The following is a 57,671-nucleotide window of genomic DNA, read 5'->3' on the forward strand; positions in this document are numbered from 1 at the left end:
AAAAAGCCGCTGCGAAAACAGGTGATTCCAGCGAAGCGTCGCCGTGCTGTTGCCCCAGTCGAGGTTGATTTTGGTGGCGGTTTCCTGATCATCAACATAAAACCGATCCTGACCGAAATAACCGCTCAGGTACAGCTTGTTTTTCGGCCCGAAATCGTAGTTGGCTTTGGCGTTCAGATCGTAGAAGTAATATCCGGCCACAACCTGTCCGTCAGTTTGCTGTTTGATGAGGGGCCGGGCCACAAAATCCAGGTACGTCCGGCGGGCCGACACCAGAAACGACGACGACCCCGCCCCCGATTTCTTTTTGGTCAGCGGGCCTTCCAGCGTCAGCCGCGATGCAATCAGGCCAATGCCGCCTTCGCCGTGGAGTTTTTCCTTGTTGCCCTCTTTCATATTCATCTCAATCACCGACGACAGCCGTCCGCCGTACCGCGCCGGAAAACCGCCTTTGATCAGTTCCACGCTTTTGAGCGCATCGCCGTTGAAAACCGAGAAAAAACCGAAGAGGTGGTTGGCGTTGTACACAATGGCGTCATCGACAATGATGAGGTTCTGGTCGGGGCCGCCCCCGCGGACGTAAATCCCGGTGCTGCCTTCGGAGCCTTTCTGGACGCCCGGCATGAGTTGCAGCACTTTCAGGACGTCTTTTTCGCCCAGAAAAGCCGGTATTTTCTTGATTTGGGCCACCGGAACGTCGATGGTGCTCATTTGCGGACTTTCGCTCACTTTTTCTTCGCTGCGATTCCCGGTGACGACCACTTCCGACAGCAAACGACCGGGCGTCAACTGAACATCAAGCACGGTATTTTTCCGGAAGGGGAGGGTTTCCTGTATGCTCTCGTAACCGACAAAAGAGAACGACAGCGTCAGGCTGTCCTGAACGGGAATGGTCAGCGAATAGAAACCGTAGGTATTGGTAACCGTGCCGGTTGAGGTGCCGGGCAGGTAGACATTGACGCCAATGAGCGCTTCGCTGCTCCCTTTTTCGCGCACATAGCCGCTCACCGTCGCGACGGACCGGGTGGAAGAAGGTTGGGCGAGGGCGATAAAACCGACCATCAAAAACACAAAATAAAACAGGAAGAAATACTTCATTCAGGCATTCAATGAGCTTATTCTTTGTTAGTACGATAGAAGGTATTCAAAAAGTATAACAGAGACTGAAGTTAACAGTTTCGCTGGTGAAGAGTTACCAACGTAACAACTCGATAGAACCCTACGATCATGCTGAAATTTGATAAGCTTTCACTCAATATTCCCGAAACAACCAAACCGCGGGTGGTCGTCATCGGTGGCGGTTTTGGCGGGCTCAATCTGGTGAAAAAGCTGAACGGCAAAGACTTTCAGATTGTGATGTTCGATAAACAGAACTACCACGGTTTCTGGCCGCTGCTCTATCAGGTGGCTACCGCCGGGCTGGAGCCTGACGCCATTGCCGAGCCAATCCGCAAAATGTTCGATGAAGAGTACGAGGATTTTCACTTCCGGCTGGTCCGGGTTCTCGGCGTCGATCCGGTGGCAAAAACCGTGAAGACGTTGATTGGTGATCTGCACTATGATTACCTGGTCATTGCGACGGGAACGAAGGCTAATTTTTTCGGAAATGAGCAGGTTCAGAAATACTCCTTTTCACTCAAAACCATTCCGGAAGCACTGAACCTCCGCAGCCAGTTGCTGCAGTCGTTCGAGCAGGCCAGCATTACGGTTGATCCCGAAAATCGGGAAAGCTTGCTGAATTTCGTGATTGTCGGCGCCGGACCAACGGGTGTCGAAATGGCGGGTTCGCTGGCCGAAATGCGCAAACACGTTCTGCCGGGCGATTATCCGGGGCTGGATTTCAGCAAGATGAAGATTTATCTGGTCGAAGGACTGGACCGGGTTTTGCCGCCGATGTCGCCGGAGGCCAGTGCCAAAACACAGAGATACCTGGAAGACATGGGGGTGATCATCAAGCTGAAAAGCCTGGTTGATTCCTACGACGGCGATGTGGTGACGCTCAAAACCGGGGAGCAAATCCGGTCGCAGACGGTCGTGTGGGCGGCTGGCGTCACGGGCGCGCTCATCGATGGGTTGCCGAAAGAAAGTATTGTGCGCGGGGGCCGCGTAACGGTCAATGAATTCAACCAGGTGGCCGGATACAGCGATATTTTTGCCATCGGCGACATTGCTTTCATGAAAAGCGAAAAATGGCCGAACGGGCATCCGGGCGTGGCTCAACCGGCCATTCAGCAGGGCCAGCACCTGGCGAAAAACCTGCGCCGGCTGATTCGCAAGGAGGAAATGACCCCGTTTGATTATTTTGACAAAGGCTCCCTGGCGATCATTGGCCGCGTTCGGGCCGTCGCCGATTTGCCGGGCAATCTGCACCTCAGCGGTTTTGTGGCGTGGGTAGCGTGGCTGTTTGTCCATATTTACTACCTCATCGGTTTTCGGAGCAAACTGGTCGTCCTGAGCAACTGGATTTACCGCCTGTTTACTTACGAGCGCGGTACCCGGCTGATCATCAGACCTTTTGTCAGAAAAGATGACAAAGACGCCGAAGAGTTTGTAATGAAGAATGAAATCGGTTAACATTGCCTGACTATGATTATGGTGATTTCAATGATTGACTATGATAAATTCTTCTGTTAGAATTCTGCTGGCTACTTTTTTGGTCGTTGGTTCACTTACGGCTTCTGCCCAACCTACTCTGAATCCCGATACGGTGAAAGCCGGTCTGTTCGATATGGGCAAGATGTGGACATTTGATAATCCACCTCAGGAGTATTTCCAGAAAACATACGGTTTTACGCCCGACCAGAAATGGTTTGACGAAGTGCGGCTGGCATCGCTGCGGTTTGCCGATTACTGCTCGGCGTCGTTCGTTTCGGCGAATGGTCTGGTGATGACCAATCACCACTGCGCGCGGGAGTCGGGAACGGGGGTGCAGCGGAAAGGGGAAGACCTGAACAGTACGGGCTTTTTTGCCAAAACCTTCGCCGAAGAACGGAAAGTGGAGAATCTGTACGTCGATCAGTTGCTGAAAATCGAAGACATCACCACCCGCGTACAGGCCGCGATGGCATTGGGGAAATCCGAAGCCGAACAATTGCAGATGCGTGAGCGGGAATTTGCGACCATCAAGCAGGAATTTGGTAGCCAGGCGGAATGGAAAGGCCTTGAATTGCAAACGATTACGTTCTACAACGGCGGGCGGTATTCGCTGTACGGTTTCAAACGGTATAACGACGTCCGGCTGGTGTTGATGCCCGAACTGCAACTCGGTTTTTTTGGTGGTGATCCCGACAACTTCACCTATCCCCGGTATGCGCTGGATTTTTCTTTTTTCCGGGTGTATGACAATGGAAAACCGCTGAAAACGACGCATTTCTTCAAGTTCAATCCCAACGGGATCAAAGAAAACGAACCGGTTTTTGTAACCGGAAATCCGGGCAGCACCGAGCGACTGAAAACCGTGGCCGAACTGGAATTTGACCGCGACCTGAAAATCCCGTACATCCTGCAACTGCTCCGCAACCGCGCCGATGCGTTGCAGATTTACAACGCCACGGCGAAAAGCGACAGCATCCAGAACGAAATTTTTAGTTTCGAAAACAGCCTGAAAGCTTACGGTGGTCAGTTGGAAGGCCTGCGCGATCCGTATTTGCTGGCCCGGAAAGGTGCTTTCGAGCAACAGTTCAAAGCCGACGCCCAGCGGCTGGAAGGCGGGCGCGGACAGGCTAAAGTGAGTACCGGTTCCGGCCAGAAGAGCGACGCGGCCAATGGCGCTGCCGGATCGAAGGTCGATATTAACCTGAAACTCTGGGACAACATTGCCACCAACGTGGGCGATCTTCGGAAATACTACAAGGATAATACCTACCTGTCGCCCAGCGAACTGGCGCGGGGTGATTTGCTGGTGTTTGCCCATTTGCTGATCACCTATGCCGACGCGGCCCGCCAGAATCCCGGTCGGGCAGAGCAGATCAAAAACCTGCTGGAAACGCCCAAACTCACCGACCGGGCGCTGGAAGAAGCCTATCTGGCGGCTCACCTGACCGAAGCTCAGGCGGCTTTGGGCAACGACGATCCTTACATCAAAGCGGCCCTGAATGGCAAATCGCCCAAGGAAGCGGCTGCCTATTTGATGAACAACACGAAACTGAACGACCAGGGTTATGTGAACGATCTGGTGACGAAAGGCCCGGTGGCCATCAGCGCCGACAACGATCCGTTGCTGGCGCTTTCGCGCATTTCGGTGCCGCGCTACCAGCAGGCATCAGCCGCCGTGAAGGCCATTACGGGTCGGCAGACGGTGTTGCGGAGTAACCTGGGGCGGTTGTTGTATGAAGTCTACGGAACTGGTATCCCGCCCGACGCGACGTTTTCGCTGCGGATCAACGACGGCATCGTGAAAGGATTTCCGTACAACGGAACCGTTGCGCCGTATCAAACCACTTTTGCCGGTTTGTATGACCGGTATTATTCCTTCAACGGTAAATTTCCGTGGGCCTTGCCCAAGCGCTGGCTGGCTCCCCCCGCCGAATTGCTGCGCCAGTCGATGTGTTTTGTCTCTACGAACGACATCATTGGTGGCAATTCGGGTAGCCCGCTGATCAACAAAAACCGCGAAGCCGTCGGGCTGGCTTTCGACGGCAACATGGAAAGCCTGCCGGGAAGTTTCATTTTTGTTCCCGATAAAAACCGGACGGTTTCGGTCAATACGGGAGCCATTGTGGCAGCGATGCGCTACATCTACAAAGCGGATCGGCTCGTGAAAGAACTCGTCGGAAAATGAAGCGCATCATCCACAAACACCCGCTGGCGATCCGCTGGTTTCACTGGATCAACTTCCCGATTCTGGTCATCATGATCTGGAGCGGATTGCTGATTTATTGGGCCTACCAGCCCTACAAAATCCAGATTGGCGATACCGTACTGTTCAAATTTTTTCCGAACTGGTTTATTCAGGCCCTGAACCTGCGTCGGCGGCTGGCCGAGGGCATGTCGTGGCATTTTGTGTTCATGTGGCTGTTCACGATCAATGGGGTTCTGTACGTTCTCTATACCTTTATTTCGGGCGAATGGCGGTTTTTGCTGCCCAATCGACGGTCGTTCCGGGAAGCCTGGCAGGTAACATTGCACGATCTGGGCATTCGTAAAACCGCCCCTCCGCAGGTGAAGTACAATGGTGCGCAGCGGATTGCCTACACGGCCATTCTTTTGATGGGGATTGGCTCGCTGCTGACCGGTTTGGCGATTTACAAACCCACACAGTTTTCGGGCCTGACAACCTTAACGGGGGGCTACGAAAACGCCCGGCTGTGGCATTTCATCCTGACCATCGGCTACGTTCTGTTTTTTGTCATCCATATTTTTCAGGTCGTGCGGGCGGGCTGGAACAATTTTCAGGCGATGGTAACCGGTTTTGAAGTCGAAAAGAAACTGCCTGAAAAAACACCACCAGCCCCGACTACCCCGGCCTGACTAATCCTGAACCACTATGGCTCCTGTTGACGATACCGAGGAAAAACTTCCCGAAAAAAAGCCGCATCGCGAAGAGCTGACCTCCGAGCAGCAGATCCGGCGTCGGACCCTAAAAGCGTTCGCGTTGTTTGGTCTGGCCGGTGTTATTCCCTTTAGCCTCTGGAAATGGATCAAAATACAACCCAAAGAAGCCGGGTTGCCGAAGGTGTTCCGCGAGGTGCTGAAGGTGAATGAAGAGGTGGCCAATGGCTATTTCAGCAACGCAAATCTGGCACCGACTTTTCCGAAAGACTGGGCGGTTAAAAACGTGCGGGTGAATGGCCGGGACGGTTTGCGGAGCGCGATCGATAAAGACGCCTGGCGATTGAAAGTGGAGCAACCGGGCCGGAAAGCCCTGTTGATTTCGCTCGACGAGCTAAAAGCGTTGCCCAAGCAGGAGATCATTTATGAGTTCAAGTGCATCGAGGGCTGGAGCCAGATTCAGCATTGGGGCGGGGTAAACTTTGCCGAATTTGCCAAAAAATACCAGTTGGGGCAGAAAGACGGCTCGGAAGCGTGGTATCCGTACGTCGGCATGAAAACGCCCGATGGTGGGTATTACGTTGGCATCGACACGCCCAGCGCCCTGCATCCGCAAACCATGCTGGCTTACGAAATGAATGACGAGCCGCTCACTGATCTGCACGGCGCGCCCCTGCGTCTCATCATTCCGGTGAAATACGGTGTCAAAAACCTGAAACGCATCGGCAGCCTCTGGTTCAGCGACGAGCGCCCCCGCGACTTCTGGGCCGAACGCGGGTATGATTACCACGTCGGGTTGTAGATTCCCCACTGGATAACGCCTTCCCCGTTGGATAACGCCTTCCCCGGATGTTATCCGGGGCTAGTGATGATAGCCTTTCAGGCTTTGGGGTGTTGGTAGAGATCGGCTTTTTGTTATCTTCGGGAGTCATTCAGAAACAAACTCATGAAGAAAATTCTCCTCCTCACAGCCGCTTTCGGGCTGTTGATTCCGTACGCTCACGCCCAAACCGGCAAACAGAAGATCACCGTAACCGATTTGACCCGCATCAAACAAGTAAGCGGTATTAAAACATCGCCCGATGGTAAACACGCGGTTTATACACTGACGACGATTGAACCGGACGCCGAGAAAAAAGAAGAATACGAGTATAAGACTCATATCTATTTAACCGGCTTGAAGCGTAGCGACGCACCGTTTGGTGATCCAAAAGCGTTGACCCACGGCAGCGAAAGCGCCCGGCAGCCCGACTGGTCGCCCGATGGCAAGTCGATTGCGTTTGTGCGGACGGTGAAAGGCAAATCGCAGATTTTTGTGATGCCGCTCGATGGGGGCGAAGCCTGGCAGTTGACCAAACTGAGTTACGGGGCTTCCAGTCCGCAATGGTCGCCGGACGGCAAACGGATTCTGTTTACAGCCAACGCTTCCTTGTCCGACATGCTGAAAGATTCGCTGCTGAACCGGGGGAAAACCGTGCCGGCCTGGTCGTTGGAAAAACCGGGTTTCGCCACCAATGAATTTATCAAACCGGACAAAACCGTGAAGGCGAATCCCGACGGATCGCTGGCCGAAATCCGGGCCTATCTGAACAAGGATGTGGAGGATAAAAAAGCGAAAGTCATCAACCGGCTCAATTTTCAGGGCGAATCGACCACCGAACCCGAGCTGAGCTTTACACACCTGTATGCGGTCGAGGTTAAGGAGAATGCGACGCCGAAACCGTTGACACACGGTTTTTATTCGTTTCAGGCCCCGGTCTGGATGCCCGACGGCCAGGGGATTCTGGCCGTAACCGACCGCGACACACTCAGGCACCCCGACCGGGAGCAGGATGCCGCACTGATCTGGCTGGCAGCCGATGGGTCGGGCAAACGGATTAGCCTGTTGTCGGAAGCCGGGAAAACGTATTTCTCGCCCTCGGTTTCGCCCGATGGTCGCCAGTTGGTTTTGCTGACCAATTCGGCGCAGGGCGTTAATGCCGGGCAGCTTGCCATGGCCGCCCTGAACGGTACGTCGGTTTCTGATTTGCAGGTGGTTGCCTTCGACCGGGCGGCCGGCAACCTGAAATGGGGAGCGGTGTCGGTGGCGGGTTCGAAAAAGAAAAAAGGCCCCGCGACAACGGCCTATGCGGTATTTTTTACGGCCTCATCGAACGGCGGGGTGCCGCTCTACCGGCTTGATCCGGCCACGAAGCAGGTGACGCAGTTGTCGGATTTCGACAGTGGAATCAGCGCGTTCGATCTGGCGGGTGATCAGGTGGTGTTTGCCAAAACCGCCGTCGCCAATCCGTCGGAACTGTATATGGGAGCTTTTACAGGTGCTACCACACAAAAAACGCTTACCGCCAATGCGGTTAAACTGAGCAATCACAACGACTGGGTGGCCGGAAAAGCGTTGAGTTTTCCGGAAAAACGGACCTATAAAAATTCGAAAGGGCAGACGATCGAGTACTGGATTATGAAGCCCACGGCGGTTGCGGCAAACGAAGCGTCTGCTTCTACTAAGAAATACCCCTTGCTGCTCAACATGCACGGTGGCCCAACGGCGATGTGGGGACCCGGCGAAGCGTCGATGTGGCACGAATTTCAGTATTTCTGTTCGCAGGGCTACGGCGTGGTGTATGCCAATCCGCGAGGATCGGGCGGCTACGGGATTGATTTTCAACGCGCCAACGTCAAGGATTGGGGAGCCGGCCCGACCGAAGACGTGCTGGCAGCCGCGACCGATGCCGCCAAAGAAGCCTGGGTCGATACGAGTCGGCAGGTGATTACGGGCGGTTCGTATGCGGGCTATCTGACGGCCTGGATTGTGGCCCACGACAACCGCTTCAAAGCCGCTTTTTCACAGCGTGGGGTGTATGACCTCACGACCTTCATGGGCGAAGGCAACGCGTGGCGGCTGGTTCCGAACTATTTCGGGGGCTATCCGTGGCAAAAGCAGGTTGCAGAAACGCTGGAAGCCAATTCGCCGTACACGTTTGTCGAAAACATCAAAACGCCCCTGTTGATCAAACACGGTGAAAACGATCTGCGGACGGGCGTCATCCAGAGTGAAATGCTCTATAAAAGCCTGAAAATACTGGGTCGCCCGGTCGAATACGTTCGGATGCCCGGTGGTACGCACGAGATGAGCCGGTCGGGGAACGTTCGGCAGCGGATTGACCGGATGCTGCGGATTTACGAGTTTTTCGAGCGGTATATCGGCGAAAAGAACAACCGGCAATAGATAGGAACGCGGATTGACCGGATGCCGCGGATTGAAACAGATTTTATCCGTGGAAATCCGCAGCATCCGTCCAATCCGTGTTTCTATCCAAAAAGGCACAAATGCCGTAGAAATGTCGGCATAAAACCGGCAGACTCAGACGGCTTCGGATTTACATTTGTTCAAAAACTGAACAATGAGCAAGGGACTATTAGCCGAAAAAATTGGGTCACTGAGAAAAAACAAAGGGTTTTCTCAGGAAGAACTCGCTGAGCATGCATCGATCAACCTGCGGACGTTGCAGCGAATTGAAAGCGGGAAAACTGAACCGCGCGGGCAGACGCTCCGCCTGATTGCCAAAGCCCTGGAAACCCCTGTCGAGAATTTCCAGGATTTTACGAAAGAAGAAGATACCGGTTTTTTGCAGTTGATGAATCTGTCGGCACTTTCTTTCTGGGTCATTCCACTGGGCAATATTTTTATTCCGCTCGCGCTCTGGGTCATGAAGCGCGACAGAGTGAAAGACGTCAATGAACTGGGCCGACGCATCATCAATTTCCAGATTACCTGGACGTTTGTCACGTTTGGTCTTGTTTTCGGTTTGGTCTTAAATGTTTTCTTTGGACATGGTTTCGCCTTTTCTCCGCTATTGGTCTCTGCCATTATCGTCGGCTTCTACATCTTAAATTCAATCATCATTCTGATTGCCACCTTTCAGGTCAGGCGGGGAATTGACAAAGTATATTCGATTGGATTTCCCATTCTACGCTAGCGTGCGAAGTGTACCCATTTTTCGTGAAAACCAGGGCTATTACGGGGTAGTATGTTGCTTTTTGTTGCTCATAGGTTCATTTTTGGCTCTTAGTGTACGCTTAATCATTTGATTGTATATACTGCTAAATAGAGGATTAGAAAGTTGGATTTTAAGGAGAAATAATTTTACGTTACCAATGGTTACATTTGGCAAATGATATTTTTTTGAAAATTTTATACGTATATACTTAAAAAAGTGACAATTTAATTTGGCAAATATATTGTTTTGCTTACTTTTGATTTATCGACAAACCACAGTGACTTCTTTCTTTCTACAGGGCAATCCGCTGGCCGCACTACCGGAAAGCCCTGACCGGATCACGCATTTCCTGCATGGAGCAGGGAGGGTCCGGGTTCGCTGCCTGAGCAATTCAGCGCAGTTCAACCATTCCGTTTAGCCTTAATCAAACCAATTACCGACAATCTGGCCGGCACGGTTTTGCTTTGTCCATTCGGACCAAAACAGCACCAGAAAGTTCGGACAAAGCACTGAATCCGGAGCCAATCCGAATTGTCAGTCATTGTCATGCGCCCGGTTGCGGAGGGCGGTTCGGCGAAGCGGCCAGTGTCCGGCCGTCCAACGCTCCGGGTTTGCATGACAATGGACGCGTTCAACTATCCATCTTTAATTAATGCACTTTGTTAACCTAGCTAATTATGAGGAAAACGCTACTATTGCTAGTAGGGATGATCTGGTTGTCGGTAGTGGTTGCTACGGCCCAGACACGTACGCTTACCGGTACCATTCTGGCGGCAGAAGAAGGACCTCTCCCCGGGGCCAATGTCGTCGTGAAAGGCAGTACGACCGGAACGACCACCGACAATGAGGGCAAGTTTACCCTGAAAGTTCCCTCCGAAAACGCAACCATTATCATTAGCTCCATCGGTTTTCTGACCGAAGAAATCGCTATCGGCAATCGCTCTACCCTCGATTTAACCCTAAAAACGGACGTCAAGTCGCTGTCTGAGGTCGTTGTAACGGCTTTTGGGGTAGAGAAAGAAGTAAAATCGCTCGGCTACGGGGTGCAGGAAATCAAAGGCACGGCGCTCACCGAAGCGCGTTCGTCCAACGTCGTCAACGTCTTGTCCGGTAAAGTGGCGGGTTTGCGGGTTAGCTCCAACGGCGGGCCGGGCAGCGGTTCCACCATCCAGATTCGGGGTGCATCGTCGGTTTCGGGCAATAACCAGCCGCTGATTGTAGTCGATGGTGTACCGATTCAGCAATCCTTCGACAAAACGTACGGTTCCGGCATTTCGGAAGTGAACCCGGATAACATCAAGGAAATGAGTATTTTGAAAGGCCCGAATGCGGCTGCTCTCTACGGATCACGGGCGGCTAACGGGGTCATTCTGATTACGACCAAAAATGGAGCGGGAACGAAAGGCATCGGCGTTGAAATCAACTCCAACGTCACGTTTGAACGCCCGTGGATCAAACCCCAATTCCAGAACACCTACGGGGGCGGAAATGGCTACCGCACCTGGTACAACGACGGCTGGTCGGGCGCCATTACCGATCCGCTCGAAATTCAGCAATACCGGGCGGCTTATCCAACGGCTCCGCTGACCGGCACCGAAGGCACCGACGAAAGCTGGGGCGGTCCGATGGACGGTCGGCTGGTTCGGCACTGGTGGTCGGGCAAGGAAGTGGCTCCGCTGACACCCAACCCCAACAACTGGGAAGATTTCTGGCAAACCGGACAGACCATTACGAACAGCGTAGCGGTTTCGGGCGGGAATGACAAAGGAAGCTTTCGCTTGTCGGCCGGTCGGCTCGATCAGAAAGGACTGATTTACTACAACGACTTCTACCGGAATAACTTCAAATTTAATTCCGCCTATAACTTCACCCCGAAATTTAGTGCAACGGTTTCGGCGGAATACATCAAATCGGGTGGTAACCGGAGCTACAGCAGTGGTCAAGAGTTTATCTGGGCGCACCGTCAAACGGATTACACCAAGCTGCGCAACTGGCGGGATTACACCGATGTTCACATCCAGCGGGCCCTGCCCGGCAAACCCGCCGATACTGATCCCCCGAACTGGCAGCACACGTTCTTCACCAACCCGTATTATTCTTCGGAACTGCTGCCGTCTAACAACGAAAAAGACCGGCTGGTGGGCAACATCGCGCTGAACTACAAAATCCTTCCGTCGCTGAGTCTGATGGTCCGGAGTGGAACCGATGTCTGGACCGATACGCGGATCAGTGTCAACAATTTCGAGCGGGTTCGGAACGGAAACCGGACGCCCGGTGCTTTCACGGAAGAAATTCTGCGTCGTCAGGAAACCAACCACGATGCCATCCTGACGTTCAACAAAGCCCTTAATTCCAATTTTTCGACCAACATCCAGGTCGGTGCAATCTCCCGGACGAACTATTACAAACGCAATTCGCTCGCCGTGGGCGAACTGGTTGTCGACGGCCTCTACAATGCTTCCAACGCCAACCCCAGCCGGAACACGGCCCAGAGCGCGATTGAAAAGTCGCAGGTCAACAGCGTATTCGGATCGCTGGAAGTAAGCTACAAAAACGCGCTCTTTCTGAACGCCACAGCCCGTAACGACTGGTCGAGCACGCTGCCTTCAAACAACCGATCGTATTTCTACCCGTCTATATCGGGAAGTGCGGTGATCACCGATCTGTTCAACGTCCAAAGCAATGTGATTTCGTTCGGTAAAATTCGGGCGAGCTGGGCGCAGGTTGGAAACGATGCGTTGCCCTACCAGTTGCTGCAAACGTTCCGAGCCGGAACTTCCTGGGCGGGATCGACCCCGGAGTTTTATGAAAACACCCAGATTGCCAACTCCACGCTGCGGCCGGAAATTACGACCGGAACCGAGCTGGGGCTTGACGTCCGCTTCCTGAAAGGTCGGATTGGCCTGGACGTAACGTATTACGATCAGCTCTCCCGCGATCAGATTCTGGCCGTTGAGATCTCGAAATCAAGCGGTTACAACTCCCGCGTTCTCAACGCCGGTAAAATCTCCAACAAAGGCCTTGAAGTGGTGCTGACCGGTACGCCCGTCAAAACCGCCACCGGTTTTAGCTGGGAAACGACCCTGAACTTCTCCCGCAACCGCAACAAAGTGCTCGAACTGGCCGAAGGGCTGACGACCTACACCCTGGCCACCCGGCAGGGATTGATCACGGAAGCGCGGGTAGGACAGCCGTACGGCAGTTTCTTCGGAACCGGGTTTGAAAAAGCCCCCGATGGACAGCGGATTTACAATGCCAATGGCTTGCCGGTGATTTCGACCACGCCCCGCACGCTGGGCAATGTGCAGCCGAAATGGACGGGTGGCTGGTTGAATAGCCTGACCTTCAAAGGCTTCTCGGTTTCGGCTTTGGTGGATGTGAAATGGGGGGGGGACTTCTTCGACGAAGGCACCGGAACCGCCCGCTGGACGGGTCAGTATGAAGAAACCGCCGTGGGCCGCGAAGAAGGCGTGATTGGCAAAGGCGTTTACAACGCCGGAACGGCCGAAGCACCGAACTACGTCCCCAACACGGTGATTGTACCGGCTAAAACCCTCATTGCCTACAACAACCCGCGCAGCTACCACGAAGCGTCGATTTACGACGGCAGCTACGTCAAACTCCGCGAGGCTACGATTGGCTACCAGCTACCGGCGGGTTTCCTGAACCGGGTCAAAATCCGCTCGGCCAAGATCTCTCTGGTGGGCCGCAACCTGGCGATGCTGTTCAAAAATACCACCCACGTCGATCCTGAAGTGGACCGGTTCGGGGCCAACCAGCAGGGATTTGCCTACGGCGAATTGCCGAGCTCGCGCAGCATCGGTGCCAACCTGAGTCTGTCCTTTTAATTCCGACCAAACGATTTGACTATGAAGATCATAAAAGCACTTTTTGTGAGTATCGGTTTGATGACGCTGGCGGGTTCGTGCACGTCGGAGTTTGACGAAATGAACGTCAGCCCGAACGATCCGACCGCCATCAGCCCCCAGTATCTGTTGCCCTATGCCCTCGAAGCGTCCGTTGACCGCTATTGGGGCGTCCGGACTCGCTTTGAGCGTTTGAATCTGGATGGGGCCATGTGCTGGATGCAGTATCTGACCCGCAACATCTACTCGAACGAGGGGGATAACTACGAAGTTTCGGTTGGTTTTTACACCAACAACTGGAAAGGATTTTTCAACGACGCTCAGGTAAACTACCAGCGGATCATTACGCTGGCCGGACCGGGCGGCAAATTCGAAAATGCCAATTACGAAGGCGTGGCACTGGTGATGCGGTCGTGGGTATTTTCGTTGCTGGCCGATGTCTACGGCCCCATTCCGTATACCGAAGCCCTGAAAGGCACGGCGGAGACACCCAATTACACGCCGGTTTACGATCCGGTCGAAACGGTGTATGCCGGTTTGCTGAAAGACCTGAAAACCGCCAACGAGAAGTTGAGCGTGACGGGCCCGGCCATTGCCGGTGATATTCTGTACGGTGGTGACATTCTGAAATGGAAGAAGTTTGCCAATTCGCTGCGCTTGCGATTGGCAAACCGTCAGGCTGTAAAAAAATCGGCGGAGTCGAAAGCCGTTATGGCCGAGATTCTGGGCAACGCAACGACCTATCCAATTTTTACGAGCAATGCCGACAATGCCAAACTGACCAACTCCGCCGTGTTACCGAGCAACAACGAGTGGCACCAGGTGATGATTCAGGACGGCCGGACCGACTGGAACATCAGTAAAACCCTGGCCGACCGGCTGAATGAACTGGGTGACAGCCGGATTACGGTCTATGCGCAGCCCAACAAAGCCGGTAAATACGAAGGCCACGCCAACGGATTGCCCGATGCGGTTGCCACGGCCTACCTCGGAACGAGTTCCTTACTGGGAACGTATTTTACGGCCCCAACGGCCCCGGCCGTCATCATGACGTTTTCGGAACTGAACCTGATTCTGGCCGAAGCCGCTGCGGATGGCGACATCACGGGCAGTGCGCAGACGTATCTGGAGAAAGGCATCACCGCTTCGTTCGACCAATACGGGTTGACGGTACCTGCCGGTTATCTGGCCAAAGTAGGAACCGCTACCAAAACGACCATCATGGAGCAGAAATGGATTTCGTTGTTCGGACAAGCCATCGAAGCCTGGACGGAGTACCGCCGGACGGGTCTGCCGGTGCTGCCCGCGAAGGATTCCCGGTCGGTTTTCTCGAACGATGGCGTTTTGCCAACCCGCCTGAAATACCCCACTTCGGAGTACTCCCTGAACAAAGCGAGTCTGGATAAGGGCATATCCCTGCTCGGTGGAGCCGACGATATGAAGTCCAAATTGTGGTGGGTTGAGAAATAATTATAATTAACCATGAAAATGCGTATGAAGAGCTATAAATACCTTATTTTAAGTGGATTAACGGTCGTAAGCAGCTTGCTCGCCGGGTGCGAAAAAACGGAAGATCCTTTTGTCGATCGCGTCGTTGCGCCGGTTCTGGTGCTGGTCGATGGCGCTTCCGATGGGGGGGGGCAAACCGCTGAACCGGTGGTGACGCAGAAAATCACCGCACCGGTCGTGATGACCGTGAAAATTCTGGAACTGGACAAAAGCGGTATTCTGGACTATAAGGTGGGCATCGACTCCATTCCGGTAGCGTCGTTGACCATCAAGTTGATGAAACGCGAGGTGAAAGGTACGGCGACCGTCATGACGGCGATTGCCGATCTGAAAACCGATGCAACCGGCAAAGCCACGCTCACCAAAACCTGGGCCGAACTCGGTATTGCAGCGCCCGCCGTCGGCAGCAGTGTGTCGCTGACCTGGATGGGCGAACACAAAGGCCAGGCTTTTTCCCGTTTGTCGCGGGTTCAGGGGATAAATTAAATGAAAACAAACATCTAACCACTTCTTTATTATGTCTCTTAATCGTCGTGAATGGCTCCGGTCCGGATTGCTCGCGGGTGTCGGTTTAGCCGCAGCCCCGGCCGCGTATTGTGAACCCTGGCTGGACAAGGCTGCGCCAGCCGGTGCCTTACCGCCAACGGCTCCCAAAGGTGCGCTGAAAGCACGTTTGTCGGCCAACGAAAATCCGTATGGTCCATCGCCAAAGGCGCTGAAAGCGATCAACGAAGCCGCTTCGGATGGCTTTTTGTATCCGTTTTCTTACGGCGCACAGTTGCAGAAAATGATTGCGGATGAGGAAGGGGTGGCACCGGAGCAAATCCTGCTTTCGGCGGGTTCGGGCGCGTTGCTGCACGCTACGGCTTTGCAGTATGCCTATGCCAGTCCGGGCAGCAGCGTGCTGTCGGCCGACCCTACCTACGAACAACTCGTTCGGGCGGCTGTGATGCATGGCATGACGTGGGACAAAGTGCCCCTGACCAGCGGTTCATACGACCACAATCTGGAAGAAATGGAGAAGAAGGTCAACGACAAAACCGGTCTGGTTTACATCTGTAATCCCAACAACCCGACGGGCGTCACGATCAACCCGGAAAGCCTGCGGGCCTTTGTGGACCGCGTTTCGGCGAAAAAACCGGTATTCGTGGATGAAGCCTACATTCACTACACCGGCGATCCGAAGAAATACACGGTGATCGAGAATATCAAAAAAGGCCAGAATGTGATGGTGGCCAAAACGTTCTCGAAAATCTACGGCATGGCCGGTTTGCGGATGGGCTACATGGTGGGTCAGCCGGATACGCTGAAAGCCATCTCGAAATGGGGTGGAGGAGCCGGTAACCTGAGCATGACCACGTTACGGGCTGCACTGGCGTGTTACAAAGACGAAGAATTTATCAAATATTCGCTGGGCAAAGGACTGGAAGCCCGCGAATTTCTGTATGCTACGCTGAAGCAAAACGGCTACACCTACCTGCCATCCGGCACCAACTTCGTGTTGTTCCCGATCCGGATGAAGGGCGACGATTTCACCAAGAAAATGATGGAAAACGGCGTGAGCGTTCGGCAGTGGAAATTTGACGGTCAGTTCTGGTGCCGTGTGAGCCTCGGGACGATGGATCAAATGAAATACTTCGCCGACGCGCTGAAAGTTATTTCGTAAGTACCTACGGACTTTCGTACCTTGAAATCGCTTCCGAAGGCTTACCTTTGGGAGCGATTTTCTATATAACCACCTATGTCCGTTCATATTTCATCCCTGGCCGAAAGCTTGCCAGCTTTCCTAAAGCAGCACAATTATTCGGCCATTGCGGTTCTGGCCGATGCAAATACCAAGCGCCTTTGCTATCCGGCGATAAAAAATTTTTTACCGAAACATAAGATTATTACGGTTCGGGCGGGGGAAGAATTCAAGAATTTAGCGACTTGCGAAACCGTCTGGCAGGCCCTGACCGACGCCCAATTTGACCGTCACGCCCTGCTGATTGATCTCGGAGGGGGCGTAATTGGGGATTTAGGCGGTTTTTGTGCCGCTACCTACAAGCGGGGCATCGATTTTATTCAGATTCCGACCACCTTGTTGTCGCAGGTGGATGCGAGTGTGGGCGGAAAGTTAGGTATTGACTTTCACGGATTTAAAAACCATATTGGGGTCTTCAAACTACCGGAAACCGTTCTGATCGACACCGTTTTCTTTCAAACCTTACCGGAGTTGGAGTTGCGGTCGGGTTTTGCCGAAATCATCAAACATTGCCTGATTGCCGACGCGGCCAAATGGAACGTCATCCGTCGCCGGGATCTGCACCAGCAGGACTGGAATGATCTGGTGGCGCATTCGGTGGGCGTGAAAAAAAATATTGTCGAGCAAGATCCAAACGAGAAGGGAATACGTAAAGTATTAAACTTCGGACACACGCTGGGACATGCGCTTGAAACCCATTTTCTGGCCGATCCCAAACGCCGGTTGCTGCATGGTGAAGCCATTGCCGCCGGTATGATTGCCGAAGCTTTTATTGCCAAACGCAAAGGACTGATCGAAACCGGATTGCTGGAGCAGATTGAAGAGTACCTGTTTTCCATCTATGGCCGTGTCAAACTGACGGATGCCGACCTGGAGCCGGTGTTGAAGCTGACGTTGCAGGACAAGAAAAACCGCAACGGCGAGGTTCGGATGGCTTTGCTGGATGGACCGGGAAGTTGCACCTACGATGTGTTGGTGACGAAAGCAGAAATGCGCCGGGCATTGGATTACTATCGAACCTAAACTAGTCTGTAAGCAGGGCCGTTGAAGCGGTTTTTTGAACCTTATAGCTAGACACTTACTATACCAATAGTACCATTCATTTTTAACCAGTTTGTCTATACGATTCAAATTTACAACCCTGTTAAACAGTCCGTTTATGAAACATTTTATCGGCGTTCTTGTGTTACTGGCTGTGGTTTCGCTGGCCGGATGCATGCCTGGGAAATTATTCGTTGAGCACGATTACAGCTACGAAGGGCATTTTAAAAACTATGAATCTTTTAACTTTCTGGAATGTGAGTACATCGACTCCACCCTGCTCTGCTCGGACATTCAGGAAGCCATTCGTCACCAAATGGAAGCAAGGGGCTATAAAGTGGCAAACCGGGGCCCCAACCTGCTGATTTCCTACAATATTTTCCGCAACGATCTGCGTTTCAGAGGCTATCAGCAACCGGTTATCAAGGACTGGGTGGTGAGTGAAGACGGCGACGCAACCTACAAGCGCATCGATTACAACCTCGACGAAGGAACACTGATGATTTCCCTGATCGACGCCGATACCTATCAGGTGATCTGGAAAGGCTACGCATCCCGCGTAACCCGAAATCCGAACTTCAAGAATAATTACTTCAAAGGCATTGTCCGATCCATCTTCGACCAGTATCCGCTGATGGCGTCTGCCCGAAAGTGAAGTAAAAGTTAACTAATGAGAATTGAATAACGAATAATGAACGCTGAATAGCGAATAACGAAATAAAGAGGCAGTGCCACTTCGTTATTCGCTATTCAGCGTTCATTATTCGTTATTGATTGGTTGGTGTTGTCAACTGTTTAAACACCCCTTCCAGATTACTTTCCTGCTGTTTCAGCCCGACGAGGGTCAGGTTTTTGTCGGCAGCTAACCGGAAAACAGCCGCTCGCAGGTCGCTGTCCTGGTGGGCCGTCAGCCGGTAGCGGTTTTCGCCCAGTGCCTCGATGCGCAGAATACCAGGAAGCGTGTTCAGGACCGAAATATCCTCCAGATCCCGCTCGAATTCGGCCACAACAGCGACCGAACCATCGGACGTTTCCCGCAACTGACTCAATTGCCCATCCGCCACAATCCGGCCCCGGTTGATGATGATGACCCGCTCGCAGAGGGCTTCGACTTCCTGCATGATGTGGGTTGAAAACAACACGGTTTTTTCGCGGCCCACTTCCCGAATCACCTGACGGATTTCCGTGAGCTGATTGGGGTCAAGTCCCGTGGTGGGTTCATCCAGAATCAGAACGGGCGGGTTGTGAATCAGCGCCTGTGCCAGCCCGACGCGCTGCCGGTAGCCTTTCGATAACTGGCCGATTTTCTTGCGCTGTTCCAGGTCCAGCCCCACCAATCCGATCATCTCCGTGACCCGCCGGCTCAGTGCAGAACCCCGCAAACCGTGGAGCGATCCCGCGAAGTGCAGAAACTCCTTCACGTACATGTCGAGGTAGAGTGGGTTATGCTCCGGCAGATAGCCCAAACTTCGCCGTACATCGATTGAATTCGTGCGGACGTCAAAGCCATTCACCACAACCGTGCCTTCGGTAGGGGGCAGATACGCCGTTGCAATTTTCATCGTCGTGGACTTCCCGGCTCCGTTGGGACCCAGAAATCCCACAATCTCACCCGGCTGAACGGAAAAAGAAATCCCATCGACCGCGCGCTGGGCCGTTTCGCCGTTTCGGGCGTAGAGTTTGGTCAGGTTTTGTACCAGAATGGACATCGGTCAATACGAAAATGCAAAGAGACAGTGTGCAAGGTAAAAAAACAATGCGAAGTCCCTCTATTAACGGCGTTTTTGGAAAACCGCTTTTAATACCAAAAACAATTTTTATTTTTAGCCTTCCGTTCAGCCTGAAACGGGTTGAAACAACTGCAATGAGAACAAAGCACATCGGCATGGTAGTGGGTTGCCTGATGGCCATCAGTACCTGGGCGCAGCGACCGGCGACCCAAAGTCCCGCACTGGAACACATCGATATTCTCAGCCATCCGCCGGAGGTTTTTACCAACTGTGAGAACGCCCAAACGCAGACGGATCTGAATTTATGCGCCCAGATGCGGTTTCAGAAAGCAGATCACGAATTGAATGCGGTTTACAAACAGTTGATCGGACTGGTTTCGAAAGATGAGAAGGCCATCGTGATGGAAGCCCAGCGGCAGTGGATCGTTTACCGCGATGCGCACTGCAAAATTTACGAAAAAATGTACGAAGGCGGCTCCGCACTGCTGATGGTCATTGCCAACTGCAAGGAAGCCACCACCCTGAGCCGGATTACCGAATTAAAAGAATTAGTAGCCGAACGCAAACTTAGACAATAGACGCCAGCCTTATGAGTGACTCTGTATTCCGGAAAAAATCGGTTGTAAAAGCCATCGCCGATGTGGGCGAGGGGCATGCGTCACACATGAACAAGGTGCTGGGCGTCCGCGATCTGACTTCGTTTGGAATCGCGGCCATCATTGGTGCTGGTATTTTCAGCACCATCGGGCGGGCCAGTGTCAATGGCGGGCCGGCGGTTTCGCTGCTGTTCGTCTTTACGGCTATTGCCTGTGTTTTTACGGCCCTCAGTTACGCCCAGTTTGCCTCCACCGTGCCGGTCAGCGGCAGTGCGTACACCTACGCGTACGTGTCGTTTGGGGAGATTTTCGCCTGGATCATTGGCTGGGCGCTCATTCTGGAATATGCCGTCAGCAACATGGTCGTGGCCATTTCGTGGTCCGAATATTTCACGTCGATGCTCGAAGGGTTCGGGGTCCATTTTCCATCGTACTGGGCCACGGATTACGGCTCGGCGGCCAAAGCCTACGCGCTCGTGCAGGCCAGTGCTGCCCCCGCCAGTCTGCCCGAAAATACGCGGGAACTCGCGCAGGCTTTTCAGGATGCTCCGGCACTCGGAAGTTTGAAATTCATTGCCGATTTGCCCGCTGGTTTTGTCACGGTTTTGATCACGGCTCTGGTTTACGTCGGCATCAAGGAATCCCGGGCCGCCAGTAATCTGCTGGTGGTTCTGAAACTGGCCGTCATCGGTCTGGTCATTGCCGCTGGTGCCTTTTACGTAAAACCGGCGAACTGGTCACCTTTTGCACCCAATGGGGTTGCGGGGGTGTTGAGCGGAGTGGCTTCGGTATTTTTTGCCTTCATTGGTTTCGATTCCATTTCGACCACGGCGGAAGAGTGCAAAAATCCGCAGCGTGATTTACCCCGTGCGATGATCTACTGTTTAATTATCTGTACGGTTCTGTACGTGTTGATTACGCTGGTATTGACCGGTATGGTGAATTATAAAGAACTGGGCGTCGATGATCCGCTGGCGTATGTGTTTCAGAAAGTGGGGCTCGACGCGATTGCGGGGGTGATTTCGGTTAGTGCCGTTGTTGCCATCACCAGCGCCTTGCTGGTGTATCAACTGGGCCAGCCCCGCATCTGGATGACCATGAGCCGCGATGGTTTGCTGTGGCCGCGTTTCTCGAAAATTCATCCGCGCTACCGGACGCCCTCGTTCGCCACCATCGTAACCGGTTTTCTGGTCGCCATTCCGTCGCTGTTTCTGGATATGCAGTTTTTCATCGACCTCACGAGCGTCGGGACCTTCTTCGCCTTTATCCTGGTCTGCGCCGGTATTCTGTTTCTGGACGCCAAAGACCTTTCCAAGCATTCGAAATTCAAAGTGCCTTACATCAACGGCAAATACATCATCGGCCTAGCGCTGGTTGTGGCGATGTTTCTGGTTTTGCGCGCGGGTGGTCTGCTGAGCGGGATTCAGGAAAAACCGTTGCTGGCGTTTTTCTGGTTTACCTGGGCGCTGCTTGCCGTACTCTCGTTTCGGTATAATTTTTCCCTTCTCCCGGTTTTGGGCATCTTGACCAACCTCTATTTGATGACCGAACTGGGCATCAGCAACTGGGCCATTTTCGTAGTCTGGCTGGTCATCGGTCTGGTCATTTACTTTTCGTACGGTTACCGTAAAAGCAAACTGGCTGTCGAAGCCGCTTCGTAACGGGCGGTTTTAAACTTTGAATAGAAAAATAATGCAATAATTTATGAATTGATTGTACAGGCAATAAAATTTAATATTATCTTGTGACCCGGAAATCGTTGCGGTCTGTTAATGGTTTAGGCGGTTTCCAATTGAAATTAATCATTACATCTCGCAATAATGCAGAAAGCCTATAGGGTCTCCTTATGGGCTTTTTTATAGCAGTGAACGGGGCCATTATGCCAAAAGGGGTACCACGCTATTTTCCGTGGTACCCCTTTTGGCATAAGCAACACTGAACGTTAGTCGCTCCGGCGACCGCCCATCAGCAGACTGGCGTAATACAGCAGTGTGGCCAGTGAACCGAGTGCGGCTACCACGTAGGTCATAGCCGCCCACCAGAGGGCATCTTTGGCAAAACCGTATTCCCGTTGGTTAACGATGTTCCGGCTTTGCACCCAGGCCAGAGCCCGGCGGCTGGCGTCGAACTCGACGGGCAGCGTGACAAAACTGAACAGCGTCGTCACGGCAAACAGAGCCACGCCAACCGCCAGCGGAATGATGGTGGTGTTGATCAGTAAAATACCAATCAGGATGATCCATTGCAGATAACTCGACGAAACCGTCAGGAACGGCACCATCGCCGAACGGAATTTAAGCGGACCGTAGGCCGTCGCGTGTTGCACGGCGTGACCGCATTCGTGGGCAGCCACAGCCGCAGCCGATACGCTTCGCCCGTAATAGACGTCGGCGCTCAGGTTGACGGTTTTGTCCTGCGGGTTATAGTGGTCGGTCAGCATTCCTTCCACCGAGAGGACGCGAACGTCGAAAATGTTGTTTTCGTGGAGCATCCGCTCGGCAATCTCCTTGCCGCTCAGACCGTTGCTCAGTCCGATTTGCGAATACTCGTTAAACTTGCTCCGCAGACGCCAGCTGATACCGGCACTCAGGAGAGCGAAAATGATGAAAATAATCCAGATTCCAGGCATAATTCAACAAAGACCGGGGTCGCCGGTACGATTAAGAGTACATGGTTAAACGGTAGTGTGGATCACTATACTAACCTAACAAATATCACTAAAAAAACAGTTCATTGTTCATCCAGTCGGGCAACCGTTGATCCCGGTTTTGGGAAAATCATCCTTCCGGGTAAGCGTTGCGGATTTTTCCAATCAGCGCCGTGGTTGAATAACCCGCCACGAGCGGAATGGTTTGCACCTGGCCGCCATTTTCAAGCACAAAATCGGCACCCACAATGGCACTGACGGTGTAGTCGTCGCCTTTGACCAGCACATCCGGTTTCAACGCCTGAATCAAGTCAAGCGGTGTGGACTCACCGAAAAGAACGACCGCATCGACAAACGCCAGTGAAGCCATCAGCCGGGCACGGGCGTATTCGTTGACAACGGGGCGCAGTGGCCCTTTGATGCAACTGACGGACGCATCGGTATTTAATCCCAGAATCAGTTTGTCGCCGAATTGACGGGCTTTTTCCAGGTAATCGACATGACCCAGGTGCAAAATATCGAAACAGCCATTCGTGAAAACCAGCCGCTGACCCTCAGCGTGCCACTGTTCGGCTAAGGCAACGGCCTGATCCCGGCTGAGGATTTTGGATTCGGTCATATTACTTTAAATGGTTGAAGGATGGTTATGATGGTTGAATGGTTTTTGTGGTTAAGATGGTTATAATGGTTGAATGGCTTGTTTTTAAACAACCATTTTTAACCATAAAAACCATCTATCCATCCTTTATTTTATCACGACTCCGCCCCGACTACCTGTTGCGGATTTCGGCCTTTCAGCATCACAATCAGGAAGCTCAGTGCGCCCAGCACCACGACGTAGAACCACTGTGTAAACAGCATCAGCGTGGCCAGCGTGGCCCCGTCCTGGTTACTGATCCCGTAAAGCGCCAATGCGGCCCCAACCAGAATGTTGAACGTTCCGGCACCGCCCTGAACGGGAGCGGCCATTCCCAACGCACCCATGATCAGAATCGTCAGCCCCGCGCGCCAGCCCAGATCGGCGGTTTGGGGCATGGCCGAAAACAGCACGAACGACATGAAATAGTACATTGTCCAGATCAACACCGTGTGAAAAATGAATGCCCAGGGGTTTTTCAACTTGCGGACACTCAGCAAGCCTTCGAGCAGGCCGACCACGAACTTTTCAACGCGCTGGTAGAAAGGTTTCTGGCGGAGCACTTCCTTATAGCGGGTGTAGAAAAACCAGATCATCACCGCAAACCCGAGCAGACAGCCAGCCAGAATGACCAGCAACCAGGTGTTGTCGCGCACACCGGCCATGTTGAACTTGGATGCGAAAAAGTCCATCAGGAAGGTGCTGAGCCGGTTGAATTCGATCAGAAAGGTGGCACCGAGGAGGAAAAACAGTACTACGACGTCGATAATCCGCTCGGCCACAACGGTGCCGAAACTGACGTTGACGGGAACACCTTCCAGCCGGTTGAGCGTCCCGCAGCGGGTGACTTCGCCCATGCGCGGAACCACCAGATTGGCAAAATAACCGGTCAGAACGCCCAGGGTCGTGTTGACAATCGCGGGCCGATAGCCCACCACCGGTTCCAGCAGCAGACCCCATCGATAAGCCCGGCTCCAGTGGGCCACCACCGTCAGCACACCCGACACCGCAATCCAGGTGTAGTCGGCTTTGCTGAACGCGTCGAACATGGCCGCCCGGTCGATGTCCTTGAATACGTACCAGAGCAATCCGGCGGCAATGCTGAGCGAAATGCCGTATTTTAAAATGTTTTTCAAGGGCTAAATGGTTTTTATGGTTGTGCTGGCTGGATGGTTACGTATGGTTGAATGGGTAAAATTAGAGTGAGCCATTCAACCATACGTAACCATCCAGCCAGCACAACCATTCAAATTTAAACTAATCGGTTATTGTTGTCGGGAAAAACCACCAGCGGTTTGTAGGATTTGGCTTCATCGGTGGTCATCATGCCGTAGGCAATGATGATGATGATGTCGCCGACCTGCGCGCGCCGGGCGGCTGCCCCGTTGAGGCAAATAATGCCGGAACCGCGTTCTCCCTTGATCACGTAGGTGACCAAACGTTCGCCATTGTTGTTGTTGACAATATGCACCTGCTCATTTTCAAGCAATCCGGCCGCATCCATCAGATCCTCGTCGATGGTAATGCTGCCGACATAATTCAGTTCAGCCTGCGTTACCCGGACCCGGTGGATCTTGGATTTCATTACGGTAATAAACATAGTTGTAGTGACTGCCCGGTTCAAACGGACGATCAAAAGTAGTGAAAAACCGTCCACCCGAAGCAGTTACCGCAAAAACAGCCCGCGAAAAGAGTTAGTTCAGCCGCCGGTTTGTCACAGGATCAGGTTGTCGATCAGCCGGGTTTTTCCCAGATGTGCGGCAATGCACAAGGCCGTTGCGCCCGGTGCCTGGAGTTGTTCAACGGGCTGGAGCGTGTCGGCATTGGCAATCTCGAAATACTCCAGCCGGAAAGCGGGATGGTTTTGTAAATAGCCTTCTACGGCGGTTTTGGCGGTTTCGAGCGTCCCGTCGTTGCGCAAAATGTCCTGCGCCTGGGTCAATGCCTGGAAGAGAACGGGGGCTTCCTGCCGTTCGGCGGGCGACAGGTTGCGGTTACGCGACGACATCGCCAGGCCGTCGTCTTCCCGCACGATGGGCATCCGCACCAGTTCCAGTTGAAAACCCAGATCGCGGATCAGCCGTTTCACCACCGCCACCTGTTGCAGGTCTTTCTGACCGAAATACGCCCGGCTGGGCTGGATGATGTTGAACAGTTTGGAAACCACAATGCCGACGCCGTTGAAATGCCCCGGCCGGAAGGCCCCTTCCAGCACGGTTTCGAGTTCGCCAAAATTCAGTTTCATCAGGGGATTGGTCGGGTATATTTCGTCTACTGACGGCGCAAAAACCAGATCACAACCGGCTTCTTCCAGCAGTTGACAGTCGGCTTCGAGCGTGTGCGGATACCGGGCGAGGTCGTCGGCGTTGTTGAACTGCGTCGGATTGACGAAGATGCTGCAAACCGTGAGGTCATTCTGGGCTTTACAGGCGTCGACCAGGGTCATATGTCCTGCATGCAGCGCGCCCATCGTGGGGACTAGTCCGATGGAGTGACCGTTCCGGCGTTGAGAATCAAGTGCTTGCCGTATACCGGCGATGGTTTCGTAGAGTTGCATAGTGACTTTTTAAGAAATTGAGTTGGTCAGCCGCCGGATTCGGCCGAAGCGGGAATTCGGCGACGAGCGGTTTATGTTGACAAAACAGGAGTTTTTCTGGCGGAATTCTATTGAAATACCAGAAAAAATTGTATAATTTTGCAGATTTTTAATTTGTTCCGCTACGGCGGTGTATTTCACTAAAGCCCCCCAATCGTGTTATGAGCAAACTTCGGATTCTCTACGTTGCCAGTGAAATCAACCCTTTCCTCCAGACTTCAGCGGTAGCCGATTTTGTTCGGAAACTGCCGCAGGCGATGCAGGAACGCGGCATGGAAATTCGCATCCTGGTGCCACGTTTCGGGCTGATCAACGAGCGAAAGAACCGGCTACACGAGGTGGTCCGTTTATCGGGTATCAATATTACGGTGGGCGATGAAGAAAAGCCGCTGATTATCAAGGTGGCCTCCATTCCCAATGCCAAGCTTCAGGTGTATTTTATTGACAATGAAGACTATTTCCAGCGTAAACACGTTTTTCTTGACAAGGATGACCGATTCTACGAAGACAACGACGAGCGGACTATTTTCTTCTGCAAAGGCGTTCTGGAGACCGTGAAGAAATTAGGCTGGTCACCCGACATCGTCCACTGCAATGACTGGATGACGGCCCTGATTCCGCTGTATCTGAAAACAACCTACAAAAACGACCCCATGTTTAAGGATACCAAGTCGGTATTCTCGGTCTACAACAACTCGTTTTCGTACCGTTTCGACGATGGTCTGGTTGAAAAAGCCAAGGCCATGGATGTGGATGAAGACATGTTGAAATATCTAAAATCGGCTGATTATGACGGTTTTATCCGGATGGGATGTACCTATGCCGATGTGGTTGTAAAAGCCGACGAAGATTATAGCGAGAGTTTAAATACTATTTTGAATGATTTGTCCGACAAGAAATTTGAACTCGCCGAAGAAGGCCAGGAAGTTGCTGATCAATACTACAACCTTTATACGGAACTGGCGGGCTAACCGGGGCCGCCAAGCCGTTAGCACGGTACAACTCAGTCTGATGGCCGGAATGCTCGCGCTGGTGTCGGCGTTGGTGGCCTGCGAAGAGCCGAAAGACATTGGTCTGGCACCACCCACGGCCATTGGCGTGCTGTATACCGACACACTGACCGTCAAAACGTCCACCATTCTGCTCGACTCGGTCGTCACCGACCGCAACAGCCGGTTGCTGGTGGGGCAATATACCGACCCGGTTTTTGGCAAAGTCGTTGCCAAAACGTTCGGGCAGTTGTATGTCGAAGGCGGCAGTTTCAAAACCGAAGGTGAAATCGTCTACGATTCCCTGCGCGTACTGGTCGGTTATTCGTATGTATACGGCGATACGACCCGGGCGCAGGAGATTATGGTTCACCGGCTGACGGAGGATCTGGATTCGACCAAACGGTACACCAATGCGTCGTCAGTCGCGTATGCCGCCGAACCGCTGGCCAAAATCAAGCTGACACCAACCGCCGTCGGAGGAGCCGGTTATGCCCGTCTGCCTGATGCACTGGGTCGTGAGTTGCTGGAGCTTTCCAAAGGTTCCGGCATCGTTCAGACCGATTTCCGGAAAGTGTTCAAAGGCATTGCCGTGGTTCCGGGTGCTACCAACACGACGGTTTTCGGGTTTTCCAACAACATGTTTATCGAGTTGTATTACCACAAATCGGCGGATACAACCAAAGTACTGAGCATCGACTTTTTCACGACGGCGGGTTTGCCCTCCTTCAGTCAGGTCAAGGTTGATCGTTCGGGAACGAAACTGGCGGGCTTGAGCCTCACGAAATCGCTGACAGGAGCCGATACGGGTGGTGAAATGTTTGTTCAAAGTGCCGCCGGTGTGACAACGAAAGTGAATTTTCCGACCATTGAGAACCTGAAAAAAGAAAGTGGACGGATTGCCATCAACCGGGCTGAACTGAGCTTTTTCGTGAAAGGAAGCAGCCCCGGTGGTCCCGTTCCTTCGGTTATGACGCTGGCCCAGACCGATGCCAACAACCGACTTTTGTACACGCCGGAAGTCAGTACCGGCACCCGGTTGCTACACTTGCTCCAGACCCAGTCGGGCACGTTTCAGACGGCCAATAAATGGTATTATCCGCAAATTGTCGGCTACAGCAGCCGTCAAAAGACTTACACGTTTGACGTTACGACGTATTTGCAGGCCATTCTGGTGGGTTTTCAGGCCAACAACGGTTTAGCGTTGTTACCGGCCACCAACACCTCATTGGTTACGACCAGTCAAACGACGGGAGCGCCGAGTTTTCTGGCTCAACCTTACCTCAACAACCAGTTAAACGGAGCCATCTTAAACGCACCGATGAATGCTAAACTGGTGGTGTTTTATACGTACACGCCGTAAACGTAGACGAAAAAAACAGAGCCAGCTTCTTTCAGGAGCTGGCTTTTTTGTTTCTGTACTTTCCGGTTATAAATCGCGTTAATCAGCGGTTTTATGGGTATCTTTCCCAGAAAGAAGGGCGGTTTTGTCAACAATTTAGGAATGGAAGATCACTTTCTTAAATATTTTAAAAAGTAGTTTGTACAACACCATTTAAATTTTAAAGCCTATGTGTGGAATTGTCGCCTACGTCGGTCATCGCGATGCGGCTCCGTTGGTTCTGAAAGGTTTGAAACGACTGGAATACCGGGGATATGACAGTGCTGGAATCGCCCTGCTCGACGTTGAATCGCCCGGATCGTCGGGATTGAAGGTATACAAGAAAAAAGGAAAAGTGGTTGATCTGGAGCACGAACTGGCGGGCAAGGCGTTGCATGCCAAAATCGGGATCGGACACACCCGCTGGGCCACCCACGGGGCACCGAACGACGTGAATGCCCACCCGCACGAGTCGCACGACCGGAAGCTGGCGATTATCCACAACGGGATTATTGAAAATTACGCGACAATCAGGCAAAACCTGATTCGGAAAGGCCACATTTTTCGCTCCGAAACGGATTCGGAAGTGCTGATTCAGTTCATTGAAGACATTCGGAAAGAAACCGGTTCGTCGCTGGAGGAAGCCGTCCGGCAGGCCTTGCTGGAAGTGGTAGGGGCCTACGCCATCGTCATCATTTCGGAAGAGGACCCAACGCAACTCATTGCCGCCCGGAAAGGCAGTCCGCTGGTGATTGGAGTAGGGGAGAGCGAGTATTTTTTTGCGTCGGATGCCACGCCGATCATTGAATACACCAAAGATGTCATCTACCTGAACGATCTCGAAATTGCTGTCGTTCGCGCCGGGGAACTGAAGGTGATCAACCTCGACAACACGCAGACGACGCCGTACATTCAGAAGGTGGAAATGGAACTGGAAGCCATCGAAAAAGGCGGTTTTGAGCATTTCATGCTGAAAGAGATCTTCGAGCAGCCCCGTTCCATTGCCGACAGCATGCGCGGTCGGGTGCGGGCCGACGACGGGCATCTGCAACTCGGCGGTTTGCGCGATTACCTGGATCAACTGGCGGCTTCGAAGCGAATTGTGATTGTCGGCTGCGGAACGTCCTGGCATGCCGGACTGGTGGCTGAGTATATTTTTGAAGAACTGGCCCGCATTCCGGTCGAGGTGGAATACGCGTCGGAGTTTCGCTACCGCAACCCGATCATCGCCGAACGGGATATTGTGATTGCGATTTCGCAGTCGGGCGAGACGGCGGATACGCTGGCGGCCATCGAACTGGCGAAGTCGAAAGGAGCGACCATTTTTGGCGTTTGCAACGTGGTAGGGTCGTCCATTGCACGGGCTACGCACGCGGGGGCCTACACCCACGCCGGACCGGAAATCGGGGTGGCCAGCACGAAGGCGTTCACGGCCCAGGTAACGGTTTTGACGCTTATGGCCATTGCTGCGGCTCAAAAGAAAGGCACGATTTCGGAAACGCTTTTCCGCCAGTTGCTGGCCGAACTGGAGCGCATTCCCGCGCTGGTCGACAAGGTGCTGCAAAACGCTGAGAAGGTGAAGGAAATCGCGTATATTTTCACGTATGCCAAGAATTTCATTTACCTGGGTCGGGGGCTGAATTTCCCCGTGGCACTGGAAGGGGCGCTAAAACTGAAAGAAATCTCGTACATCCACGCCGAAGGTTATCCGGCCGCCGAAATGAAACACGGCCCGATTGCGCTCATCGACGAGGACATGCCGGTGGTGGTGATTGCGACCAAGGACAGTTCCTACGAGAAAGTCGTCTCGAACATTCAGGAAGTGAAAGCCCGCAAGGGCCGCGTGATTGCCGTGGTAACCGAGGGCGATACGCAAATTCGGGAGATGGTCGATTTTGTCATCGAAATTCCGAACGTTCACGACATCCTGATGCCGCTGGTTTCGGTGATCCCGTTGCAACTGCTGTCGTATTACATCGCCGTGATGCGGGGCCGCAACGTCGACCAGCCGCGCAATCTGGCGAAGTCGGTGACGGTGGAGTAACAAAAACACGAAAAAGCAGGGTCCGATACGGTTTTCAAAACCGTATCGGACTTTTTTATTTACCATTCGATGAATTTGATTGCTAACTTGCAGCCCGATTTGCATAAAATCCCCCAATTCGTATGTCAACGAAAAAAATCATATTCTCCCCCGATGCACCCGCGCCCATTGGTCCTTACAACCAGGCGGTTATGGTGAACGAAACGCTCTATGTTTCCGGCCAGATTGCCCTCGATGTCGCTTCGTCCGGTGATATCCAGGCCGAAACCCGCAAGGTGATGGAAAACATCGGTGCGATTTTGAAGGTAGCCGAACTCACGTTCGAGAACGTCGTGAAGGCCACCATCTTTGTCAAGGACCTCAACAACTTCGGGGCCATCAACGAGGTATACGGCAGCTTTTTTACGACCGATCCACCCGCCCGTGAGACGGTGGAAGTGGCGCGTTTGCCAAAAGATGTCAATGTAGAAATATCCGTCATTGCAGTTAAATAAGTACCATAACTATTTCGCAGACGGGGCCGCCCGTGCGGTTAAGCGGAGGAAAAAAGAGGTTAGCAGAGTTTGACTACCGACTTTTGCCGACCCATCTGGTGAAAAAGTCTTTCTAAAAATGCCTGAATCAACTGAAATACGCGTTCGTTTTGCGCCCAGCCCAACCGGGCCGCTTCACATTGGGGGTGTGCGAACTGCCCTGTATAATTACCTGTTTGCCCGCAAACATGGCGGCAAAATGCTGCTCCGCATCGAGGACACGGACCAAAACCGCTTTGTCCCCGGTGCCGAAGAATACATTGTCGAAGCCCTGAAATGGGTCGGTATTGAAATTGATGAAGGATTAACCGCTGGTGGTCCTCATGCGCCCTATCGCCAGTCGGAGCGCAAAGCCATTTACCGTGAATACGCCGAACGACTCGTGTCGGAAGGCAAAGCCTATTATGCCTTCGACACATCCGAAGAACTGGATGCGATGCGCAAACGGATGGAAGAAGCCAACGCCCCGGCGGCTCAGTACAATTCCATCACGCGGCTTCAGATGAAAAACTCCCTGACGCTCAAACCGGAGGAAGTCACCGCCTTGATGGAATCGGGCAGTCCGTACGTGATCCGGCTGAAAGTGCCGCGCAAGGAAGATGTTCGACTGAACGACCTGATTCGGGGCTGGGTGGTGGTGCATTCGTCGCAGATCGATGACAAAGTATTGCTGAAATCGGATGGCATGCCGACCTATCACCTCGCCAACATCGTAGACGATCATTTAATGGGCATTACGCACGTCATTCGGGGCGAAGAGTGGTTGCCGTCGGCTCCGCTGCACGTGCTGTTGTACCGGTTTTTAGGCTGGGAAAGTACGATGCCGCAGTTTGCCCACCTGCCGCTTTTGCTGAAGCCCGACGGCAATGGCAAACTCAGTAAGCGGGACGCCGATCTGGGCGGTTTTCCGGTTTTCCCGCTTGAGTGGAAAGATCCGTTTTCCGATACTGTCGCCCGTGGTTTCCGCGAAGACGGGTATTTGCCCGAAGCCCTGGTCAATTTTCTGGCGTTTCTGGGCTGGAATCCCGGCACGGAGCAGGAAATGTTTACGATGGACGAACTGATTCAGGCTTTCAGTCTGGAGCAGATCAACAAAGCCGGGGCGCGGTTCGATATTCAGAAAGCGAAGTGGTTCAACCACGAATATCTGCGGCAGCAACCGAACGAGGAACTGGCCGAAGCCATTGTAACTCATGCGGCCGCCGACGGGATTGACTGTACACCGGAGAAAGCGGCCAAAATAGCGGGTTTGTTGAAAGAACGCGTCAACTTTGCCCGTGAGATTTATGCCGAGTCGGCGATCTTTTTCCGGGAACCGCAGCAGTACGATCCGGCCATTGTCGCGGCCAAATGGAACGATGAAGCGGTTCGGGCTTTGACCGCATTGAAAGATGCATTAACTTCGGTTGAGGAACCGCTGACGGTTGATCTGGCGAAAACTACGCTGGCGGCTGCAACAGCCGCAGCCGGTGTTAAACAGGGCAAAATCATGCAGGCACTCCGGCTGGCCATCACCGGCGTCGGAGCCGGACCGGACCTGATGATGACGCTGGAAATTATCGGCAAACAGGACGCGATTGACCGGTTGCAGAAAGCCTTAACAGAGTTATGAATTATGAGTTAAGAGTTATGAGTTGGCTGACGCGTTCGGTCCATCTCTTCACTTTTAACTCTTCATTCTTAACTCATAACTCTTAATTCCCAAATGGCGAAGAAAGTCACGAAACCCGAAGACCAGCCGAACGAAAAACCGCGGGTTCACAAAGAACTGGAAGGTTTTGACATCAAGATCAATACGTTCGGCGAGATTACGAACAGCTACGATATTGACAAGATCAACGCGTTTCTGAACAAAACCGTCGATGATAAAAAACTCCGGAACCGGAAAGACCTGAAAGACGGTGAGAAGGGCGACGGGGAGGAGTATGAAAATGGAGAGGAGGAATAGGTACGTACAGCAGTCCAGGTACAATCCGTAATTTTTAATCTGTAATTCATAGATTTTCATGCGTTCTCACGAAATCGACTACAAGATCATCGGCGAAGACATTCAGGTCGTTGAAATTGAACTGGACCCGAACGAAACCGTCATTGCCGAAGCCGGTGCCATGTTATTCATGGAAGACGGTATTCAGTTTGAAACCAAAATGGGCGACGGCTCGCAGGCTACCCAAAGCATCATGGGCAAGCTGTTTCAGGCCGGTTCGCGGTTGCTGACGGGTGAGTCCCTGTTTATGACGCACTTCACCAACCGCGGCTACGGCAAGCGGAAAGTGGCGTTTGCGGCTCCGTATCCAGGAACGGTGATGCCGATCGATCTGGCCAAAATTTATGGCAATCAATTGATTGTTCAGAAAGACGCTTTTTTGTGTGCCGCCATGGGAACCCAGATTGCGATTCACTTCAACCAGCGGATCGGAACGGGTTTGTTCGGCGGAGAAGGGTTCATTCTCCAACGCATTCAGGGCGACGGCATGGCCTTCATTCACGCCGGGGGCGTGGTGATGGAGCGGCAGCTGAACAACGAAACGTTGCGGGTCGATACGGGCTGCGTGGTCGGTTTCGAACCTTCCATCAGCTTCGATATTCAGCGTTCCGGCGGGTTGAAGTCCATGATTTTTGGCGGAGAAGGCATTTTCCTGGCCACCTTACGCGGAACCGGAAAAGTCTGGATTCAGTCGATGCCGATCTCCAAGCTGGTGGATCGATTGTCGGCCGGGGGCGGACAGGCTAACAAAGAAGGAGGTTCGGTGTTGGGCGGTTTAGGAAAATTGTTTGAGGATTAATCGTGCCGAAACTGGCGATTTACAAAGCATTGGTATTCTTTCTGTATGCCTATGATTTGTCGGAACGAACGCACGTCATGTCTCCAATACAAAAAGTCGTAAAGGCAAATCCGCCAGGATCTGGCTGGATACGCTGGAGGTGTTCGAGCAGGGAAGTTTAACGTCTAAGGAAATTAATACGGCAGTAAAGTTGTTGGAAAAATATGGCTCTCAGATTGCAAAAAGAATTACAGAATTTGCAACAGAAGGTAAGATAAATGTTTTGCATCTATCATGAAAACGGAAGGTTTTAAGACAGAACAGCCAATCATTGATCGAATCTCGTTTCGTAAACAAGGTTATTTATCGTTGTTTTTGGAGGACGGGCGGATTTTGTATGTGCCATTGAGCCGATTCACGTCAATCGCCCGTTTGAATGGTCACCAACGAAAACAGTATCACATTGCCGATGGAACTGTCCTTATGTTTGCGGATGACGATAATGTGTATCCTATTCAGGAGTTTATAGGAACCAATACATCCCAGCCCGACCATTTAGTAAGCTACAAGGCAGTCTTGGCCGCTTAAATTTTAGAAGGAGTTAAATAGCATATCGAGATATAGAGATGGAAATCATTTGTGTAAACGAGAATTTCCCGGCTCCGGTGCTGGCTTTTTATGCGGAGTTTGGAGTCAAAACGCCCAAGGAAGATCAGATGTATACGGTTCGGATGGTGAAACGCCATACCAACGGTGAAACCGGCGTGCTGCTGGGCGAGATCCAGAATCCGGATGTGCCGGTGCGTCACCCGGTTTTGGGCGAAGTCTGGTTTGAACCGACTTTCAACATCAACCGGTTCCGAACGCTGCTCGGTCAGCCTGTGCGACAGGAAGAACTGGAAATGATCAATTCGTAACGAACCTGTAAGGTGTTTGTTCGCCCGGCACGAAAACGCCGGGCTTTTTCGTTTCCTTTCTGGTGTAACATCTCATGGCCTGTGACAAAATCAGTTTTCGTTTTTCTGGCGGTTCTGCTGGCGGCTTGCGGCAGTCGCGATGCCGACAATTATGTTCCGAAACCCAAAGGCTATAACCGCATCGATCTGCCATCGCATCAGTATCAGACGCTGAAAGAAGCCCATCCGTATACGTTCGAATATTCCAGACAGGCCCGGATTTTGCCCGATACGTTTCGGGGGGCCCAGCCCCACTGGATTTTTATCCATTACCCGGCTTTCAAAGCGAGCGTTCAGTTGACGTATCATCCGGTGTTGCACAACGAAAAGCGGCTGGCCGGCATGATTGGCGATTCCTATAAACTGGCCGCCATGCACAACGAAAAAGCCTACGCTTTTAAAGAAGAGTTGATTCAGCTTCCGGGCGGTTTAAAGGCGGATGTGCTCTCTATAACGGGTGAAGTGCCCAGCCAACTGCAGTTTTTTACGACCGATACGACCACCCATTTCCTGCGGGGAGCGGTTTATTTCAACGTTGCTACCCGCAATGATTCGCTGGCACCGGTGATCGACTACCTGCGGAAAGATGTGTTGCATTTGCTCAAAACCCTGCGGTGGAAGTCCGGAAGTTAGAACCAGATGGGCTGATCCGGCGTTAGAGAACGTATTGCAAATACTTCCGGTATTTTGTATCTTTATAGGCCTTTTCGGGTAGTAAACCCTTGACATTCACGAATTCCGGCGAATGGGTCGCCTGAGGACAATACGCTATGAGACGCACAAAATTTAATCCGAATCAATTTCAGATCGACTTTCTGGCTGCGTTTCGGCGTATGCTCGTCAGTCTGGGGGATTCACAAAGCTCGCCCGTCAACGAAACGATTTTCGTCAAACTGAGCGATCAGTGGGAAAATAACCGTCAACTCCCGGCTGACCTGCTGTTTCAGAAAAGCCCGGTTGAAGCGGTGGTTTATCGGTTGTCGAAATCCGACGACCGCTTACAATTTCCCGAAGAGGTCATCGCGGGCGATTTGCGGGGCATTCCCGGCCTGACCGGTTTTGCGGCCAAATTCCGCGAGCAGGGCTGGGTGATTCTGCCGAACGAACTGTCGGGGGCCTACAAGCAGCTTTATCTGCATATTCTGACGGCCGCCCTCGGTCTGGAGCATTTGCATACCAACCGCAACGAACTGCTGGCCGAAGCCGAGCGCGTGGCACTGGCGGCTTTATTGCCCGAAACCGAAATCCGGAGTTTCTTCGGCGTGCGGCTGTCCCGCTTCCCCGATAGCTTCCGCATGGATGTTTCCAACTATTTCAACCTGCCGTTTGAGCTTGTGCTGAAGCGGGCACACCAACTGGAAATTATTTCCGATACGGTCCTGGAAAGTGCCAAGAGCGATGCCCTTCGGCCAGCGCGCCGGACGACGGTGAAAAAAGTAGCCTGATTCTGACCGGAATCTTCGATTAAATGTGATTTTTTAAAGAATTTACGGTTTCTGAGAAAATTTTCGGTGCCATTAGTTGCAAATCGCAGCGTGGCACTCTTTTTTTGTGCAAAAAACTACAAAGTCACTAGATTATAAGGGATAGTAGTCCGTATAGTCTATCTAAGAAGGTAGTTATGTCCATTAATCCGAAACGCATGAAAAAACCAGTACCTTCTTCCCGCTTGTTACAGCGATGTTGCTGATGCCACTTGCACAAGCTTCTGGTCAGATTTCCTCCTTCCAGTAATTTCCTTCATAAGTTGAAGCCAATTGTTTGCAATATTTCCTAGTAATTCTATAGGAATGATAAATTAAAACTATCAATCACCACAATGCAACGAGTCCTAAGCGTATTTTTTTTGATTGGGATCATTCTCTCCCCTCTGTTTCTCTCCGCCCAAAATACCCCCATTGTCAATTCGACGATTTCCGGGAAAGTGATCGATTCCCGCACCAACGAACCGCTCATTGGCGCAACGGTGTCCATCAAAGGAACGACCAATGGCAGTGCAACGGACGCAAACGGTGAATTTAGCCTGATCACGGGCCAGCGGCTACCCTTCACGCTGATCGTCTCTTACGTAGGATACCTCAAAAAGGAGGTTGTCATCAACGAAAGTAAGGTTGAAATCAAGCTTGATGCGAATACGACCCAACTGGACGACGTCGTGATTTCCTCCCGTCGTCGTCAGGAGTCTGCGCAGGAAGTGCCGATTCCGATTTCCGTGATCGGGGGCGTTCGGGCGGAAGACGCCGGGGCTTTTAATGTAAACCGTCTCAAAGAACTGGTGCCTACCGTGCAATTGTATGCTTCCAATGCCCGCAATACAACGCTCAACATTCGCGGGTTGGGGTCCACCTACGGATTGACCAACGACGGCGTTGACCCGGGTGTGGGTTTTTACGTGGACGGTGTTTACTACGCACGTCCGGCGGCCACGGCCCTCGACTTCATTGACATTGAACGCGTTGAGGTGTTGCGCGGGCCCCAGGGAACGCTTTTTGGGAAAAACACAACCGCCGGGGCTTTCAACATCACCACGCGGGCGGCCAGCTTTACGCCGGGAGCCAACCTTGAACTGAGCTATGGCAATCTGGGTTTCGTTCAGGCAAAAGCGTCGCTGACCGGCGCGTTGAGCAAGAAACTGGCTACGCGGGTTTCCTTTACGGGGACGCAGCGCAACGGCACGTTTTTTAACGTGCATACGCAGTTGCCGATCAACGATATTAACAACATCGGCGTACGCGGGCAGATCCTGTATACACCGAGCGAAAATGTAAACATTACCGTGATCGGGGATATTTCGGACCAAAAACCGACGGGGTACGGATGGCCGGTGGCTGGGGTTGTGCCAACAAAAAGAGCGGCTTACCGGCAGTTCAATGCCATCATTGCTGATTTAGGCTATACCCTTCCCTACAAGAGTGCCTTTGAACGCAAACTGGATCTGGATACGCCTTCCAAAGCCGATAACCAGTTAGGGGGTGTTTCGGTCAATGCCGATATCAAAATCGGGAACGGAACGTTAACCAGTACGTCGGCCTGGCGCTACTGGAAATGGGTGCCACTGAATGACCGGGACTACATCGGACTGCCCGTCTTTACGATTTCTTCCGGCAACTCCAAACACAATCAATGGTCGCAGGAAATCCGGTATTCCGGGAAAATTTCACCCAAACTGAGTGGCGTAATTGGCGTATTCGGCCTTTGGCAGGACCTGAAATCCGATCCGGTGCAGACGGAAGAAGCCGGTTCGGCCCAATGGCGGTTTGCACAAAGCTCAACCAGCGCGCTCTGGAAAACACCCGGTTTGTTCGACAACTTTGGCATTCGCACCACCAACGAAATCAAGAGCACGAGTTTAGCGGTGTTCGGACAGGTTGACTGGGCCGTGACCGACCGGATCCACGTTTTGCCGGGTGTGCGCTACAACTACGACAAAAAGGTGGTGGATTACAGCCGCGTGACCTATGGCGGTTTGCAAACCACGGACGCTGCCCTGATCGCCTTGAAAAACGGAGTCTATACCAACCAGGCCTTCAATACAGATTATTCGCAAGGGAATTTTTCCGGACAACTCTCCCTGCAATACAAAGCCACCAGCAAGCTGAACGCTTACGCTACCTACGCCATTGGCTATAAGCCCATTGGGGTGAACGTGGGTGGTTTGCCAACGGCAAACGGACAGATTTTGATCGATCTGGCCAATGTGAAACCCGAATATGTGGATCACAAGGAGTTTGGCATCAAAACCAAACCGTCGGGCAATTCGGTGTTGAACCTAACGGTCTATCGTTCCGACATCAGAGATTACCAGACTCAGGTGCAAACGCCGGAACCGGGCGTAAACCGGGGGTATTTAGCGAATGCGGAAAAAGTACGGGTGCAGGGTGCCGAACTGGACGGGAATGTCCGCTTTACCAACCTGACCCTGAATGCTGCGGTGGCCTATACCGATGGCAAATACGTGAGCTTCGTCAATGCGCCCGTACCGTTGGAAGAAGTAGGAGGGGCGCAGGCTTTCAAGGATGTTTCGGGGGGACGGTTACCCGGCATCTCCAAATGGTCGGGCTCCGTAGGCGGTGAAGTCACCACCAAAGGAACCTTCACCGGACTCAAAGGCAATTATTTTCTGGGTGTCGATGTCTTTTACCGGTCCGAATTCTCGTCAAGTCCATCTCCTTCGCAATACCTGAACATTGACGGGTATGCGCTGACCAATGGACGGCTTGGTTTTCGGGCATCCAACGGGCTTTCGTTCTTTTTCTGGGGCAGAAACCTCTTCAATACAGACTATTACGAGCAACTCCTGGCGGCACCTGGAAGTGCCGGACAATATGCCGGGATCGTGGGCGACCAGCGCACCTACGGCGTAACGCTACGGTACTCTTATTAATTGAATGATGGATTATGAATGATGAATGTTTACCGGCGAAGCCCATTCATCGTTCATCATTCATAATCCATCATTCTATTGTGACCACTCCGTTGGTGTACGATCCCAGCGGTGGCCTTTCAGTTCTTTGATGAGTTCTGGATTCAGCGTTTTGCCGTCGCTGGTGGCCATGTTGGCTTCCACGTTGCGGAGTTTGCGCATACCGGGGATGGTGGTGGCCACGTCCGGGTTTTCCAGAATGAAGCGCAATGCCATTTCGGGGAGGGTCATGCCGGCCGGAATCAGCGGTTTTAGCGCGTCGGCATGGTCGACGCTGGAATTCAGGTTTTCCGGTACGAAATAGGTCGAACGCCAATCGTCGGCCGGGAAGGTGGATTCCTTCGTCAATGTGCCGGTCAGGGTTCCTTCATCAAACGGCACGCGCGCAATGACGCCGATGTTTAGTTCGCGGCAAAGCGGAAACAGGTTGTCTTCGGGAGCCTGATCGAAAATGTTGTAGATCACCTGCACGGCGTCGATGAGGTTGGTGCGTAAGGTGTTGAGGCAATTGTCCGGTTCCCAGCGGTTTACCGAAATCCCCCAGGCCTGTACTTTGCCCTGTTGCGTCAGTTTTGTGACGGCTTCTTTCCACTCATCCTGCTCGGCCCAGCCATCTTCCCAGACGTGGAACTGCTGCAAATCAATGGTTTCGACGCCCAGATTTTTCAGGCTTTTTTCGGTGTATTCAACGATGTAGTCGGCTGGAAAAACATCCTTGAGGGCGAAATCGGGTTTGGAAGGCCACTGGCGGTTTTTGGGTGGAATTTTGGTCGCCACATACAACCGTTTGTCACTGAATCGTTTGAGCAAATCGCCCAGAATCCGCTCGCTCAGCCCTTCGCCATACCCCCAGGCGGTATCGAAGAAATTACAACCCAGCTCAACGGAACGGTCGAGCGCCTGATCCACTTCCTGCCGTTCGGAACCCGTCCAGCCGGCCAGTCCCCACATGCCGTAGCCAATTTCACTCACCTGCCAGCCGGTTCGGCCAAAAGTACGGTACTTCATAGTATAGTTAAGAGTGATGAGTTAAGAATTAAGAGTTGAAGGTGAAAGGCCAGATTGTCAATGTCGCTACTTTTGCACCGCAAGTTTTAACTCTTAATTCTTAACTCCTAGCTCTTCACTAAATAATGTTGATTCGCATCGTTCGAATGACCTTTCAGGAAACGAAAACCGCCGATTTTCTGGCGATTTTCGAGGCATCAAAACAGAAAATCCGCACGTTTCCCGGCTGCCTTCACCTCGAATTGCTCCGTGACCTCAATCAGCCTACGGTTTACGTGACCTACAGCCAGTGGGAAACCCCCGAAGCCCTGGAACATTACCGCCGTTCAGCGCTGTTTAAATCTACCTGGGCGGCCACGAAACAATTGTTTGCCAACCGTGCAACGGCATTCTCGGTGGAGAAAATAGACGAAGTAAGGGATTGATGAAATGAGGGGCAGAAATGTGCCTTTTCAGGTTTGATATGGTATTTTGCTAAGAATTTCGTAGTTTTAAAAACGCTATTTTTCAAACCCCATGAATGCTTTTCGCGCCGATCGTTTTCGTAAACTGCTGGTCGGCTGGCTTGGGGTGTTCATGGCGTATACCGGCGTTCTGGCTCAGGAAACCACCACAACAATCACCGGGCGGGTGACCGAATCACAAACCGGCCAGCCCCTGCCGTTTGCCAATGTCTACCTCAACAACACCACGCAAGGCACCACAACCGACGAAAAAGGCCGGTTCCGACTCCCCAACGTACCACTCGGCACCATCGAACTCGTAGCTTCCTATCTGGGCTATCAGCCCGCCCGGCAGTCGGTTCGGCTTGAGAACAGCCAGCCCCGCATCATCAATCTGGTGTTAAAAAGTACGGGATTCACCCTCGCCGATGTTACGGTGAAGGCCAAAAGGGACAAAACCTGGGAGCGGCATTACCGGGAATTTGAACGGGAACTGCTCGGAAAAACGCCTTTTCGGAGCCAGTGCGAAATCATGAATCCGGACGTGCTTCAGTTCACCTACCAGAAAAGCATCCTGAAAGCAACGGCCCGTGAACCGCTGGTGATCGAAAACCGGGCGTTTGGCTACCGCATTCAGTATGATATGCAGTATTTTGAAGTGGAGACGAACGGGGCGATGTATTTTGCCGGAGCCACCCGGTTTGAAGAACTGAAACCGAAAGACACCCGTCAGGCCGACCGCTGGCGAAACAACCGGCAACGCGCCTACCTCGGCTCCACCCGCCACCTGATGGCCAGTCTGGTGGCCGGAACCTACGAAAAAGAAGGCTTTCTGGTGTATCAGGTGAACCCCGGCTACCCCGAACGAACGGGCGGTGTAAGTTTGTTTCAGGACATTAACCGCCATTTGCTGCCGGTCGTCACCGACTCGCTGATTAAACCGGGGCGGTTGTCGTTTGAGCGCAAACTGGTTACGGCGACTCCGCTCAAAGTCTTTTATAACCGGATTTTCTCGGCGTATTCCCCTTACCGGGATGCGCCGTATGCCTATACCGAGTTCCGGTTTCCACAGGGCATGAGCGAGATCACCGTCGATGGCCGGGTGACGCTCCCGCTGGGCATGCTGGCGATGGGGTATCTGGGCAACGACCGGTTTTCGTTGCTGTTGCCTGCCAACTGGGAACCAAGTGCGGCTTCCAGCCAACCGGATTCTGTGATGGCGTCGCCGATCGAAGGCCAGATTCTGGCGGCCGACTACCGGCTCGATTCGATGCTGCGCCACTGGAAACTGGCGCATCCGTATCAGGCGCCATCGGCCTTTGTCCACATCGACAAACCGTTTTATCTGACCGGCGACCGGATCTGGCTCAGTGCGTACGTCATGGAGCCGGTCACCGCGCAACTGATGTTTGGCGAGGGTGCCCTGCACGCCGATCTGCTGACACCGGGTGGGAAGGTGGTGCAACACCAGTGGCTTCGCATCAACGACGGCCGGGCAACGGGCGATTTCCGGCTTTCGGATACGCTGGCGACCGGCATGTATCGGCTGCGGGCCTATACGGACGAAGATTATGCCGCCACCCGTCCGGCTTTTGAACGAAGCATAACGGTCTACAATGTATTGAACGGCCCCGGCCAACGATCCGTCGGGGTTGAGGAGGAACTGGACGTTCAGTTTTTGCCGGAAGGAGGGCGCTGGGTGGCAAATCTGCCGACGCGGATGGGGTTTAAGGCCGTTGGGCAGGATGGTCGCGGAAAAACCTTGTCGGGCCGGATTCTGGACGATCAGGGGCGGGAAGTGACCCGGTTTGTCAGTAACCGCTTTGGTATGGGAAGCGTGCTGCTCGATCCGAAAGCCGACCAGACTTACCAGGCTGAAATCCAGCACAACGGCAAAAGCCTGCGGGTTGCCTTGCCGAAGGTGGAACCGGAAGGGTTTATATTGATGGCCGATATGGTCAGCGATACCGCTAATCTGAGCATTCGCATCCTGGCCAACGTGCCACAACCTGATCCGGTTATTTACCTGACCTTCCAAAGCTACGGGCAGTTGGTGCAACGGACCAAAATGAAGTTGCAGGACGGGAAAGCCCGGTTGACCTTGCCGATGGCCGTTTTTCCGCCCGGACTCTGTCAGGTAACGCTGTATGATGCCTATGGTCAGCCCCGCGCGGAGCGAATGCTCTTTATTTCGGAACAGATTCCGCCGGTTGAGATCTCGGTGACGGCGGATAAACCCCGCTACACCCCCCGGGAGCGTGTCATTCTGAATCTCAAAGTGAACGCTCAGCCGGAAATGTCGATGGTGGCCACGCTGTCGGCGGCTGTAACCGATGCCGATCAGGTTCCGGACGACTCCCTGGCTGCGGACATTCGAACCCATCTGTTGCTGACGGGCGATTTACGCGGACGCATCGAACAACCTGGTTTTTTCTTCAAAGACACGACGGCGACCACCCGCCGGGCGCTCGATGATCTGCTGTTGACGCAGGGCTGGCGACGCATCGGGCTGCGCAAACCGGAGTCGCCGTCGGATACGCTGGGCGGGATTGTGTTCAGTGGCCGGGTGGTGGACGAAAAACGCAACCCGATTCCGTTTGCGGAGTTGCTCGTGGCGGCTCCCGGTTCATCGCAAGCCATTCCGCACTCCATTGGCACCAACCGCTACGGGCGGTTTCGGATGGCGGGTCTGGGCATCACGGATACCTTGCAACTGCTGGTTCAGGTGATGAATACCCAGTTTAAATCCATCAAGGCAACCGTTGAAACGGATACAGCCGGGAGCGTCTGGTCGTTACGAAAAGTGGTGGCCGAGCCGTCGCCGGACTGGCGACGGTTTCAACAGCAACTCGACGTGGCGCGGCTGCGTCAGGAATCTGATCCGGGATTGTACCGGGATAAACAGGCTAAAGTGCTGAAAGAAGTAACCATCAAAGGCTATCGACCGCCCGAGCGACCCGAATCGGTTGAGCGAATGAGTCTGCATGGTACGCCCGACGCGGTGATTCTGTTCGATGAACGATCTCCGCAATTTTCGAATGTGTACGAAATGATTCGGGGCCGAGTGCCGGGCGTTGAGGTGAAGCAGACGATGAACGGTTATACCGTTAATATTCGGAATGCCATTTCGTTTGGTGTTGGTAATTCGATGCAACTACAGTCGCCTTTGTTTATTTTTGACGGATCTTATCTGGCCGACGCGAGTGCGTTGTCGAGCCTGAACCCGAATGATATTGAGCGCATCGAAGTATTGAAAAACGCGGCTACATCGGCCATTTACGGTGCGCGTGGGGGCAATGGGGTGATTGCGTTTTATTCGAAGCGCGGGTCTTCCAAAGCAAAAAAAACGGAGCCCAGCGTCGGACTTAATCAGTTGTCACTCATCGGTTTTCCGGCCCAGCGGGAGTTCTACGTTCCGCGGTATGAAGACACGCCGGGGGCGGTTCTGGCCGAACAGAATGCCCCCATCGACCGCCGGGATGTGTTGTACTGGAAACCGGTGGTTCAAACCGATTCCAAAGGAACGTCGAATCTGGCGTTCCCGCTGTCGGACGTCGTTCGCACCATCCGCGTTGTGGTGCAGGGCATTACGACCGATGGCCGGCCTGTGGTGGGTGTCGCAAAGCTGAAAGTGCAGTAAACCGTCAACTAGTTTTCAACACCAAACAGCGCCCGTAATTCCTTTGCGTCGTTCGGTTTCATGCGTCCGGCCAGCACCAGGCGCAATTGCCGACGGCGCAGCGCACTCGCGTACAGGTCGTGTTCAGCCTCGGTTTCGGGTGTGACCGGCGGCACTTCGATGGGACGGCCATTCTGGTCGACGGCCACGAAGGTGTAAAACGCGCGGTTGGTGCTGACGCGGGTTCCGGCCGGAATATCTTCCGCCCACACTTCAATGTTGACCTCCATCGACGAATTGAATCCCCGCGTGACCTTGGCCTGCATCGTTACGATGTTACCGAGTTTGATGGGTTCCGAAAACGAGACGTTATCGACCGAAGCCGTAACGACAATGCGGTTGGAGTGTTTCTGGGCCGAAATGGCGGCACAGATGTCCATCCAGTGCAGCAATCGGCCACCCATCAGATTGTTCAGGGTGTTGGTATCGTTGGGTAATACCATCTCGGTCATGGTAACCAGAGACTCGCGGGCGTATTTGGGTTGGGGCATGGCGAAAGGTACAGATTGATTGGTCACAACGGCTTCGTGTTGTCGCGAAACTACGGTTTTTGCTGCCTTCCTCAACCATCCTTCTCTTTTTTTCGGGCTTCTTTTCGTTCCTCGCGTTTCTGTTTCCGCTCTTCTTTTCGCTCCTTCCGTTCTTCCTTTCGTTCGGCTTTTTTCTCCTGGCGTTTTTCCTTATAATCCTCTTTCAGGTTCTCGACAGCATCTTTGAAGGTGACGGTATTGTCAAATTCGGTGGTGAAGGCTTCGACGTAGGCATTCCGCAGCACACCGATGATGATGGGCCAGACTTCCGTTTTCGTATCCTCGACCGTTCCCCGCAGTGGAATCCGGGTGGCTACCTGATCGCGCTTCTGGTTTTTGAGAATGGCAGCACCGCCTTCGGCCAGCAGTTCCGTGAAAAACCGGCCGACTTTCCGATCCTCGCCCGGTTCTTTGAGCTTGAAAATCTTCATGTTTTTGGTCAGCGGTTTGAAATACCCCACCAGCCGCCCATCGTACATGGCCATTTCGCTGACGACGCTGATGGTTCCACTTTCGAAATCGACGTTGCCGTATTTGCGCGCCAGATCGTTGAGTTTAGCCAGTTGGAGGTTGTCGAAACTGAGGTTGTAATTGAAATCCGGGAGCGGTTTCAGCAAGTACATTCCTGCCCCAAACTTCATCGTGCCCCCCCAGCCCGGTACATCACCCGTTGCTGTAACGGGCGAGGGCAAGCGGGTTTCCTTGTCTTCGACGTTGCGGATATTGCGAATGTCAAGGGCAACTTTTTCCAGCGAAAGGTCGGTTTTGGTGGCTTCGAACAGATTGACCAGATCGATTTTGCCGTCATATGCCGCAAACCGGTTGATTTGGATGGGCAAAATGTCCTTCACCAGCTTGGTCCAGTCGAGTTCCCGGCCGGTCTGGCTGGCCTGTTCATTGTTGCTGAAAGCAAAATTGAGTTCGGGCCGGTAACACTCGACCTCTCCGACGAGGGCGCCCTTAAACAGCGATTTCCATTCGACGGAAAGATCGATTTTTGGAACGTAGAGAAAAGGCTCTTTGATTTTACCGTTAATTTTCCGGATGCGCAGATCTTCGATCTGGTAAGAACCGGTAATAAGCGCAATATTGACGTCATCGACGTGTCCGGTATACGAACCCATGTCGGCCATCAATTTATTGAGGTAGCGCAGTACAAAATACGGCAGCAAAAGCCTGGCGACGATGAGGACAACGACAATCGCCAGGATAATTTTTGTGGATCGTTTCAAAGCAACAAGCGTTGATGTTGCTTATAGAACTGAAAATCAGCCGAAGAGTTATCCGGCCCGACGAACAAACAATCGCCGGGCCGTTGGATCAGTGACGACTGGGCGAAAACTTCCGGCCGTCGAGGGTAGCGTATTTAAAATCGGTGGGGCCGTCGAATACCGTTTCGTCGAAGCTGGAATTGCGGGGTAAATGGGTGTATTTAAAATCAGCGGTTCCGTCGAAACGCGTGTTGTTAAAATTGACGCCTTCGTCAAATTTGGTGTATTTAAAATCGGCGTACTGATCGAAACGGGCTTTCCGGAAGGCGATTGCTTCCTTAAAACTCGTGTATTTAAAATTGCCGGTTTTCGCAAACCGGGCGTCTGTGAAATCGGCTAATGCCCTGAATTTGGCGTATTTAAAGTTGGCTTCTTCCCGAAAACCGGTGCCGATAAAGGACGCCCGCTGGTTGAAGTCAGAATACTTAAACTCGGAGGCTTTTTCGAACGTACAATTTTCAAATGTTACGGGTTCGGTGAAGTGCGTAGCAAACATGATTCCACTGCCGTTCAGAAACCGCCCTTCGGTTTTGACGTTTTTGTACGCCAGGAAATTACCTCTGAAGGTGCAGTTTCGGAACGTGACCGGTCTTTCAACGGTGCTTTCGTAGGCTTCGTTTTCGGCCCAGAGGTTTTTGGTAACACGTTTTTTGTTGGCCAGTTCCGTCAGGTCGAGGTCGCCGGTGATGGTGGCGTTTTCGTAGGCAACAACCTCTTTCCGGTTGATTTTAGCCAGAATTTCTTTGGCATCGACCGTGCGTTGAGCCCAAACGGCCGGTAAGGTGGTGGCAATGAGGAGGAGGGTAATCAGGATCGTTTTCATACGGGAAAGATGAGAGTTTCCGTAAGGATGAAAATACGTCGGCAAAGGTTGCACGGACCGAGGAAGGAATCATAAATGTAAAATGCTCAATATCGAATGTGAAAGTGTTGGGCGAGCGTGTCTCCTCTTACTTTTACATTCGATATTGAGCATTTTGCATTTATGATTTTTCAGCCCTTCAGGGCAGCCAGAGGGCTTTGTCGTAGGCCGTATCGTAGTCGAATTCCTCCAGCGGGATAAAGTCGGCAAACCGGCCTGCTTCGTCCATGCGGATGGCATACCACAAACCGGTCGCATCGCGAAGCAGCAGCCGGTAGCCATACAGTGGATGGTAGGTATGGCCGTCGGTGCGGTGATCCCAGCCGGTTTGCAGTTCAATGGCAAAAGCAATTTGCGCCAGCGCTTCGTTGATGTAGGCCATCAGACTGCCAAAACCGTCGAGTTCTTCCAGCCAGATCACCAGACCGTCGATGCCCCAATCGAACAGCGGAGCGGAAGACGCCCGGCTGGTGGGTTCGGTTATCACAATGTCGTTCGTCATGCTGATAAAGACTAACAAGCTGTTTGAGTTAACCGGAGAGAGCCCCGGAAGGGCGGTCTGTCAATGGTCAATAGCCGCTCCTCCGAAGCTACCACGAGTTGCGGCCACTGACCATTGACAGGACAGGCCTCCGGCCTTCATTCAAACAACTTCTAAAGGTGAACTGTAAAATGAAAACGGGTTGTTTGCCAACCGCTGATTCCCGGCTCAGGAAGCCTGCCGCAGCCAGAAACCGGTGTCTTCCTGCTGCTGCTCCTTCCATTTGCGGAGCCAGAATCGGTATTTTTTCCGTCCGTAGTCCACAAAATCCGGGATCGATGTAGCATCGACGGCAAAAAGCCGGTGGGGTTTCTGTTTCTGAACGCCGATCAGCACAAAGCGAATCTGGCGCGTTTGTTCCCATTCCTGACTCTCAGCGGAGCGGAGGCTGTCGATGTAGAAAGCCGCCTGCCGGTCGTAGTCGTAGTCGTAGCAGCTTTGCAGAAACTGGCTTTGCGTGCGGGCCGAGGTGGTTTTGAAATCCAGAATGAGCGCACTCCGCCGTTTGGGGCTGGTGTAGACCATATCCAGCCGGGCTTTGCAACCCAGTTCGGTGATCGGATCGGTGAAGAGAACCACCCGTTCGCGTTCCGATTTCCGGAGATACCGGTTGCAGAACGAATCACGCCGAACCTGTTCGGTGAGGTGTTCCAACCGCCCCGACTCGACCGGTTTCATGTCGGGCAGCAACTGCTCGATAATGCCACCGATGCGCTCCGGTTCCAGCAAATGCGAGTGAAAAGCCCGTCCGAACTGCATGGCCCGCTGCGGAACCAGCCGTCCCGGCGAGGTATAGCCCAAACATTCTTCCTTCAACCGGGTCAAATCGGAATTCGAAACCCGCGGGATGGAACGGTAGTCGATCAATTCGGTTATCATGACTGGATGGGGTTTTTGATGAAGTAAAATAGCAATCCCTAAATCCTCTTCAGGGATTTCCACGGAGACTAATTCAGCAAATGAATGCCATTCTCAACCAGCAGTTCTTCCGTCGGATTGAGAAACGGATTGAAGTAATTGTAAGCGGTTTTGATGTTGGCGATGTCGGTCAGGGTTTCCTGGCGGAAAATTTTGTTCGACTGGCCAAAAGCCTTCAGCACCTTCGTTTCTTCCGGATCAGCCAGTTTGTAGCTGAAGGTGGCGATGTAATAGACGCCTTTGGGTTGAATCTTGGTATTTTCCTTCTTCTCCGCCACGGCGGTGATCACGACATCGGCCAGCGTCAGGTCGTCGTAGAACAGCGGTTCAATGAGCCGGAAGATGTTATCGACCGAATAACCGTGGAACAGGACCGCCGAAACACAGTTCTTTTCATCGATGAAAAAGATTTCGGCCCAGTTCTTGGTTCCCATGTTCAAAATATTGTCGGTAAAGATACGCCACGCAATCGGCTGGAATGTCAGCGTGCGGCCGTTCGTCGGCCCACCCAGTTTTTCGGTTCCATTGATGTTAAAGATGCCTTCCTTGGCGTCGAAACGGTATTGGCGGGGATGTCCCTCCAGATATTTGAAGTGACGCGTATCCGGATTAGCGATGACTTCACCCGTCGATTCGTTAACCTTCTGATAAAGTTTCACTTCCAAACCATTTTGATTTGTTGTGCCGGTGTTGTTTTTTTGTGTGTTCATTAGTATTTGTTGTTTACTGTTCGGACAGGGGGACCGCTATGCGATCCCTTTTGCCTTTTCAGGGGGTTTGTATTTGAGTTTAAATATACACACTATTATGTATAATACAAAACGACACATAAAAAGTTTACTAAAAAAATAGAGTAGCCGCGAATACCCCCTAAAAACCGCCTTTTTGTCCTTATTTTAGGTTTTGTGAGCCTGGGCTATTTCGAAGAATCTGAATTTGTTCTACATTAGACGGCGGAACGCAAGAACAGAAATTACATGGTTCTGTGTAAAAAATCCCTCTTCTCATGCCCATTGGAGCCCGTTTGCAGCAACTGATCGATGCGTTAGACATCAGCGTCCTGGAGTTTGCCCGACAATTGGGGGAGAAGCGGGGTGAGAAAGTATACCATATTTTGCACGGTCGTTTGAAACCGCGCTACGAAACGTTACAAAAAATTTTGCTGGCTTATCCCACGGTCAATGCCGACTGGCTGCTGCGGGGCGAAGGGCTCATGTTTCGCACCTTACCGCAAACTCCCCTGTCTGCCATGACGTTAGATGAGCGACTGCGAAATATGGAGTTTCTTTTGTTTCAGTTAAACGAACGCGTAGCTTTGTTACAGGAAACCAGCGACCTGCTTCGGGAAGAACTGGAAGAGGTCGCGGGTAAAAAGAAAGTCATTCGTCTCTCACACGTTAGTCGTCGGTCCGATTTGTCTCCGGAAAGCTGATAATTGCCGGGCTTACGACTTTATACTACACTATGTTCTCATTTTTTAAGCGTCGCCAGGAACAATCCGCTTTTTCGGATTTCGGATTTTTGGGAGTCGATATTCATTCACACCTGATTCCGGGGATTGACGATGGCGTACCCGACCTCGAAACGGCGCTGACCTGTCTGCGGGCTTTCGAGGAACTGGGTTATAAGAAAGTGGTCACCACCCCCCACGTGCTGCGCGATTATTACCCCAACAGCAGCGACACCATCCGGCGCGGGCTCGACGAACTCCGCGAAGCCATGGCCGGAACAGACCTGACGATTCAGGTTGAAGCGGCTGCGGAATACCTCATCGACGACCATTTCGTAACGTTGCTCAAGGCGAATGACCTCCTCACATTCGGACCTAACTATCTGCTGGTGGAACTGTCGTTTGCCAATCCGCCCCTGAACCTGGACGAAATCATTTTTCAGATTCAGACGAAAGGCTACCAGCCCATTCTGGCCCATCCCGAGCGGTATTTGTATCTGAAGGACCAAACCGAGCGGTTTCATAAACTGCGGGTGCAGGGGTGTCTGTTTCAACTGAATCTGCTCTCGCTCGTGGGGCAGTATGGCGGACGCGTGCAGCAACAGGCCAAACAGTTGCTCGATGATTCGATGGTCGATTTTGTGGGTTCCGATCTGCACCGGCTCCGCGACGCCGAAAAGCTGGGGCAATTGCTTCAATCCAAAGAGCTGGCGCTCCTCGATTCGCACACCTTTCTGAATGCCTCCCTACTCTAAAAGGCCTCCTTTTGGCTGGTTGCGGAAAGCTGCCGGGTTACATCCCATCAGGCGGGGTTCTACTATGTCGATTTTTTCCGGCAGGAAGATTCTGCGGCATACTTTTTGTTTATTGTCTGATAAATAGGAAAAAAACTTTGCGGATATTTTTAAAATATAGAAAAATAGTATTCCGTAAAAAACTTTTTGTTGAACTATTTAAAGATTTTATACCGTATTCTCTTAGAAACATTGAAGATTGCTTAGGTAATCTCATTTCTCCCTTTTATATTTAGAAGGTAATATCTAAAAAAAGCTAGTAGTAGTTTGTCTGATTTTGAAGGTAAGTATCTTTACAGATCGCCCTGAAACGTAGCTCACCACGAACTGTCGTTTCGTTTAATCAGCCATCTTTCTGTCGGAAACCCACATTTTTTTACTTATTATTCTATTTACTCAACGTTATGAAAATTGCTGTTGTTGGAACCGGTTACGTTGGACTCGTAACCGGAACCTGCTTTGCCGAAACCGGCAACCAGGTCACCTGTGTCGACATTGACGAGCGCAAAGTTCAAAAGCTCATCAACGGCATCATCCCCATCTACGAACCGGGCCTGGACGTGCTGTTTAACCGCAACACCGCCGAAGGCCGTCTGAAATTCACGACCAGCCTGGCCGAAGGCATCGAAGGTGCCGAGGTTATTTTTCTGGCCCTGCCCACCCCTCCGGGCGAAGACGGTTCTGCCGATCTGAAATACATCCTGAAAGTAGCCGGTGATCTGGGGCAACTGCTGAAAGAGTATGCCGTGATTGTCGACAAAAGCACGGTGCCGGTGGGAACCGCCGAAAAAGTACACGATTACATCTCGCTGGCTGCCCAGGTGGAGTTCGACGTGGTATCGAATCCCGAATTTCTCCGCGAAGGCGTTGCCATCGAAGACTTCATGAAACCCGACCGGGTGGTGATCGGCACCAAATCAGAACGCGCGAAAGCCGTGATGAGCAAACTGTATGCGCCCCTGGTTCGTCAGGGTAATCCGGTGATTTTCATGGACGAACGTTCGGCCGAAATGACCAAGTATGCCGCCAACGCATTCCTGGCCGTCAAGATTTCGTTCATGAACGAAATTGCCAACCTCTGCGAAAAAGCAAGTGCCAACGTCGACGACATCCGGAAAGGGATTGGGACCGACAGCCGCATCGGCAAACGGTTTTTATTTGCCGGGATTGGCTACGGCGGAAGCTGTTTCCCGAAAGACGTGCAGGCACTGGCGAAAACCGCCCAGGAGTACGACTACGATTTCCAGATTCTGAAATCGGTGATGGACGTCAATGCGAAGCAGAAAACCAAACTCCTTCCGATTATCAACCAGCACTTCAACGGCGATCTGAAAGGAAAAACCATTGCCGTATGGGGGCTGGCGTTCAAACCGTATACCGATGACATTCGGGAAGCTCCGGCGCTGGAAAACATCCAGGCGCTGCTGGATGCCGGCGCGAAAGTGACGGCCTACGACCCGGAAGCGATGGACAATGTGAAAAACGTATTCGGCAGCAAAATTACGTACGCCCACACCTCGTATGCCGCCCTGGATGATGCCGATGCGCTGGTGATCATGACCGAATGGCCCATGTTCCGGACGCCGGAATTCAGCAAAATGAACCTGCTGCTGAAAAATAAAGTCATTTTCGACGGACGGAATCTCTACGAACTGGACCAAATGAAAGAATTGGGCTATACCTACTACAGCGTTGGTCGGGAAACCATCTCGCAGGCGGTGGAACAACCGGTTTGAGCACTACCGAATTCATACTGGCTGTCTGAACTACCATCAGACAGCCAGCTTTACTCAACGTTATGAAACTTTTCTAGTCGTCTTACATGAAGCGCATTCTGATAACGGGTGGGGCTGGCTTTCTGGGCTCACACCTCTGTGATCGATTCATCAGGGAAGGATACCATGTCATTGCCATGGATAACCTGATTACTGGTGATATCCGCAATATCGAGCACCTGTTTCCCCTTTCAAACTTCGAATTTCACCACCACGATGTATCGCAGTTTATCCACGTTGCGGGCGAACTCGATTACATTCTGCATTTTGCCTCGCCGGCCAGTCCCATTGATTATTTAAAAATCCCGATTCAGACGCTGAAAGTCGGCTCCCTCGGGATTCACAATTGCCTGGGTTTGGCGCGGGTCAAGAACGCGCGGGTGTTGATTGCTTCCACGTCGGAAGTCTACGGTGATCCAACGGTTCATCCCCAGCCCGAAGAATATTGGGGTAATGTCAATCCGGTCGGTCCTCGTGGGGTATACGATGAAGCCAAGCGGTTTCAGGAAGCCATGACGATGGCCTATCATACCTACCACGGTCTGGAGACCCGGATCGTCCGCATTTTCAACACCTACGGTCCGCGGATGCGACTGAATGACGGACGGGTTTTACCCGCTTTCATCGGCCAGGCTTTGCGGGGCGAAGACCTGACTATTTTTGGAGATGGCAGCCAGACCCGCTCGTTCTGCTATGTCGATGATCTGGTCGAGGGAATTTACCGCCTGCTGCTGAGCGATTATCCGTCTCCGGTCAACATTGGCAATCCCGTTGAAATTACGATCAAAGAATTTGCGGAAGAGATTATCAAGCTGACCGGCACCAGCCAGCAGGTGGTTTATAAACCGTTGCCGACCGACGACCCCAAACAACGCCAGCCGAATATTTCCAAAGCGAAAGCCATTTTAGACTGGGAGCCGAAGGTATCGCGGGCGGAAGGTTTGCGAATTACGTACGAGTACTTCAAGAATCTGCCGGAAGAAGAGCTGTACAAGGCGGCTTATCATCGGGAATTTTCGGTGCGTTGATCAAGGACAGTGAAAAGGATTTTGCTGAACGAATAGCTATCATTAATGAGGAAACAAGACAAAATATACGTTGCCGGACACCGGGGCATGGTGGGGTCGGCCCTGGTGCGTAGTTTGGAAGCCAAAGGCTACCAGAATATAATCACCCGTACCTCGTCGGAACTGGATCTGCGCAACCAGGCTGCTGTCGCTGATTTTTTTGCCGACGAAAAACCGGATTATGTTTTTTTAGCGGCTGCCAAAGTCGGCGGTATTTGGGCCAATAATACATACCGGGCTGATTTTCTGTACGATAACCTGTTGATCGAAGCCAATATTATCCACAGCGCCTACCAAAACAGTGTCGAAAAACTGTTGTTTCTGGGTTCCTCCTGCATTTATCCCAAGCTGGCTCCGCAGCCGTTGAAAGAAGAATACCTGCTCAGCGGTTATCTGGAAGCGACCAACGAACCGTATGCGATTGCTAAAATTACCGGCATCAAGCTCTGCGAAGCGTATCGGAGTCAGTATGGCTGCAATTTCATTTCGGCGATGCCGACCAACCTCTACGGCCCGAATGATAACTACGATCTTCAGGGGTCGCATGTGCTGCCGGCCTTGATTCGGAAATTCCACGAAGCGAAAATCAGTAGCCAGCCCTTCGTTGAGGTGTGGGGAACGGGTTCGCCCCGCCGGGAGTTTTTGCACGCCGATGACCTGGCCGATGCCTGCGTGTTTCTGATGGAAACCTACAACGATGAATTGTTTGTCAACATCGGGACAGGCGAAGACGTCACAATTCGCGAACTGGCCGAGCTGGTGAAAGAAACCGTTGGTTTTGAAGGTGAACTTCGCTGGAATACCGACAAACCGGACGGTACGCCCCGCAAACTCATGGATGTTTCGCGGCTGCATACCCTGGGCTGGCAACACCAGACCGATCTAAAAACCGGTATTACCTCAACGTATCAGGATTTTTTGAACCACCAGGAAGTTTACGTCTAACCAGATTAAAACCTTAGAATACAGCTAATTACTCACGTATGAAAAAAGCACTTATTACCGGTATCACAGGGCAGGACGGCGCGTATCTGGCCGAATTATTATTAGAAAAAGGGTATGAAGTACACGGCATCAAACGCCGGAGTTCCTTATTCAATACGCAGCGTATCGATAATTTATACGAAGACCCGCACGAAAAAAATGTGCGGTTCAAGCTTCACTTTGGCGATCTCTCCGATTCGACCAACATCATCCGGATTATTCAGGAAGTGCAGCCCGACGAAATTTACAACCTCGGTGCCATGTCGCACGTGCGGGTGAGTTTCGATGAGCCGGAATATACTGCTCAGGTTGATGGCATTGGTACGCTCCGCATTCTGGAAGCCGTCCGGCTGCTGGGTCTGACCGAAAAAACCCGCATTTATCAGGCATCCACTTCCGAATTATACGGCGGGGTGCAGGGCCACGCGCAGTCGGAATTGACGCCATTTTACCCGCGTTCGCCCTATGCCGTTGCCAAACTGTATGGCTATTGGATTACGGTCAACTACCGCGAAGCGTACGGCATGTATGCCTGCAACGGTATTTTGTTTAACCACGAATCACCGCTGCGGGGTGAAACATTCGTAACGCGCAAGATCACCCGCGCTGTGGCCCGCATCGGTCTGGGCTTGCAGGACAAGGTGTTCCTGGGCAACATCGATTCCCTGCGCGATTGGGGCCATGCCAAAGACTATGTAGAAGCCATGTGGCTGATTCTGCAACAGGAAAAACCGGAAGATTTCGTGATTGCCACCGGCGTCACCACCAGCATCCGGGATTTCGTCCGGATGGCGTTTGCCGAAATTGGCGTTGAACTGGAATTCCGGGGCGAAGGTGTGGCCGAACGGGCATTTGTGGTGAGTGCTTCGAACCCGGATTATCCCGTTGAAGTCGGTAAAGAGGTGTTGAGCATCGACGAGCGGTATTTCCGCCCGACGGAAGTGGATTTGCTGCTGGGTGATCCGACGAAGGCCATGACCAAACTGAACTGGCAGCCGAAATACGACCTGGCCGCGCTGGTAAAAGACATGATGACGGCCGACATCGACTTGTTCCGTCGTGATCAGTTGCTGGCTGAAGGCGGGCATTTGGTGATGAATTATTTTGAGTAACCTCCTCGGAGATCACGAATCGCAGACTGAATCGGGTTAGTGATCTCTTTCCTTTTTTTGCTGATCTGCCTGATTGGAATAGCAGCTACTCAACGTTTTTAATCGGTATGGATATGGGCCTTATCAATGATTCCTATCAGTTTCACAGAGCGACTCCCGTAACTACTTTCTCCGGCAGTACCAAAATTATCATCGCTATTGACGGGCACTCCGGCTGTGGTAAGAGCACAACGGCCAGGCAGGTTGCTGCCCAGTTGGGATACACCTACATTGATACTGGAGCGATGTATAGGGCGGTCACATTGTACTTCATTCAGCACAAAATCGAACTTGCAAGTGAAAAAGCGGTACGGGAAGCGCTTGCAAAAATTCACATCACGTTTGAAGGTGACCCGGAAACCGGAACGATTCAAACGCATTTGAATGGTCAGAATGTAGAAGAAGAAATTCGAAAACTTCCGGTAGCAAATGCTGTACCGGAAGTTAGTGCTATTCCTGACGTACGGAAGGCTATGGTGGGGCTACAGCAAAAACTTGGTCAAAACCGGGGTATCGTAATGGACGGGCGCGACATCGGTACGCATGTTTTTCCGCATGCCGAGCTGAAGGTATTCATGACTGCTGATTCACTGGTTCGGGCGGAACGCCGACGCATTGAACTGCAGGCTAAAGGAGAGCAGGTTGAATTAGCCGAAATCGCTCAAAATCTTGAAAAGCGGGACCATCTCGATACGACCCGCACCGAAAGCCCATTACGAAAGGCGTCGGATGCCCAGCTTCTGGACACCTCGCACCTATCCATCGCAGGACAGGTGGAATGGGTTGTTCAACAAGCCTATCTGACCATTACCACTTTATTATATCGGGGGCATTCTACTGTAATAGAGGAATAGATTTTCGTCAATATGTGGCATCGCAATTGTTTTTATAACTTGGTATTGCATGAAAGCTTTATTCCGCATTATAGTTCTACTGCTACCAGTTAGTTGCACTCTTTATGCACAGCAACCGCTTTCTTCAGTGCAGTTTTCGGCTGAAGTAGGCACGCTGGCTTCATCAGCCCGCCGGACGCCATTTTGGCTAAGGGCCAATCAATTTGGCACTGTGCCCTTGGTAGCCCCGGCCGGAATCATTCGGCTAGGAAATTCAGGCGTGTTTCGGAGAGATAGTGTTGCCAAGGGTTGGATACTAGGTTACGGGGTTGAAGCAGTTGGATATGCTGGGCCAAATAGTCGACTTTTATTGCCCGAAGCCTACGCAAAAATTGGCTTTCGCTCTATTGAGCTGGTAATAGGACGCCGTAAAGAAATTCTAGGTTTGGTGGATACCACTCTTTCTTCAGGTTCATATTCATGGTCGGGTAATGCACTTCCAATACCCAAAGTACAAATTGGTACTAGAGGTTTCGCTTCATTGCATTTTACGAAAGACCTAATCGCTATTAATGCTTTCTTTGCTCACGGTTGGTTTAACAATTCCGATTCTATCAAGGATTCATATCTACATCAGAAAGCATTTTATGTCCGCTTCGGAAAACCACACTGGAAAGTAAAATTATTTGGAGGAGTTTTGCATAACGCTCAATGGGGAGGGCGATCCGACTACTTAGACGAAAAACATGCATACAATGGCAAGTTACCGTCTTCTTTTAATGATTACCTACATCTCATTCTTGCGAAGCAGCCCGAAAAAAACAGTAATGTTTCGAATCATGATCAAGTTAATCAAGTTGGTAACCATCTAGGCTCTATTGATGTCGGCGCGGAAATAACCTTCAAACACTGGAAGGCACTTGCTTATTATCAACACCCCTTCGAAGATCGATCAGGTCTTGCTATGGTTAATCTACCAGATGGTCTGTATGGTTTGAGATTGAAGCGGCATGCAACTACTCAAAAACAGTTTTTTCAATTTAATCAGTTGCTTATAGAATATTTGACAACGATGAGCCAAAGTGGGAGCACCGTGGAAATTGGCCGAAGACTTTACGAAGGGCTAGATGATTATTTTAATAATTTTCAGTATCTGAATGGATGGACCCACCAAAACCAGGTTTTAGGGACACCATTTATCACAAATAGAAAAGAAGTGAGATCAGAATGGCAGGAAGTACCAGGTGGGCCACGTCTGGCATTTGTGAATAATCGGGTACAATTATTTCATTTAGGAGCTATCAGTGAGTTTGCATCAGGAATTCAATTGCAAACGCGGTTATCTTATAGCCGAAATTATGGTTTGTTTCGTAATCCATTTGGGAAGCAGATAAATCAGGTGTCAGGTCTTTTAGGATTA

50 protein-coding genes (1 of these 50 running past the window's edge) are annotated in these 57,671 nt (G+C 52.2%); 36 read left to right on the top strand and 14 right to left on the bottom strand.

The annotated features are described in order from the left end of the window. Positions 1 to 1,062: TonB-dependent receptor (locus tag FH871_RS29635; RefSeq protein WP_229317713.1), on the bottom strand; the 1,062-nt coding region annotated here is incomplete at its 3' end. 165 nt (positions 1,063 to 1,227) lie between these two features. Here FH871_RS29635 and FH871_RS29640 point away from each other — a divergent pair. From FH871_RS29640 to FH871_RS29695, 12 genes are all read left to right on the top strand, one after another. Continuing rightward, positions 1,228 to 2,574, top strand: a complete 1,347-nt coding sequence (locus FH871_RS29640; RefSeq protein ID WP_138994972.1) for an NAD(P)/FAD-dependent oxidoreductase — start codon at positions 1,228 to 1,230, stop codon at positions 2,572 to 2,574. 40 nt (positions 2,575 to 2,614) lie between these two features. Then, positions 2,615 to 4,780: a S46 family peptidase gene (locus FH871_RS29645; RefSeq protein ID WP_138994973.1), complete on the top strand. Its 2,166-nt coding sequence runs from the start codon at positions 2,615 to 2,617 to the stop codon at positions 4,778 to 4,780. Continuing rightward, positions 4,777 to 5,469: a cytochrome b/b6 domain-containing protein gene (locus FH871_RS29650; protein WP_138994974.1), complete on the top strand. Its 693-nt coding sequence runs from the start codon at positions 4,777 to 4,779 to the stop codon at positions 5,467 to 5,469. Before FH871_RS29645 ends, FH871_RS29650 begins: the two co-directional genes overlap by 4 nt. Positions 5,470 to 5,485: 16 nt before the next feature. Further along, entirely contained in the window at positions 5,486 to 6,292 is an 807-nt protein-coding gene (locus FH871_RS29655; RefSeq protein WP_138994975.1) for a molybdopterin-dependent oxidoreductase, read from the top strand. 144 nt (positions 6,293 to 6,436) lie between these two features. Then, complete coding sequence (locus tag FH871_RS29660) at positions 6,437 to 8,716, top strand: S9 family peptidase (protein ID WP_138994976.1); 2,280 nt, start codon at positions 6,437 to 6,439, stop codon at positions 8,714 to 8,716. 175 nt (positions 8,717 to 8,891) lie between these two features. Beyond that, positions 8,892 to 9,467 (top strand): helix-turn-helix domain-containing protein, encoded by a 576-nt coding sequence (locus FH871_RS29665; RefSeq protein WP_138994977.1) that lies wholly within the window; start codon positions 8,892 to 8,894, stop codon positions 9,465 to 9,467. A gap of 698 nt (positions 9,468 to 10,165) precedes the next feature. After that, the gene (locus FH871_RS29670; protein ID WP_138994978.1) at positions 10,166 to 13,336 is read left to right on the top strand and encodes a SusC/RagA family TonB-linked outer membrane protein; all 3,171 of its coding nucleotides are present in this window, start codon (positions 10,166 to 10,168) and stop codon (positions 13,334 to 13,336) included. A gap of 21 nt (positions 13,337 to 13,357) precedes the next feature. After that, positions 13,358 to 14,824: a SusD/RagB family nutrient-binding outer membrane lipoprotein gene (locus FH871_RS29675; protein WP_138994979.1), complete on the top strand. Its 1,467-nt coding sequence runs from the start codon at positions 13,358 to 13,360 to the stop codon at positions 14,822 to 14,824. Positions 14,825 to 14,848: 24 nt separating this feature from the next. After that, positions 14,849 to 15,349 (top strand): hypothetical protein, encoded by a 501-nt coding sequence (locus tag FH871_RS29680; protein WP_138994980.1) that lies wholly within the window; start codon positions 14,849 to 14,851, stop codon positions 15,347 to 15,349. A gap of 31 nt (positions 15,350 to 15,380) precedes the next feature. Continuing rightward, positions 15,381 to 16,529, top strand: a complete 1,149-nt coding sequence (locus FH871_RS29685) for a histidinol-phosphate transaminase (protein WP_138994981.1) — start codon at positions 15,381 to 15,383, stop codon at positions 16,527 to 16,529. Positions 16,530 to 16,604: 75 nt separating this feature from the next. Further along, positions 16,605 to 17,630, top strand: a complete 1,026-nt coding sequence (gene aroB, locus FH871_RS29690) for a 3-dehydroquinate synthase (RefSeq protein WP_138994982.1) — start codon at positions 16,605 to 16,607, stop codon at positions 17,628 to 17,630. Between the two features lie 136 nt (positions 17,631 to 17,766). After that, complete coding sequence (locus tag FH871_RS29695; protein ID WP_114406811.1) at positions 17,767 to 18,303, top strand: DUF4136 domain-containing protein; 537 nt, start codon at positions 17,767 to 17,769, stop codon at positions 18,301 to 18,303. A 112-nt stretch (positions 18,304 to 18,415) separates the two neighbouring features. Here the strand turns inward: FH871_RS29695 and gldA are convergent, their stop codons facing one another. Further along, the gene (gldA, locus tag FH871_RS29700) at positions 18,416 to 19,357 is read right to left on the bottom strand and encodes a gliding motility-associated ABC transporter ATP-binding subunit GldA (RefSeq protein WP_138994983.1); all 942 of its coding nucleotides are present in this window, start codon (positions 19,355 to 19,357) and stop codon (positions 18,416 to 18,418) included. 155 nt (positions 19,358 to 19,512) lie between these two features. Between gldA and FH871_RS29705 the strand changes: the two genes are divergently transcribed. Both FH871_RS29705 and FH871_RS29710 read left to right on the top strand, forming a co-directional pair. Further along, on the top strand, positions 19,513 to 19,956 hold the full coding sequence (locus tag FH871_RS29705) for a lysozyme inhibitor LprI family protein (protein WP_171062994.1): 444 nt from the start codon (positions 19,513 to 19,515) through the stop codon (positions 19,954 to 19,956). A gap of 11 nt (positions 19,957 to 19,967) precedes the next feature. After that, the gene (locus FH871_RS29710) at positions 19,968 to 21,635 is read left to right on the top strand and encodes an amino acid permease (RefSeq protein ID WP_138994985.1); all 1,668 of its coding nucleotides are present in this window, start codon (positions 19,968 to 19,970) and stop codon (positions 21,633 to 21,635) included. Positions 21,636 to 21,916: 281 nt separating this feature from the next. On the opposite strand, the gene FH871_RS29715 is transcribed toward FH871_RS29710, so the two are convergent. The 5 genes from FH871_RS29715 to panC form a co-directional block, all read right to left on the bottom strand. Next, positions 21,917 to 22,603 carry a zinc metallopeptidase gene (locus tag FH871_RS29715; protein WP_171062995.1) on the bottom strand — a complete coding sequence of 229 codons (687 nt, stop codon included), beginning with the start codon at positions 22,601 to 22,603 and terminating at the stop codon, positions 21,917 to 21,919. 148 nt (positions 22,604 to 22,751) lie between these two features. Next, complete coding sequence (rfaE2, locus tag FH871_RS29720; protein WP_138994986.1) at positions 22,752 to 23,240, bottom strand: D-glycero-beta-D-manno-heptose 1-phosphate adenylyltransferase; 489 nt, start codon at positions 23,238 to 23,240, stop codon at positions 22,752 to 22,754. A gap of 134 nt (positions 23,241 to 23,374) precedes the next feature. Next, complete coding sequence (locus tag FH871_RS29725; RefSeq protein ID WP_138994987.1) at positions 23,375 to 24,394, bottom strand: lysylphosphatidylglycerol synthase transmembrane domain-containing protein; 1,020 nt, start codon at positions 24,392 to 24,394, stop codon at positions 23,375 to 23,377. Positions 24,395 to 24,510: 116 nt separating this feature from the next. Beyond that, entirely contained in the window at positions 24,511 to 24,858 is a 348-nt protein-coding gene (gene panD, locus FH871_RS29730; protein ID WP_138994988.1) for an aspartate 1-decarboxylase, read from the bottom strand. 114 nt (positions 24,859 to 24,972) lie between these two features. Beyond that, positions 24,973 to 25,815, bottom strand: coding sequence for a pantoate--beta-alanine ligase (panC, locus tag FH871_RS29735; protein ID WP_138994989.1), 843 nt, complete (start codon positions 25,813 to 25,815; stop codon positions 24,973 to 24,975). A 200-nt stretch (positions 25,816 to 26,015) separates the two neighbouring features. On the opposite strand from panC, the gene FH871_RS29740 reads away from it, so the two are divergent. The 12 genes from FH871_RS29740 (at position 26,016) to FH871_RS29795 (ending at position 38,906) form a co-directional block, all read left to right on the top strand. Then, a complete protein-coding gene (locus FH871_RS29740; protein WP_114406819.1) occupies positions 26,016 to 26,825 on the top strand; it encodes a glycogen/starch synthase in 810 nt (269 codons plus the stop codon). 40 nt (positions 26,826 to 26,865) lie between these two features. Continuing rightward, positions 26,866 to 28,206, top strand: a complete 1,341-nt coding sequence (locus FH871_RS29745; protein WP_171062996.1) for a DUF4270 family protein — start codon at positions 26,866 to 26,868, stop codon at positions 28,204 to 28,206. A gap of 208 nt (positions 28,207 to 28,414) precedes the next feature. Then, positions 28,415 to 30,268 carry a glutamine--fructose-6-phosphate transaminase (isomerizing) gene (glmS, locus tag FH871_RS29750; protein WP_138994991.1) on the top strand — a complete coding sequence of 618 codons (1,854 nt, stop codon included), beginning with the start codon at positions 28,415 to 28,417 and terminating at the stop codon, positions 30,266 to 30,268. Between the two features lie 122 nt (positions 30,269 to 30,390). Continuing rightward, positions 30,391 to 30,762, top strand: coding sequence for a Rid family detoxifying hydrolase (locus tag FH871_RS29755; protein WP_138994992.1), 372 nt, complete (start codon positions 30,391 to 30,393; stop codon positions 30,760 to 30,762). Between the two features lie 118 nt (positions 30,763 to 30,880). Next, positions 30,881 to 32,413, top strand: a complete 1,533-nt coding sequence (gene gltX, locus FH871_RS29760) for a glutamate--tRNA ligase (RefSeq protein ID WP_138994993.1) — start codon at positions 30,881 to 30,883, stop codon at positions 32,411 to 32,413. 93 nt (positions 32,414 to 32,506) lie between these two features. Beyond that, on the top strand, positions 32,507 to 32,749 hold the full coding sequence (locus FH871_RS29765) for a hypothetical protein (protein WP_138994994.1): 243 nt from the start codon (positions 32,507 to 32,509) through the stop codon (positions 32,747 to 32,749). Between the two features lie 58 nt (positions 32,750 to 32,807). After that, positions 32,808 to 33,587, top strand: coding sequence for a TIGR00266 family protein (locus FH871_RS29770; protein WP_114406827.1), 780 nt, complete (start codon positions 32,808 to 32,810; stop codon positions 33,585 to 33,587). 273 nt (positions 33,588 to 33,860) lie between these two features. Beyond that, positions 33,861 to 34,154, top strand: a complete 294-nt coding sequence (locus FH871_RS29775) for a hypothetical protein (RefSeq protein ID WP_138994995.1) — start codon at positions 33,861 to 33,863, stop codon at positions 34,152 to 34,154. Positions 34,155 to 34,192: 38 nt separating this feature from the next. Continuing rightward, positions 34,193 to 34,483 carry a hypothetical protein gene (locus FH871_RS29780; protein ID WP_114406830.1) on the top strand — a complete coding sequence of 97 codons (291 nt, stop codon included), beginning with the start codon at positions 34,193 to 34,195 and terminating at the stop codon, positions 34,481 to 34,483. A gap of 81 nt (positions 34,484 to 34,564) precedes the next feature. Next, on the top strand, positions 34,565 to 35,155 hold the full coding sequence (gldD, locus tag FH871_RS29785) for a gliding motility lipoprotein GldD (protein ID WP_138994996.1): 591 nt from the start codon (positions 34,565 to 34,567) through the stop codon (positions 35,153 to 35,155). Positions 35,156 to 35,292: 137 nt separating this feature from the next. After that, positions 35,293 to 35,967 carry a hypothetical protein gene (locus tag FH871_RS29790; protein ID WP_138994997.1) on the top strand — a complete coding sequence of 225 codons (675 nt, stop codon included), beginning with the start codon at positions 35,293 to 35,295 and terminating at the stop codon, positions 35,965 to 35,967. Between the two features lie 374 nt (positions 35,968 to 36,341). Further along, positions 36,342 to 38,906: a TonB-dependent receptor gene (locus FH871_RS29795; protein WP_138994998.1), complete on the top strand. Its 2,565-nt coding sequence runs from the start codon at positions 36,342 to 36,344 to the stop codon at positions 38,904 to 38,906. A gap of 75 nt (positions 38,907 to 38,981) precedes the next feature. Here the strand turns inward: FH871_RS29795 and FH871_RS29800 are convergent, their stop codons facing one another. Continuing rightward, positions 38,982 to 39,953, bottom strand: coding sequence for an aldo/keto reductase (locus tag FH871_RS29800; RefSeq protein ID WP_138994999.1), 972 nt, complete (start codon positions 39,951 to 39,953; stop codon positions 38,982 to 38,984). Positions 39,954 to 40,078: 125 nt separating this feature from the next. Between FH871_RS29800 and FH871_RS29805 the strand changes: the two genes are divergently transcribed. Further along, a complete protein-coding gene (locus tag FH871_RS29805) occupies positions 40,079 to 40,378 on the top strand; it encodes a putative quinol monooxygenase (protein WP_138995000.1) in 300 nt (99 codons plus the stop codon). A gap of 91 nt (positions 40,379 to 40,469) precedes the next feature. Then, complete coding sequence (locus tag FH871_RS29810; RefSeq protein WP_138995001.1) at positions 40,470 to 44,036, top strand: carboxypeptidase-like regulatory domain-containing protein; 3,567 nt, start codon at positions 40,470 to 40,472, stop codon at positions 44,034 to 44,036. An 8-nt stretch (positions 44,037 to 44,044) separates the two neighbouring features. On the opposite strand, the gene FH871_RS29815 is transcribed toward FH871_RS29810, so the two are convergent. From FH871_RS29815 to FH871_RS29840, 6 genes are all read right to left on the bottom strand, one after another. Further along, complete coding sequence (locus FH871_RS29815; protein WP_138995002.1) at positions 44,045 to 44,566, bottom strand: acyl-CoA thioesterase; 522 nt, start codon at positions 44,564 to 44,566, stop codon at positions 44,045 to 44,047. 71 nt (positions 44,567 to 44,637) lie between these two features. Next, complete coding sequence (locus tag FH871_RS29820) at positions 44,638 to 45,837, bottom strand: DUF748 domain-containing protein (RefSeq protein WP_138995003.1); 1,200 nt, start codon at positions 45,835 to 45,837, stop codon at positions 44,638 to 44,640. 88 nt (positions 45,838 to 45,925) lie between these two features. After that, entirely contained in the window at positions 45,926 to 46,699 is a 774-nt protein-coding gene (locus tag FH871_RS29825; protein WP_138995004.1) for a pentapeptide repeat-containing protein, read from the bottom strand. Positions 46,700 to 46,877: 178 nt separating this feature from the next. Continuing rightward, positions 46,878 to 47,240, bottom strand: coding sequence for a hypothetical protein (locus FH871_RS29830; RefSeq protein WP_138995005.1), 363 nt, complete (start codon positions 47,238 to 47,240; stop codon positions 46,878 to 46,880). Positions 47,241 to 47,447: 207 nt separating this feature from the next. After that, complete coding sequence (locus FH871_RS29835) at positions 47,448 to 48,158, bottom strand: PD-(D/E)XK nuclease-like domain-containing protein (RefSeq protein WP_138995006.1); 711 nt, start codon at positions 48,156 to 48,158, stop codon at positions 47,448 to 47,450. 68 nt (positions 48,159 to 48,226) lie between these two features. Further along, positions 48,227 to 48,907, bottom strand: coding sequence for a hypothetical protein (locus FH871_RS29840; protein WP_138995007.1), 681 nt, complete (start codon positions 48,905 to 48,907; stop codon positions 48,227 to 48,229). Positions 48,908 to 49,203: 296 nt separating this feature from the next. Here FH871_RS29840 and FH871_RS29845 point away from each other — a divergent pair, with 296 nt between their 5' ends. The 8 genes from FH871_RS29845 to FH871_RS29880 form a co-directional block, all read left to right on the top strand. Next, positions 49,204 to 49,629, top strand: a complete 426-nt coding sequence (locus FH871_RS29845) for a helix-turn-helix transcriptional regulator (protein ID WP_138995008.1) — start codon at positions 49,204 to 49,206, stop codon at positions 49,627 to 49,629. Between the two features lie 32 nt (positions 49,630 to 49,661). Beyond that, the gene (locus FH871_RS29850; protein WP_138995009.1) at positions 49,662 to 50,402 is read left to right on the top strand and encodes a tyrosine-protein phosphatase; all 741 of its coding nucleotides are present in this window, start codon (positions 49,662 to 49,664) and stop codon (positions 50,400 to 50,402) included. Between the two features lie 443 nt (positions 50,403 to 50,845). After that, the gene (locus FH871_RS29855; protein WP_138995010.1) at positions 50,846 to 52,177 is read left to right on the top strand and encodes a UDP-glucose/GDP-mannose dehydrogenase family protein; all 1,332 of its coding nucleotides are present in this window, start codon (positions 50,846 to 50,848) and stop codon (positions 52,175 to 52,177) included. Between the two features lie 86 nt (positions 52,178 to 52,263). After that, complete coding sequence (locus FH871_RS29860) at positions 52,264 to 53,244, top strand: UDP-glucuronic acid decarboxylase family protein (protein ID WP_138995011.1); 981 nt, start codon at positions 52,264 to 52,266, stop codon at positions 53,242 to 53,244. A 45-nt stretch (positions 53,245 to 53,289) separates the two neighbouring features. Beyond that, the gene (locus FH871_RS29865; RefSeq protein ID WP_138995012.1) at positions 53,290 to 54,228 is read left to right on the top strand and encodes a GDP-L-fucose synthase; all 939 of its coding nucleotides are present in this window, start codon (positions 53,290 to 53,292) and stop codon (positions 54,226 to 54,228) included. A gap of 38 nt (positions 54,229 to 54,266) precedes the next feature. Continuing rightward, a complete protein-coding gene (gmd, locus tag FH871_RS29870) occupies positions 54,267 to 55,379 on the top strand; it encodes a GDP-mannose 4,6-dehydratase (protein ID WP_124908840.1) in 1,113 nt (370 codons plus the stop codon). A gap of 107 nt (positions 55,380 to 55,486) precedes the next feature. After that, entirely contained in the window at positions 55,487 to 56,272 is a 786-nt protein-coding gene (cmk, locus tag FH871_RS29875) for a (d)CMP kinase (RefSeq protein ID WP_229317712.1), read from the top strand. A 49-nt stretch (positions 56,273 to 56,321) separates the two neighbouring features. Continuing rightward, positions 56,322 to 57,671 carry the 5' portion of a capsule assembly Wzi family protein gene (locus FH871_RS29880; RefSeq protein ID WP_138995013.1) on the top strand. 117 nt of this gene lie beyond the right edge of the window, so the window shows 1,350 of its 1,467 coding nt (coding positions 1-1,350); it begins with the start codon at positions 56,322 to 56,324; the stop codon falls past the right edge of the window.

Origin of the sequence: Larkinella sp. C7, from assembly GCF_006149005.1 — a bacterium.
In the GTDB taxonomy this organism is placed as follows: domain Bacteria; phylum Bacteroidota; class Bacteroidia; order Cytophagales; family Spirosomataceae; genus Larkinella.

Excerpts from the sequence above, each read along its gene's own strand:
- FH871_RS29830 (WP_138995005.1), bottom strand. The coding sequence starts at position 47,240 with ATGACGAACGACATTGTGATAACCGAACCCACCAGCCGGGCGTCTTCC.
- FH871_RS29815 (WP_138995002.1), bottom strand. The coding sequence starts at position 44,566 with ATGCCCCAACCCAAATACGCCCGCGAGTCTCTGGTTACCATGACCGAG.
- FH871_RS29645 (WP_138994973.1), top strand. The coding sequence starts at position 2,615 with ATGATAAATTCTTCTGTTAGAATTCTGCTGGCTACTTTTTTGGTCGTT.
- FH871_RS29850 (WP_138995009.1), top strand. The coding sequence starts at position 49,662 with ATGTTCTCATTTTTTAAGCGTCGCCAGGAACAATCCGCTTTTTCGGAT.
- FH871_RS29715 (WP_171062995.1), bottom strand. The coding sequence starts at position 22,603 with ATGCCTGGAATCTGGATTATTTTCATCATTTTCGCTCTCCTGAGTGCC.
- FH871_RS29800 (WP_138994999.1), bottom strand. The coding sequence starts at position 39,953 with ATGAAGTACCGTACTTTTGGCCGAACCGGCTGGCAGGTGAGTGAAATT.
- FH871_RS29855 (WP_138995010.1), top strand. The coding sequence starts at position 50,846 with ATGAAAATTGCTGTTGTTGGAACCGGTTACGTTGGACTCGTAACCGGA.
- FH871_RS29805 (WP_138995000.1), top strand. The coding sequence starts at position 40,079 with ATGTTGATTCGCATCGTTCGAATGACCTTTCAGGAAACGAAAACCGCC.
- FH871_RS29845 (WP_138995008.1), top strand. The coding sequence starts at position 49,204 with ATGCCCATTGGAGCCCGTTTGCAGCAACTGATCGATGCGTTAGACATC.
- FH871_RS29810 (WP_138995001.1), top strand. The coding sequence starts at position 40,470 with ATGAATGCTTTTCGCGCCGATCGTTTTCGTAAACTGCTGGTCGGCTGG.
- FH871_RS29705 (WP_171062994.1), top strand. The coding sequence starts at position 19,513 with ATGAGAACAAAGCACATCGGCATGGTAGTGGGTTGCCTGATGGCCATC.
- gmd (WP_124908840.1), top strand. The coding sequence starts at position 54,267 with ATGAAAAAAGCACTTATTACCGGTATCACAGGGCAGGACGGCGCGTAT.
- FH871_RS29860 (WP_138995011.1), top strand. The coding sequence starts at position 52,264 with ATGAAGCGCATTCTGATAACGGGTGGGGCTGGCTTTCTGGGCTCACAC.
- FH871_RS29650 (WP_138994974.1), top strand. The coding sequence starts at position 4,777 with ATGAAGCGCATCATCCACAAACACCCGCTGGCGATCCGCTGGTTTCAC.
- FH871_RS29685 (WP_138994981.1), top strand. The coding sequence starts at position 15,381 with ATGTCTCTTAATCGTCGTGAATGGCTCCGGTCCGGATTGCTCGCGGGT.
- FH871_RS29670 (WP_138994978.1), top strand. The coding sequence starts at position 10,166 with ATGAGGAAAACGCTACTATTGCTAGTAGGGATGATCTGGTTGTCGGTA.
- FH871_RS29710 (WP_138994985.1), top strand. The coding sequence starts at position 19,968 with ATGAGTGACTCTGTATTCCGGAAAAAATCGGTTGTAAAAGCCATCGCC.
- FH871_RS29780 (WP_114406830.1), top strand. The coding sequence starts at position 34,193 with ATGGAAATCATTTGTGTAAACGAGAATTTCCCGGCTCCGGTGCTGGCT.
- FH871_RS29775 (WP_138994995.1), top strand. The coding sequence starts at position 33,861 with ATGAAAACGGAAGGTTTTAAGACAGAACAGCCAATCATTGATCGAATC.
- gltX (WP_138994993.1), top strand. The coding sequence starts at position 30,881 with ATGCCTGAATCAACTGAAATACGCGTTCGTTTTGCGCCCAGCCCAACC.
- FH871_RS29825 (WP_138995004.1), bottom strand. The coding sequence starts at position 46,699 with ATGAAAACGATCCTGATTACCCTCCTCCTCATTGCCACCACCTTACCG.
- FH871_RS29680 (WP_138994980.1), top strand. The coding sequence starts at position 14,849 with ATGAAGAGCTATAAATACCTTATTTTAAGTGGATTAACGGTCGTAAGC.
- FH871_RS29745 (WP_171062996.1), top strand. The coding sequence starts at position 26,866 with ATGGCCGGAATGCTCGCGCTGGTGTCGGCGTTGGTGGCCTGCGAAGAG.
- aroB (WP_138994982.1), top strand. The coding sequence starts at position 16,605 with ATGTCCGTTCATATTTCATCCCTGGCCGAAAGCTTGCCAGCTTTCCTA.
- FH871_RS29740 (WP_114406819.1), top strand. The coding sequence starts at position 26,016 with ATGAGCAAACTTCGGATTCTCTACGTTGCCAGTGAAATCAACCCTTTC.
- cmk (WP_229317712.1), top strand. The coding sequence starts at position 55,487 with ATGGATATGGGCCTTATCAATGATTCCTATCAGTTTCACAGAGCGACT.
- panD (WP_138994988.1), bottom strand. The coding sequence starts at position 24,858 with ATGTTTATTACCGTAATGAAATCCAAGATCCACCGGGTCCGGGTAACG.
- FH871_RS29795 (WP_138994998.1), top strand. The coding sequence starts at position 36,342 with ATGCAACGAGTCCTAAGCGTATTTTTTTTGATTGGGATCATTCTCTCC.
- FH871_RS29770 (WP_114406827.1), top strand. The coding sequence starts at position 32,808 with ATGCGTTCTCACGAAATCGACTACAAGATCATCGGCGAAGACATTCAG.
- FH871_RS29695 (WP_114406811.1), top strand. The coding sequence starts at position 17,767 with ATGAAACATTTTATCGGCGTTCTTGTGTTACTGGCTGTGGTTTCGCTG.
- gldA (WP_138994983.1), bottom strand. The coding sequence starts at position 19,357 with ATGTCCATTCTGGTACAAAACCTGACCAAACTCTACGCCCGAAACGGC.
- FH871_RS29660 (WP_138994976.1), top strand. The coding sequence starts at position 6,437 with ATGAAGAAAATTCTCCTCCTCACAGCCGCTTTCGGGCTGTTGATTCCG.
- FH871_RS29835 (WP_138995006.1), bottom strand. The coding sequence starts at position 48,158 with ATGATAACCGAATTGATCGACTACCGTTCCATCCCGCGGGTTTCGAAT.
- FH871_RS29665 (WP_138994977.1), top strand. The coding sequence starts at position 8,892 with ATGAGCAAGGGACTATTAGCCGAAAAAATTGGGTCACTGAGAAAAAAC.
- FH871_RS29640 (WP_138994972.1), top strand. The coding sequence starts at position 1,228 with ATGCTGAAATTTGATAAGCTTTCACTCAATATTCCCGAAACAACCAAA.
- panC (WP_138994989.1), bottom strand. The coding sequence starts at position 25,815 with ATGCAACTCTACGAAACCATCGCCGGTATACGGCAAGCACTTGATTCT.
- glmS (WP_138994991.1), top strand. The coding sequence starts at position 28,415 with ATGTGTGGAATTGTCGCCTACGTCGGTCATCGCGATGCGGCTCCGTTG.
- FH871_RS29790 (WP_138994997.1), top strand. The coding sequence starts at position 35,293 with ATGAGACGCACAAAATTTAATCCGAATCAATTTCAGATCGACTTTCTG.
- FH871_RS29755 (WP_138994992.1), top strand. The coding sequence starts at position 30,391 with ATGTCAACGAAAAAAATCATATTCTCCCCCGATGCACCCGCGCCCATT.
- rfaE2 (WP_138994986.1), bottom strand. The coding sequence starts at position 23,240 with ATGACCGAATCCAAAATCCTCAGCCGGGATCAGGCCGTTGCCTTAGCC.
- FH871_RS29840 (WP_138995007.1), bottom strand. The coding sequence starts at position 48,907 with ATGAACACACAAAAAAACAACACCGGCACAACAAATCAAAATGGTTTG.
- FH871_RS29675 (WP_138994979.1), top strand. The coding sequence starts at position 13,358 with ATGAAGATCATAAAAGCACTTTTTGTGAGTATCGGTTTGATGACGCTG.
- FH871_RS29765 (WP_138994994.1), top strand. The coding sequence starts at position 32,507 with ATGGCGAAGAAAGTCACGAAACCCGAAGACCAGCCGAACGAAAAACCG.
- FH871_RS29655 (WP_138994975.1), top strand. The coding sequence starts at position 5,486 with ATGGCTCCTGTTGACGATACCGAGGAAAAACTTCCCGAAAAAAAGCCG.
- FH871_RS29865 (WP_138995012.1), top strand. The coding sequence starts at position 53,290 with ATGAGGAAACAAGACAAAATATACGTTGCCGGACACCGGGGCATGGTG.